Origin of the sequence: Aeromonas rivipollensis (assembly GCF_010974825.1) — a bacterium.
GTDB classification, from domain to species: Bacteria; Pseudomonadota; Gammaproteobacteria; order Enterobacterales; family Aeromonadaceae; genus Aeromonas; species Aeromonas rivipollensis.
The window spans coordinates 170,488-221,967 of record NZ_JAAILA010000010.1; the positions used below are offsets into that span (position 1 = coordinate 170,488).

Consider the following 51,480-nt stretch of genomic DNA (forward strand, 5'->3'; position numbering starts at 1 on the left):
GAAGCCATCGTCCGTGAGACAGGCGCCATCAAGGTACAGAGCATGGGCCATGTACTGACCATCTATCGTCAGGCCACAGAACCCAAGATCCAGTTGCCCCGCAAGTAACAGGAAAGAGCGTTCGCTCTTTCCTTCATTTCTCTTCTTCCCAAGTCGCTTGCCAAAATAGTCGTCAGGCCCTTAACCTGCGATGAATACTTGCGGACATCCACTATGGACAAGCATCAGATTCTCACCGACGAGGAGCTGGCTATGCTGCAGGACTTGGGAGACGCAGAGGACATGGCCGCCGGCCAGTTCCTGCGAGGCAACCTGAGTCTTCCCCTACAGAGCCTGTTGCAACGGGCCAGCCCCTTGACGATCGAGGCCCGTATCGCCGGCCATCAACTGCGTTTTCCGCTGCATTGTACCCTGGCGGCGGAAGGCCACACCGAGCTGCGCATCGCCGCCCCCACCATCACAGAGCTGGGCTCCCCTCACCTGCGCGCCTGGCGACTCGATGAGAAAGCCGTCCTGCACACCAGCGATGCCGAGTATGAGGTGCACAGCCTCTCCCTTGGCGGTCTCATCGTGGCCGGTTTGCCACCGACTCTGACCAAGGGCGATCGGCTGCACGGCACCCTCGGCATCGAGGGATTGCCTCCCCTGGCACTGAGCGGCACCCTCATAAGGCATGTCCAGTCCCACCAGAAGCACCATGACTGGGCCTTGCAATTCCAGCTAGACAAGGGAGATCAGGAGCAACTGCGGGACTGGCTCTTCCAGCGTCATCAGGACGCCTTCGTCCAGACCTATCAGGGGGACTAAATGCAACAGGGGAGCCGGGCTCCCCTGTCTCTTCACCGCCCCTCATCGTCAGAGGTAGGCGACTTCCAGAATTTCGTACTCAACATCGCCAGCCGGTGTCTTGACGATGGCCACGTCGTCCACTTCCTTGCCGATCAGGGCACGGGCAATGGGCGAGTTCACGGAGATCATGTTCTGTTTGATGTCCGCCTCGTCGTCACCCACGATGCGGTAGACCACTTCCTCTTCCGTTTCGCTTTTCAGCAGAGTCACGGTCGCACCGAAGATGACGCGGCCATTGTTGGCAATCTTGGTGATATCGATCACCTGGGCATTGGAGAGCTTGCTCTCAATTTCCTGAATGCGGCCTTCACAGAAACCTTGCTGCTCGCGAGCGGCATGGTATTCGGCGTTTTCTTTCAGATCACCATGTTCACGGGCATCAGCAATCGCTTCGATAATCTGGGGACGCAGCTCGCTCTTCAGATAGTCGAGCTCTTGACGCAGCTTTTCAGCGCCGCGAACAGTCATCGGAGTATGATTCATAGTCGAAACCTGGGTTGCTTGAAAAAGAGAAGCTGCGGCAATCAAAGAGAGCCGCAGCTATCGGTTCGGATGAGGCATCTTAATATGAAGCTGCCACAAAATCCATGTCAGCCCCTGCGAGCGGGATCGCGCTTTGAATGACCAGAGGCCTGCCGGGAGGCTGAAGAAAATCGAGAGGATGAGGCGAACGGAGGCAGCCACGGCGACCTTGACCCTGGCTGCAATATTTTCGTTTTGGTTGTTTGATCAGGCTCACCACCGCATCGAGCCTCGCCTTGCCTAGGTGAAATCATGCTTGCAGACACGTTTCCATGCCTTGCTGACGATCATAGGCCGGAGGGGATCAAAAGGCAGACCAACATCAAGCCAGCGTGCAAAACCACCTCAGTACCTGGTGTCGTAATAGCTGTAGATGCTCTTTTCCCAAGAGGTATCTGCCATGTTGGGCCAGTGGTCGCTATCAAATCCCGGGGCATTCTTCATGCGTTCCTCTGTGGTATCCATGATGAAACGCTTGTTTTCAGTATCGACCTTCAAGGCGCTCCAGGGTACGGCAAACAGCTTCTCGCCGAGACTGAGGAAACCGCCGAAGGAGAGCACCGCATAGCACACCTTGCCGTTTTCGATATCCAGCATGAGCTCCTTGATGCTGCCCAGCTTTTCACCTCTCGGGTCGTACACATCGTCGCCACTGAGCGTGCTGGCGCTGAGTACTCTTGACCCAAGACGGCTGGATGGAATGATATTGTTCATTTGATACTCCTGACATTGTTGGAAGAAAGAGTGAGGGGAAAAGCGCGTTGGCAGAACGCTAACCAACGCGGTAACAATTTATTTCCCCTTTCTGGCGTCCCTGCGATCTTCTTTTCTCTCGTCGGGGGCTGCCTGGTGTTTGCCGGCGGACACTGGAATCGCCCCCTTTGATTCCTTGTCGTCCTTGCCTTTGGTCTCTTCAGTACGACCCTTGAGCTGGTCCTTGTTCATGATGAACTCCTGATAGTCAGTTGGATGAGGGTGCGAGCACCGAGAATGGGATCCCGCACCAGCCATCGTGAGCATAAGCCGCACACAACAGGGGGTCTGTACGTTGACCCACATAGAGCACGGGCCCGGCACCTGACCAATGGCTCGCTGATACGGCGTTAAGCCAGAGCACCACTTGTGCGATCCCCTCCCCCGGCTACCACCGGCAAGGCCCCGAGGCGACACAACCCGCCGACAGGAGAGGCTGAGCCTCGGGCATCAAGATGAAGCCCCATCCAGATGTCAGAACCAAGGGAGCCTGCAGCTCCCCGGCCTGTGCCTGCCCCCTTTTCTCTGCCACATCTGCGGTTCAGCGGCGCGCCCCGGGTGAGAGGCGCCAGTTGCCTGTGGCGTCGGCACAGAAGCTGGCCAGGCGCTGCACGACCTGCTGAACGGCACTATTGGCCGCCATCACGCCGCCGTAGGGATTGGCCTGCGGTGCTGGCACTGTCTCGTCGAATTCGCGCCAGGCCAGCACCTGGCGGCTGTCGCTGTCCACCAGGTAGGCCCGCAGCGTGAAGCGGGTACGGCTGGGTGATCTGTCGAACTCCTGCTGCAGGCGGATGATTTCGACATCGAGGCGCAGATCCCCCGCAGCCGCGCTGGGAGCCAGGACGACGGCGCGAAAGGCCCCCGTGTCCTCGAGTTCGGCGACTATGCGCGGAGCTATCATCCGGGCGGGCGTATCGATCCATTCACTGTGCGCGAAATACTCCAGCTGATAGGGCTCGCGAACGTAGATGATCCGCTGGCTGTCGAAACCGGGGGCGGCACGTGGCGGGTTGACGATCAGCGTAGGCGCGGCGCCCAGTCTGGCCGCTGCGGCCTTGGTCGGGGGGGATGCACCCACCCCGGAGAGCGAATAGAAGGCAGGTGGCGGCACCTTGGCCGCATCGAACATGCTGCAGGCAGCGGGCAGAAGCAGCAACAGCGCGGCGACGGCGAGCCGGGTAAAGGGAGGTGCTGACTGGCGGATCATGGCGGTTGCCCTCCTTCGGATGATTCTCCCGGGCCATCCGGCACCGGCTTGCGGCCGAACAGGAGCCCGGAGGGGTTGCGTTCGGTCTGCTCGCTGAGACGGCGCAGCGAGGTCGTCAGCACGCTGAGCTCGCCGAGCAGGCGTTCCAGCTGGGGCAGGCTCTCCGCCGTGAAGCGGTTGATGTCGCTGCCGACCGCGTTGAGGGTCTTGCCTGCGCTGGCACTGGTGCCGGCGATCTCATTGCCCATCTTCTCGACGGCATCCGCCGCCCGCCCGATACGCGCGATCAGGGGGGAGAGCTCGTGACTCGCGCTTGCGCTGTTTTTCATCACCCTGGCCGCATCCTTAAGAGCGGCATCTATGCTCTCGTTGCGCTCGGCCAGCGTGTGCGCCACCCGGGCAATGTCGGTCAGGGTGCTTTGGAAGGCCGCCTGATTCTCCGGACCGAGCAGGGCGTTGAGGCTGTTCGAGGTACTGTCCAGCTTGGCCAACACGCTGGTGAGGACGTTCTCGAGGCGAGCAGCGAGAGAGGGATGGGTGCGGATCACCGGATACTGATAACCAGGGGTAGCCTGCAACAGAGGCATGTCGCTGGCCCCGCCGCTCAGCTCGACATAGGCGATCCCCGTCAGGCCCTGTGTCTTGAGCACGGCCACAGTGTCCTGCCTGATCGGCGTGCCTCGCTCGATGGCAAACAGCAGATTGACCTGCTCGGGATTGGCCGGATCGAGCCGTATCTGCCTGACCCTGCCGACATCGACACCGTTGTATTTGACCGGAGCATTGAGATTGAGGCCGGCGACCGACTCCTCCGAGATCGCCAGATAGAGATCGTATGCCTTCTGGAAAGCCCCTCCCGAGGCGAGCCAGAGGATGACGGCCACCAGCAGGGTGCCGAGGATGACGACAAAACCCCCTACCAGGGCGTAACTGACCTTGGTTTCCATCATGTTCCCTCGCTGCGTTGCTCGGCGGCCCGCCCTCGCGGGCCCTCGAAGAATGGCCGGATTGCCGGCAGATCCATCTTTGCCAGCGCTGTCATCGACCCTATCCCCTGCACCTTGCCGTCGCCGAGCACGGCGACGCGGTCGGCCACCTGCCACAGCAGATCGAGATCGTGGGTGATAAGGACTATGGTCAGGCCGAACAGATCGCGTAACTTGCGGATCAGACTGTCAATCTCGCCAGCGCTTTCGGGGTCCAGACCTGCGGTCGGCTCATCGAGAAAGAGCAGTTCGGGATCGAGGGCCAGGGCACGTGCCAGCGAGACACGCTTTAACATGCCGCCGCTCAGCTCGGCCGGGTACTGATCCCCCACGACCGGCTCCAGGCCGCTCATCGCCAGCTTGCGGTCGGCGATGTCGTTGATCAGCCCCTGTGCGAGTTCGGTGTGCTCACGCAGCGGCAGACCCACGTTTTCCCTGGCGGTCAGGGAGCCGAACAAGCCGCCACTCTGAAACATGACGCCCCAGCGCTGGCGCAGGGCAAGGGCGTCGGCGTCTTCGATGTTGGCGAGATCGACCCCGAGCACCCGGATCGAGCCCGACTCGGGTTGCTGAAGCAGGATGATCTCCCGCAGCAGGGTCGACTTGCCCGATCCCGAGCCGCCGATCAGCACGAAGATCTCGCCGTGGTTGACCACCAGATCGATCCCGTCATGGACCACATGCTCGCCAAAGCGCGTCATCAACTGGCTGATGATGATGGCCGGGGTGACACTGCCATCTGGCGCCTTCATCTCAGAGATCCAGGGCGCTGAATGCAACCGAGAAGAGCGCATCGGCCACTATCACCATAAAGATGGAGTGGACGACGCTACGGGTCGTCTGTCGTCCGACACTGTCGGCACCTCCCTTGGTTTGAAACCCCTGGAAGCAGCCGACGGTCACTATGATGGCGGCAAATACCGGCGCCTTGCCGATGCCGATCAGCAGATCCGTGACGCTCACCGTCTTGACGAAGCGATCGAGGAATTCGGCCGTGCCGACATCCAGCTGGATGTGCGCCATCAGCATGCCCCCCAGGACGCCGAAGAGATCGGCGAAGAGGGTGAGCAGGGGGAGAGTGATCAGGAGAGCGAGCGCCTTGGGCAGCACCAGCATGTCGAGCGGCGCAATGCCTATGGTGCGCATGGCGTCGATCTCCTCGGTCACCGCCATGGTACCTATCTGCGCCGCGTAGGCGGAACCTGAGCGGCCGGCGACTATGATGGCGGTGATCAGCGGTGCAAACTCTCGCAGCATCGAGAGCGCGACCAGATCGACGACAAAGATGTTGGCGCCATAGATGCGCAGCTGCGCGGCCCCCTGATAGGCGACGACGATGCCGAGCAGAAAGGAGAGCAAACCGACGATGGGCAGGGCATCGACACCTGCGCTGCGGATGTTGTAAAGAATTGGGCGCCAGCGAATCCGTGTCGGATGGGCCAGCCAGCCACCCAAGGCGAAGGTGCACTCGCCGATGAAGGCGAGCAGGGCGCAGCCTTGTGCCAGCAGGCTCGCCGTGCCCTGACCCAGGCTTTCCAGGCGGGATAAAGGGTGAGAGGGGATAGGCGCGGGCCCCGGAGCGGACTCCTGAGCCAGGGCATCGAACAGCCTGGCGAACTCCGGGCGCAGTTGGCGTAATTCAACGCCAGCCGCACCATCACGCAGCCGGCGCAGCAGTGTTTGCAGGATCCAGGCCCCGGCCGTATCGAGGGCCTCGATGCCAGAGGCGTCGATGGCCCAATGCTCTCCGGCCGGAATGGCAAGGGCGTCGAGCTCGCTTGTCAGCCTGCCCATACCCAGCGCAGTCCAGGATCCCGACAGCACCAGCGCCTGTGGCGTCGTCCGGCTCATGGCCGCCGGTGTGGTGGTCGGCTTCAAGGCTGGCCACCCTGACAACAGAGTGGCAACCCCGAACGGGCGACGTGCCTAAGGGCAGCCATCGACCGATGGCGGTAGCCACACAGGCAGCGTGCCGGATCACCCAGCTCAAAGGCTCCCCTGCACACCATGACGCCTTGCCATGAGAGGTCGTCGGGTGTTTGCCTAGCGCTCGGTACCGACCTTGATGTCATTCTTGACAGAGGTCACCCCCTCGACGCCCATGGCAATCGCCACGACCTTGTCCAGCGCCGCCTGATCCACCGCGCCGCCACTCAGGGTGACCTCCCCGGCATCATCGGTATCGACATGGATATTGACCAGGCTGGACATCTGCTCGGCCGCAAGCCCCGCCTTGATCTTGGTAGTGATGACCGAGTCCTCGACATATTCCAGCGTCGAGGACTCCATGGTCGACGATTCAGATGGCATCGACTGCGCGGCATCGGTGTCGTCGGTGAGCTCGGCACCGTGGCTGGCTAACGGGAGCAACAGCAGTCCGGTGAGGAGCAAGCTGGCACTGAAGATATGGTTCATGGTGGTTCCTTCCTGAAGGGCTGAAAAAACGCACATCCGGCAACCCGGGTGCTATCCATTCGCCGTGACGAAGATGTAACACGGGGCAGCGCGCAGTTCTGTACGGCATCGTACATAACGCGGGAGGTCGACAAGGCCACGGGGGAGCGGCATGAGATCAGGGGGGGAGATGAGGGAGCCTTGCCGCGCGACAGGCGCCGCATTGGGAGTGACTGATGGGCGGGCAAACCGCAGAGGCGCGGTTCAATCGGACACTGTTCGCACCCGATTTGCCTGAACATGCGGCGAGCGGAGGCCCTTTGCTAGGCAACTCCGACTCAACAGAAAAAGAGAAGCAGCGGTTATCGGAGACAACCGCTGCGAGCGGGATGGTGCAGACTGGCGAAAGCTACTTGGGATCAGCCACCCCGATAGGAGCAGATACCGTCGGTTTGCCCTGCATGATGGCGATCTCCACCCGCCTGTTCATGCGCCTGTTCTCCGGGCTGTTGTTCGGCACCAGCGGCTGGGAGTCTGCCATTCCCTGCACTACCAGACGGTTGCCGTCAAAGCCGGGCACCTTGATCATCTGGTGGGCCACCGCCACCGCCCGCTGGGACGAAAGCTCCCAGTTGGACTGGAACAGCTCGTCTTCGGTGGCGACGTCATCGGTGTGACCGGAGACGGTGATCTCCCCGGGCACATCCTTGAGCAGGGTCGCCACTTTACGGATCACCGGCCAGAACTGTGGCTGCAGGAAGGCGGAACCCGCCGGGAACGCCGCCTTCTCGCGGATGCGAATGATGATCTGCTGACCCAGCGCCTCTATTTCTATGGCCCCGTCCTGGATCTGGGCCTGCATCTGCTCGGCCAGCGCCTTGGCCAGTTCGTTGGACTGCGCCTGCGCCTTCTGGGCCTGCTGGGCGGTGTCGCCACCGCTCTGCTGACCCTCGGTCTTGTCATGCCCCCCCGCCTGATCCGCATCCCCGGGCTGAAAATCCAGCTCGGTCTGGGTCATGTCTATGGTCTGCTGCATGATGGTGTCGATGGGGGTCGGTTCGGGCCGGCCAGGGCGAAACTCCTGAGCGATGACCGAGGTTCCCTTGGGAATATCCTTCACCTCCAGGATGTTCTGCACCCCGAACGCCTTCTCCATGGAACCGGCGATCTGCTTGAACTTCTGCACATCCATCTCCGCAAAGGAGAGCAGCAGCACGAAGAAGCACATCAACAGGGACATGAGATCGGCGAAGGTACCCATGTAGCCCGGCAGACCGGGAGGCGGACACTTGCACTTTGCCATGGGGCCTCCTAGTCGAGCCCGTTGTTGCGTTTGGACTGGTTGAGGTAATTCTGCAGCATGGCCTGGATCACGCGAGGGTTCTGGCCATCCTGGATGCCCATTATGGCGTCAAGGATCAGGGTGCGGCTCAGTTGCTCCTCGCCGCTGCGCAGCTCCAGCTTGTCGGCAATCGGGATGGCCACCATGTTGGCTTCGATGGCGCCATACAGAGTCGTCAGCAAGGCCACCGCCATGGCCGGGCCTATGGACTTGGGATCACTCATGTTCGCCAGCATGGCCACCAGCCCCACTAGCGTACCTATCATCCCCATGGCGGGGCCGAGATCCCCCAGGGAGCGAAACACCTTGATGGCGATGACGTGGCGCTCCGAGGTCAGCTCTATGTCTTTTTCCATCACGGCGCGCACCACATCGGCATCATGGCCGTCCACCAGCATGTCGATGCCCTTCTTCATGAAGGCATTGGGGATCTCTGCCGCTTCCAGCGCCAGAAAGCCCCCCTTGCGGGCCGCGTCCGCCAGCTCTACCGCCTTGGCAATCAGGTCATCGAGCTTGTCGCCCTTGTACATGAAGGCCTTGCCCGCGACCTTGAACGCCATCAGGAACTGGCTGAGGTTGAACTTCATCATGCAGATGAAGAGGGAGCCCAGTATGGTGATATAGACCGAGGGCATATCCACATACATGTTCATGGGGCCACCCAGCAGCATGCCGTACACCACGACCCCAAATCCCAGCACTATGCCTATCAGACTGCCTAAATCCACATCCCTACTCCTGTCGCCGAACTTGCCATTTATTTATATTGCGTTGAATTTTCTGCTATTGCGCCTCGGGCAGCAAGCCCGGCACGCCTTCATAACAGGTCGGCAATAGATGGATGCCAGCCCCTTGTTATCGGCCGCGGTCAGGATAGTTTGAGGGCGGCACACTTTTCTGCCTCCCCCCTGTGCCCGGTCGATGTTAAGATGAGCCGTTTTTTTCAATCCCCGAGGATGGACATGGCCAGTAAAAAAATCGACCGTCTGAGTTTTGATGCCACCCTGGAAGAGCTGGAAACCATAGTGCATCAACTCGAACAGGGGTCGCTCCCCCTCGAGGAAGCACTCAAACAATTCGAACAGGGCATCCATCTGGTGCGGGCCGGCCAGCAGAAGCTGGAGCAAGCCGAGCAGAAGATCCAGATCCTCCTGACCCAGGCCGACGGCAGCGAACAGGCGGTCCCCTTTCGATCAGAGCAAGGAGAGGAGTGAGTGACCCTGGACGATTTCTCCCGCCTGCACCGGCGCCGCATCGACGACTGCCTCTCGGCACAGCTTGAGGCTCTGCCCGCCATGGCGCCGCGCCTGCGGGATGCGATGAAATACGGCCTGCTGCTCGGCGGCAAGCGGGTACGCCCCTTCCTGGTCTACGCCGTGGGCGAGATGCTGGGGGTGCCAAGCGAGCGGCTCGACGGCCCCGCCGCTGCGGTGGAGTGCATTCACGCCTACTCCCTGCTGCACGACGATCTGCCCGCCATGGATAACGACGATCTGCGCCGCGGCCAACCAACAGTGCACAAGGCATTCGATGAAGGCACCGCCATCCTGGCCGGTGATGCCCTGCAGACCCTGGCATTCTCCATACTGGCGGACCATCCCCTCCCCGACGAACTGCTTGCCAACCGGGTACGGATGCTGAGCGCCCTGGCCCGCGCCTCCGGTTATCTCGGCATGTGCGGCGGTCAGGCGCTGGATCTGGAGGCCGAAGGCCGCCGGATCAGCCTCGCCGAGCTGGAGCAGGTGCATCGCCACAAGACGGGAGCCCTCATCGAGTGCGCCGTCACCCTGGGGGCCCTGTGCAAGGCCGACGTGGCGCCTGCCACCCTGGCCGCGCTGCAAACCTATGCCGCCGCCATCGGGCTCGCCTTCCAGGTGCAGGATGACATCCTCGACATCACGGGCGACACCGCCACCCTCGGCAAGCCGCAAGGTTCGGATCTGGCGCAGGAGAAGAGCACCTATCCGGCCCTGCTCGGTCTCGACCCTGCCCGTGAGCTGGCTCGCGAACTGCATGACAAGGCCTTAACAGCCCTGCAATCCTTGCCCTACAATACCGACATTCTGGAAGCGTTTGCCGATTACATCATCGAGCGAACCCACTAAACGCTGGATAACAGTAACAATATGAGCGTTGATATTAGCGATTTCCCCAACCTGGCCCTCGCGGATACGCCGGTCGAGTTGCGATCCCTGCCCAAAGAGCGGCTGCCCATTCTGTGCGAAGAGCTGCGCGAGTATCTGCTGCGCTCGGTGAGCCGCTCCAGCGGCCACTTCGCCTCCGGCCTCGGCACAGTCGAGCTGACGGTGGCGCTGCATTACGTCTACAACACCCCCTTCGATCGCTTGGTGTGGGACGTGGGCCATCAGGCCTATCCCCACAAGATCCTGACCGGTCGGCGCGAGCGCATTCACACCATTCGCCAGAAAGATGGCCTGCACCCCTTCCCCTGGCGGGAAGAGAGCGAGTACGACGTGCTCAGCGTGGGCCACTCCAGCACTTCCATAGGTGCTGCCCTCGGCATGGCGGTTGCCGCCGAGAGCGAGGGGCTGGGCCGCAAGGTGGTGGCCGTCATAGGTGACGGCGCCATCACGGCGGGCATGGCGTTCGAGGCCCTCAACCACGCCGGCGATGTCCACAAGGACATGCTGGTGGTGCTCAATGACAACGAAATGTCCATCTCCGAAAATGTCGGGGCGCTCAACAACCACCTGGCCAGGCTGATGTCCGGCAAGCTCTACACCACCATCCGCGAAGGCGGCAAGAAGGTGCTGGCGGGGCTGCCGCCGGTCAAGGAGCTGGCCAAGCGGGCCGAGGAACACCTCAAGGGCATGGTAGTCCCCGGCACCCTGTTCGAGGAGTTCGGCTTCAACTACATAGGCCCCATCGACGGCCACGACATCCACGCTCTGGTCGAGACTCTGCGCAACATGCGCAACCTCAAGGGTCCCCAGCTGCTGCACGTCAAGACCAAGAAGGGCAAGGGCTACGAGCCTGCCGAGAAAGACCCCATCGGTTACCACGCCGTGCCCAAGTTCAACCCGGACGAGTGCGCCCTGCCCAAGAATGCCGGCGGCAAGCCGACCTTCTCCGCCATCTTCGGCCAGTGGCTGTGCGACATGGCCGCCAAGGACGAGCGTCTGGTCGGCATCACCCCCGCCATGCGCGAGGGCTCGGGGCTGGTCAAGTTCAGCCAGCAGTATCCGGATCGCTACTTCGACGTGGCCATCGCCGAGCAGCATGCGGTCACCTTCGCCGCCGGCCTGGCCATCGCCGACAAGAAACCCGTGGTTGCCATCTATTCAAGCTTCCTGCAACGGGCCTATGACCAGCTGATCCACGACGTGGCGCTGCAGAACCTGCCGGTGCTGTTCGCCATAGACCGCGCCGGTCTGGTGGGTGCCGACGGCCCTACCCATCAGGGGGCGTTCGACATCAGCTTCCTGCGCACAGTGCCGAACATGGTGGTGATGACGCCGTCCGACGAGAACGAGTGCCGCCAGATGCTCTACACCGGCTATCAGTGCAACCAGCCCGCGGCGGTGCGTTATCCCCGTGGCAGCGGCTGCGGCACCGAGATCCAGAGCGAGATGACAGCGCTGGCACTCGGCAAGGGTCGCATCGTTCGTGAAGGCAAGGGCACCGCCATATTGGCGTTTGGTACCCTGCTGCATCAGGCCAGGGCCGCCGCCGAGGCGCTGGACGCCACCCTGGTGGACATGCGCTTCGTCAAGCCCATGGACGAGGCGCTGGTGCTCTCCCTTGCCGCCTCCCACGATCAGTTTGTCACTCTGGAAGACAACGCCATCATGGGCGGGGCTGGCTCTGCGGTGAACGAGCTACTGATGCGCAGCAAACAGTGCAAACCTGTGCTGAATCTCGGTTTGCCGGATCGCTTCGTGGAGCAAGGCACCCAGGAGGAGAGCTATGCCCAGCTGGGGCTGGATGCCACGGGCATCCAGGCCAGCATAGAGGCCTGGCTGCAGGCCTGACGCACAAACCGGCGGCGAGCCAGACAAGGGCAAACGCTAGCAATAAAGAAGGGCGCCTGATGGCGCCCTTCTTGTTTTCTGCGTGTCTGACCCTTCTTACCCTTTGTAGATCTTCGGGTTAAACACATCCCGCAGCCAGTCACCCAGCAGGTTGATGACCAGCACCAGCACCACCAGGCAGATGCCCGGGAAGGCGGTGATCCACCAGGAGCCGGAGAAGATGTAGTTGAAGCCCACGCTGATGAGGGAGCCCAGCGACGGCTGATCCACCGGCATACCCAGCCCCAGGAAGGAGAGTGCCGCCTCGCTCATGATGGCGTTCGCCACCTGCACAGTGGAGATGACCAGGATGGGCGACAGGCAGTTCGGCAGTATGTGGCGGAACATGATGCGCGGGGCACGGAACCCCATCACCTGGGCCGCTTCCACATACTCCTTCTTCTTCTCCGCCAGCACGGAGGCGCGTACCGTCCGGGCGTACTGGGGCCACTCGGCGATGCCGATGATCACCACCAGCATCAGGATGGCGAACTTAGAGTAGAACTCGGAGCCAAAGGTCGCCTGGAAGATGGCGGAGATGATGATGGCCACCATCATGGTGGAGAACGACAGCTGCACGTCGGCAAAGCGCATCAGCAGGTTGTCGATGCGACCACCGAAGTAACCGGCGATGAGGCCGATGACGATGCCGAGCACCAGCTGCAGACCGACGGCGAACAGGCCTATAGTCAACGAGATGCGGGCGCCATAGAGGATGGTGCTCCAGATGTCACGACCCTGGTTGTCGGTGCCGAGCCAGAAGCGCGCCTCGCCCCCTTCCAGCCAGGAGGGAGGCAGCTCCGCATCCATCAGATCGAAGCTGGTCTGGTCATAGACGTTGTGCGGTGCCAGCCAGGGCGCCAGCAGCGCCGCCAGTACGAACACCACAAACACCGCAAAGCTGAACATGGCTACCTTGTCCCGCAGGAAGTAGTAGACGATGTCAGAGTTCTTGAATCGCGCCCAACGGCTTGGGCTTGCAGTTACAGCGTTAGTCATCTGTTACCCCTTGGCGGTCAGGTTGACGGTCGGGTTGATGAACCCGTAGAGCAGGTCGACCAGGGTATTGGTCACCACGAAGATAAGGCCCACAAAGATGACGTAAGCGGTGATCAGCGGGGTATCGACCCTGTGGATCGCCTCGAGGAACAGGAAACCCGTCCCTGGCCACTGGAACACGCTCTCGGTCAGTATGGTGTAAGCCACCATGGTGCCGATCTGCACGCCGCCGACTGTGATGACCGGCAGCATGGTGTTTTTGAGGGCGTGGCTGTAGTAGACCTTGTTGTTGTCCAGCCCCTTGGCACGGGCGAACTTCACGTACTCGGAGGAGAGCTGCTCCAGCATCTCGGAGCGTACCAGCCGGATGAACAGCGGCAGCATGATGGAGGAGAGGGACACCGCAGGCAGGATCAGGTGCTTGATACCGTCCCAGGTGAAGAAGCCCGACTCCCAGCCCAGCAGGTTGTAGGTCTCGCCACGGCCATAGGCCGGCAGCCAGCCCAGCTGGATGGAGAAGAGGTACATCAGCATGATGGCGGTCAGGAAGACCGGGATCGAGATGCCGATGCTGCTCACCGCCATGATGAGCTTGGTCAGGAAACTGCGCGGCCTTATCGCCGAATAAACCCCCAGCGGAATGGAGACCACGACGATGATGAGCGCGGCAGCAAACACCAGCTCAAGGGTAGCCACCAGCTTGTCGAGGATCACCTCGAGGGCCGGTCGCTTGAAGAAATAGGAGGTGCCCAGATCCCCTTGCACCGCGTTCTGCAAGAAGCGGCTGTATTTCACCAAAAAGGGATCATTGAGGCCCATTTTGTCGCGCAGCTCCTGGCGCACGGACTCGGAGACGGATTGTCCCACCAGCTCGCGCAGCGGATCCCCCAGGTTGTCCTGGATGGAGAAGGCGACCAGGCTGATGACGAACATCACTATCACGGCCTGATAGAACCGTTTCAGCAGGAATGTAAACATGCTTGTCCTTCTACGTGGCCTGTGTCTTGGCACAGGCTTCTGTTAATGACGGGGCACCCATGGGCGCCCCGCCAGGTCCTTCCTTAGCGCTTCACTTACTTGTTGACCACCAGGTCACCCAGGTAAGGGAAGTTCATCACGTTGACCACAGGCTTGATGTCGACGTTCTTCTTGGCACCGTAGGCCAGGTCTTCCCAGTGCAAGGGCACGTAGGCAGCGTCGTCGATCAGCATGGCTTCCACCTTCTGCAGGATGGCGGCACGCTTGGCCGGATCGGTTTCGGTGTTCGCTTCCATCACCATCTTGTCAGCTTCTGCGTTGGCATAACCGCCGCAGTTGTACTGACCCATGCCGGTCTTGGCATCCTTGGTGAAGGTCAGGAACTCGAAGAAGTTCGCACTGTCTTCGGTGTCGGAGTGCCAGCCGATCAACTGCATGTCGGAGGCGCACTTGTCAAACTCGGGCCAGTACTGGGCAACCGGCATGGTCTTCAGATCCACCTTGATGTTGATCTTGGACAGCATGGCGGAGACGGCCTGGGCGATCTTGACATCGTTGACGTAGCGGGCAGCCGGGGAGATGAAGGTCATCTTGAAGCCCTTCTCGTAACCAGCTTCCTTCATCAGCTCCTTGGCCTTGGCCAGATCATACTGGGGCTTGAGCGCCTCGTTGTAACCGGCATAGCCTTTCGGGCTCAGCTGGCCAGCGGGGGTACCGAAGCCCTTGTTGATCTTGTCGACTATGCCCACCTGGTTGATGGCGTAGTTGATTGCCTGACGCACGCGCTTGTCTTTGAGCGCCGGGTTGGTGTTCTGGTTCAGCTCGATGATGATGGCGCGGGTACCGGACAGGGTCACCAGCTGGGAATCCTTGCCGTTCTTCACGCGCTCCAGATCGTTCGGGGCAACCGGGTAGATCATGTCCACATCACCACCCAGCAGGGCGGCTACGCGGGTCGCGTCTTCCTTGATCGGCACCACGGTCAGGTTCTGGACGTTGCCCTTGGAGGCCTTGTCCCAGTAGTTGGCGTTGCGGGCATACTCCAGCTTGACGCCCTGCTCGCGGAACTTGACGCTGAACGGACCAGTACCGGAAACATGGGTAGAGGCATAGGAGTCGCCGTTCTTGACGATGGCGGCCTTGTCCTTGCCGGCTTCATCCTTGCCGCTGTAGAACTTGGAGTCCATCGGGAAGATGTAGGTGACGGTCTGCAGCACCAGCGGGAACGGCTTGGCGGTGACGAGATCCACGGTGAAGTCATCCACCTTCTTGGCTTCGGCGATGGGGTCGAAGATCGCCTTGAAGTCCGGGGAGGCCTTCAGACGGTTGACGGTCCATACCACGTCATCGGCGGTGAAGTCGTTGCCGGAGTGGAACTTGACACCCTTGCGCAGGTGGAAGCGGACGGTCTTGTCGTCGATGCGCTCATACTTCTCGGCTAGACGCGGCTCGAATTGCAGATCCTGGGTGTAACGCATCAGGGGATCGAACACCAGGTGAGACATCTCCAGGGTCTGACCGGAGAGCTGCTCCTGCGGGTCCAGCGAGGTGGCGTCAGAGGCGACGGCAACCTTGATGTCGGCGGCAGAAACGTTGAACGCGAGACCAGCGGCGAACAGCGCCATGGCGATCTTGGATAATCCTTTCTTCATGTCTTTCTCCATGCTTTTGGCTTTTTATTGACAGACAAACCGGCGAGCCGGTGCTTTCCTAGCTTGCGATTTCCAGCCCCTCGCGGGACATTCCCTTAAATTCCGGCATGAGGGAGATCAGCTTGCGGCTGTACTCATGCTCGGCATTGGTAAATAGTTTTTCGGTCTCCGCGACCTCCACCAGGTGGCCGTGCTGCATCACGCCGATGCGATCGCACATCTGGCGGATAACCGGCAGATCGTGGCTGATGAACAGCATGGTGAGCCCAAGCTCCTGCTGCAAATCCTTGAGCAGGTTGAGGATCTGGGCCTGCACCGAGACATCCAGCGCCGAGGTGGGCTCGTCGCAGATGAGGAAGCGCGGCCGGGTCGCCAGGGCGCGGGCGATAGAGATGCGCTGGCGCTGACCACCTGAGAACTCGTGGGGATACTTGACCCCTGCCCCGCGGCCGAGGCCGACGTGATCCAGCAGATCGCTCACTATGCCCTGGATCTGGCTCTCGCTGCTCGCCAGTTTGTGGAAGCGGATCGGCTCGGCGATGATGTCACGCACCTTCATGCGCGGGTTCATCGAGGAGTAAGGGTTCTGGAACACCATCTGCATCTGGCGGCGCAGCGGGCGGCGCTCATGCTCCCCTTTCAGGGCGGTGAGGTCGATCCCCTCGAAGAAGATCTTGCCGGTATCGGGCGGATAGAGGCCCGTGATGGCACGGGCTATGGTGGATTTGCCGGAGCCCGACTCCCCCACCAGACCGAAGGTCTCCCCTTCGAAGATCTCGAAGCTGATGTTGTTGCAGGCACGCACGTACTGGCGGCGGCTCGGGAAGATGGAATCCTTGGTGACGAACTTCAGATCCACGTTCTCCACCCGCAGCAGGGCACCTTCATAGCTGCGCTCGTCCTGACTCTGGCCGAGCCAGTGGGTCTTGAGATCGATGCTGAGATCCGGCGCACTGGCGTCTTCGATGTAGGAGACCAGGGGGAAGCGCACCAGCTTCACATCCGAGCGGGGCACCGCCGAGATGAGGCTGCGGGTATAGGGGTGGCTGGGGCGACCCAGCACCTGTTCTGTGGTGCCGAACTCAACCAGATCCCCGCGATACATGACAGCCACCTTGTCGGTGACGTTGGATACCACGCCCATGTCGTGGGTCACCAGCATGCAGCCCACCTGACGCTCCTTGCAGAGGTTGCGGATGAGCTGGAGGATCTGATCCTGAATCGAAACGTCAAGCGCCGTGGTCGGCTCATCGGCGATGATGAGCTCGGGATCCCCCGACAGCGCTATGGCGATGACCACCCGCTGGCGCATGCCACCGGAGAACTGGTGCGGGTACTGCTTGATGCGGATTTCCGGCTGCGGTATCCCGACCGCCCCCATCAGCTCGAGGGCCTTGGCAAAGGCGGCCTCGCGATTGAGATCGGTATTGGCCAGTATGGTCTCCACCAACTGTTGTTCAACGGTGAACAGCGGATTGAGGGAGGTCATGGGATCCTGGAAGATGAAGCCGATACGGGAGCCACGGATGGCCCGCATCTCGTTCTGGCTCTTGCCGGAGATGAGCTCGCCGTTGAGGTAGATATCGCCACGGGCGATGCGACCGGGCGGGCTCAACAGATCGATGACGGCATTGCCTATGGTGGACTTGCCGGCACCTGATTCACCGACTACGCCGACGATCTCGCCTTTTTCCACGGAAAAAGAGAGATCCTTGACCGCGGCCAGCACCCCATAGCGGGAGGGGTACTCGATCCGCAAGTTTTTCACTTCGAGCAAGGACATGGTTACCTCTGCGGGGGACATCCGTCCCAAATAATTCGTCCGTAAATCAGCCGCAGATGCTGGTTGTGCCTTGGTACTTATGTTGAGAGCTTGTCTTGTGTAATAAACGCTCAATCCATGAGGCAGCCAAACCAGCGATCCGGGCGGGTTTTTTGCATTTTTTTGGAATAACCCGCGAGTAAGTTAGTCGGTTTGCCCGCGGGTGTAAATGATCCAGTTATACAATTTCGCAATACTTTGCGCAGATAACGCACTCGCCATTGGCGCAAAATGTCGATAAATATCACATTAACAGAGATTGTGATGGCAATGCGAGAGATTAGCTTATTTAAATTTCAACAAAGATGTAACAAGCAATCGAATCCACTATTCAATACAGACTACGCGGCTTCGAATGAGTAGTGAATATTTATGTGAAATGATTTTTTAACGGCAGCATATCTGGATGAAGGAAAACTAAGCAGAGATAAATAGGGTCAACTCAGAATGATCTGCCAAAGCCCGGCGCGCCGTCACCGGACAAGCCGGGGGGATTGCATACAAAAAGGCGCAGTCCCACCAAGGAACTGCGCCTGAAGCTTAATTGTATGGAAAGAGCGGGCAGACAGAGGATGACACTGCGCGGCATCGAGGGCCAAGCCCGCCATGACAGCCGTGACCTCCGACCCGCCTTACCAGCGAGCCAGCAACTGCATGCAGAGCAGGGCGAACAGACCGGCGATGAGATCATCCAGCATGATGCCGAGCCCGCCGTGGATACGGCGATCGAACCAGGAGATGGGCCAGGGCTTGAGCACGTCGAACAGCCGGAACAGCACGAAGCCGGCCAGCACCCACTCCCAGCCAGCCGGAGCGGCAATCATGGTGACGCCGAAGCCTATCACCTCGTCCCAGACGATGGCACCGTGATCCGGCATGCCGATGGCATCGGTGGCCGCCTGACAGATGCGAATACCCGCCACGAACCCCACCGCCAGCAGGGCGATGAACCAGGGGGTCGGCAGACCGCTCACCAGCAGGTAGAGCGGAATGGCTACCAGGGTCCCCATGGTGCCCGGTGCCCTGGGGGAGAGACCGGCACCAAAGCCCAGCGCCAGACAGTGGAGCGGGTTCTTCAGGCTCAGGCTGTTCAGCTCGGGCCTTATCTTGAAAAAGCTCATGCGAAGTGATCCCAGCCCTTGAGATGAAGCTCGACCGGCTGCTCATCCTGCACATAGTCGATGCCGGGGTCGCCGGCCTGGATGCGGCCGATGCGGGTGAACCTGACGCCGCAGTTGGCCAGCGCCGTGTCCAGGGCACCGTGATGCTCCTGTGGCACAGTGAAGCAGAGCTCGTAGTCATCGCCACCGGCCAGCGCCAGTTGCCAGGCATCCCGTGCGGGCACGGCGTCCTGCAACACGGGCGAGAGGGGCAGCAGGTCCAGATCGATCTGGGCCCGCACACCGGACGCCTTGAGGATATGACCGAGATCGGAAGCCAGGCCGTCGGAGAGATCCAGCGCGCTGCTCGCCAGCCCGCGCAAGGCCTGACCGGCCAGGATGCGGGGATGGGGATGATCGAGCCTGGGCAGCACGGCCGCCAGCTGGTTCTCGTTGAGGGTGCGTTTGCCCAGCAGATGGGAGAGGGCCAGGGCCGCATCCCCCAGGGTGCCGGTGACATAGATGCCGTCCCCTACCCTGGCGCCACTGCGCATCAGGGCACGGCCGGTCGGCACGGATCCCTTCACCGAGACGGTGATGGAGAGTGGCCCGCGGGTCATGTCCCCCCCCACCAGGGCCACATTGTAATATTCAGCGAGCTCGAGGAACCCTTCCGCAAAGCCCGCGACCCAGGCCTCGTTGACGGCGGGCAGGGTCAGCGCCAGGGAGACCCAGCGCGGCTCGGCCCCCATGGCGGCGAGATCGGAGAGGTTGACCGCCAGCGCCTTGTAGCCCAGATCCACCGGATCCATGTCCGGGAAGAAGTGCACGCCGCTCACCAGGGTATCCGTGCTCACCGCCAGCATGGTATCGGCGGGCAGGGTCAGCAGGGCGCAGTCATCCCCTGGGCCCATCACCACGTCCTTGCGGGCGTGGGGGACCTTGAAGTACTTCTCAATCAGCTCAAATTCACCCATACAGTAAAAAGCCAGCGGTTAAGCTGGCTCCTCTCTTAGATGCTGTTGATGCGCTTGCTGCGACATAGTGATCAAGGCTCATCTGCTGCTCGGGCTCCTCATGTATGTCTATACACTCCGGCCCCTGCGCTGCTCTTCACCTTGCTGACGACTTCTCGCGACAGAGCATCTATCAGCACTGAATGCTGATGGACGGCGGGATCAACGCTTGGGCAGCGTCTTGATCACCTTGTCCAGTACACCGTTGACAAACTTGTGGCTGTCATCGGCGGCGAAGGCTTTGGCCAGCTCGATCGCTTCGTTGATCACCACGCGCGGCGGCACATCATCACGACGGGTCAGCTCGTAGGTCGCCAGACGCAGGATCGCCTTGTCCACCATGTCCACTTCTTCCAGCGGACGGGAGAGGAAAGGTGAGAACACCTTGTCCAGCTCGTTGCAGTGGACCGCTACCCCGAACAGCAGATCGCGGAAATAGCTCAGGTCCACACCCTTGGTGTCCTGATCGATCTTGAACTGCTCTTCGATGTCGCCCACGTTGGCCTGGGTCATCTGCCACTGGTAGATGGCCTGGGTGGCGCAATGGCGGGCCTTACGGCGCTCGGACGGTTTCAATGTACTTCTCCTCGTTACACGTCCAGCTGTTTCAGGACGTTGATCATTTCGAGCGCGCTCAGTGCAGCCTCTGCACCCTTGTTACCCGCCTTGGTACCGGCGCGCTCGATGGCTTGTTCAATGTTTTCAGTGGTCAGTACGCCGAAGGCGACGGGAATTTCATACTCCATCATCACCTGGGCCAGCCCCTTGCCGTTCTCGCTCGCCACCAGTTCGAAGTGATAGGTGCCGCCACGGATGACGGTACCGAGCGCGACTATGGCGTCGTATTGACCGCTCTTGGCCAGCTTCTTGGCTGCCAGGGGAATTTCGACGGCACCCGGCACACGCACCAGGGTGAGATTGCTGTCCTGGACCTGGCCTTGACGCTTCAGCACGTCCAGCGCGCCGTTCACCAGGCTGTCATTGATGAAGCTGTTGAAACGGGCAACGACAATAGCAACACGCGCCTCGGGAGCGGCGATATTCCCTTCGATAATCTTCATTGGAAATCCTGTCTCTGTGCAATCAATAGGGGCCGGGGCCAAAAGTGCACGCATTCTAGCACAACAGAGCCGCGACAAAAAACCATGGCCGCATCGTGCGGCCATGATAGTCATTCAAGCCATCAGGGACTTGTTCGCCGACGTACTCCACCACCTCAAGGCCGAAGCCGCGGGAAGAGGGGGATATTTCATCGAGCGAGTACCAAGGCGCTTAGTCGCCGATGTACTCCACCACTTCCAGGCTGAAGCCGCTGACGAGGATGGTATTTCGTCAAGCGAGTACCAAAGCGCTTACTCGCCGACGTATTCCACAACCTCAAGGCCGAAACCGCCTAGGGCATGGTATTTCTTCGGCGAGCTCAAGAGGCGCATCTTGCCGACCCCGAGCGCCTTGAGGATCTGGGAACCCACGCCGACCCGGCGCGAGGTGCCCTGCCACTTGGCCCCTTCCGGTGCCAGTCCCTTGTCGGCGGCTTCAAAGCCCTTGACCCGGGCCAGCAGCTCGGCGCCCTGGGCTTCGGCCCCCAGGATCACCAGCACACCGCCCTCTTCGGCGATGCGGGCCATGGATTTGGGCAGCGGCCAACTGCGGGCGCTGTGGCGATCCGTCAGCAGCAGATCGCTCAGCACGTCGTGCAGATGGACCCGCACCAGAGTCGGCTGGTCGGCTTTCACCTCGCCTTTCTTGAGGGCGAAGTGCACCTGGTTGTCTATGGTGTCGCGGAAGGTGACCAGATCAAATTCCCCGAACTCGGTGGGCAGCTTGCACTCGGCCACCTTCTCCACCGTGGTCTCGTGCTGGTTGCGATACTCGATGAGGTCGGCGATGGTGCCGAGCTTGATGCCGTGCTGCTCGGCGAAGACCTCAAGGTCGGGACGGCGCGCCATGGTGCCATCCTCGTTGAGGATCTCGACGATGACGGAGGCCGCCTCGTATCCGGCCAGACGGGCCAGATCGCAGCCCGCTTCTGTATGGCCGGCACGGGTCAGCACGCCGCCATCCTGCGCCATCAGCGGGAAGATGTGGCCAGGCTGCACCAGATCGGCAGCCTTGGCGTTCGGTGCGACGGCGGCCTGTACGGTGACGGCGCGATCGGCGGCTGAGATGCCGGTGGTCACCCCCTCGGCCGCTTCTATGGTCACGGTGAAGGCGGTGGAGAACTGGGCGTTGTTCCTGTCCACCATCAGCGGCAGCGCCAGCTGCTTGCAGCGATCCCGGGTCAGGGTCAGGCAGATCAAGCCCCTGCCGTAACGGGCCATGAAGTTGATATCCTCCGGACGGACACAGGAGGCGGCCATGATGAGGTCCCCTTCGTTCTCCCTGTCTTCGTCATCCATCAGGATCACCATCTTGCCCGCCTTGATATCGGCAATGATTTCCTGGGTTGTGCTCAGCGCCATGGGCTACTCCATCAACATGCTTGGGGAATTGAGCCTGCCGGCTCGGCTTGATACTGCATCATTGTGTGCTAGATGGGGGCGCGGGGCCCCATTTCAATCGGAGCGGGATCACAGAACCGTATTTTGCCCGCTCGCCTGCCTGTCAGATAAACCCGGATCGGGCCAGGGTCTCCAGGGTCAGGCTGGATCCGCCCTGCTCCTGCGCCCTGCCCTGCATCAGCCGCTCCAGATAGCGGGCGATTTGATCCACCTCCAGGTTCACCCTGTGGCCCGGTTTCCAGCGGGCTATGGTGGTCTCCTGGGCGGTGTGGGGCACTATGGTCAGGCGAAAGAGATCCCCCTGCACGGCGTTGACCGTCAGACTGATGCCATCCACCGCAATAGACCCCTTCTCGGCTATGTAGCGAGAAAGTTCCTGTGGCGCCTGGATCCAGTACTCGATGGCGCGGCCGCTGCTGGACTTGCTCTTCACCTCGCCTATGCCATCGACATGGCCCGAGACCAGGTGGCCGCCGAGGCGGGAGCTCGGCATCAGCGCCTTCTCGAGATTCACCGGATCCCCCACCTTGGCCTCGGCAAAACCGGTGCGAGAGAGGGTCTCAAGGGAAACGTCCGCGGTGTAGCTCTTGTCCCCCAGGGCCACCACCGTCAGGCAGACGCCGTTGGTGGCGATGGAGTCGCCCAGCTTGACGTCGCCAAAGTCCAGGGTCGGCGCATGGACTGTGAGGGCCATGTCATCCCCCTGGCGGCGCAGGGCGGCCAGGGTGCCCATGGCTTCGATAATTCCGGTAAACATGCAGATCACCTTGATGATGACGAGGTCAAACCGACCCCGATAGACAGTGAAAAATCAGGCAATTTTCGCTGTGATGCGAATATCCTGCCCCACCAGACGCACATCCTTGAGCTGGAGCTTGGGGGCCTGGAACAGCTTGGTCAACTCCGGCAGGTGGAACAGGCCGCGCCCCTCATCCCCCAGCAGCTTGGGAGCCTGATAGAGCACCAGCTCGTCCACCAGCCCCTTGGCCAGCAGGGCGCCGCACAGCCTGGGGCCCGCCTCCACCAGCACAGAGTTGATGTTCTGCTTGGCCAGCAGCATGAAGAGGCTGACCAGATCCAGCTTGCCATCCAGCAGCGGCAGGGTCAGCTGCTGCACCCAGGCAGGCCAGTCCCCGTCGACCTTGTGACGGGCCAGCAGCACGGGGCTCTCGCTCTGGAACAGGGGCAGATCAGGGGTGAGCCGGTTCTGGGAATCGACGATGACCCGCAGCGGCTGGCGCAGGGTCTCTTTGGGATAAACGGCCTTGACCGAGGCTGGCAGCTCGTCCCAGCGCACGTTGAGGGAGGCGCCGTCGGCCAGCACAGTCTCGGCGCTGGAGAGCACAGCATCGTGGCGGGCACGCAGCCGCTGCACGTCGCGGCGCGCCTCCGGGGAGGTGATCCACTGGCTCTCGCCACTCGCCATGGCGGTGCGGCCGTCGAGGCTGGCACCGAGCTTGACCGTCACCTGCGGGAAGGCGGTGCGCATCCGCTTGAAGAAACCCGGGTTGAGGGCCTCGGCCTCGGCGCTGAGCAGGCCGAAGTCGGTCTTGATGCCCGCCTCGGAGAGCATGCGCAGGCCGCGTCCCCCCACCTGGGGATTGGGATCCACCATGGCGGCGACCACCCGGGTCACGCCGGCCTTGATCAGCGCCTCGGCGCAGGGAGGGGTGCGACCGTGATGGGAGCAGGGCTCCAGGGTCACATAAGCGGTGGCGCCGCGGGCCTCTTCCCCGGCGGCATGCAGGGCATAGACCTCGGCATGGGGTTCACCGGCACGCTGGTGCCAGCCCTCCCCCACCACAACGCCGGCCTTCACCAGCACGGCGCCTACACAGGGATTGGGGGCCGTGGTGTAACGGCCGCGGCGGGCCAGTTCGAGGGCCCGACTCATCCATTGGTAATCATCTTGACTAAACATCTGGGCTCCCGTTCAAAGCGAGAAAATTGGCGTTGTAGGTTCGATTAGCGCAGCGTAATCGGACATGGGGAAGCTTACTTCTCCAGCTTGGCGATCTCTTCACCGCTTCTTGTCATAAACAAGGCGGATGTCCTCGAAGCTGCGATAGGTGGAAACGAAGCGGATATCACCTTGCCCACCCGATAGCATTACTTTTCCAGCTTGGCGATCTCTTCACCGAATTCGCGGATGTCCTCGAAGCTGCGATAGACGGAGGCGAAGCGGATATAGGCCACCTTGTCCAGGCTCTTGAGCTCATCCATCACCAGGTTGCCCACCAGCTGGGAGGCGACTTCGCGCTCGCCGGTGGCACGCAGCCGGGACTTGATGTGGTTGACCCCCTTTTCGATGGCCTCCATGCTCACTGGCCGCTTCTCCAGGGCCCGCAGTATGCCGGCCCGCAGCTTGTCTTCATTGAAGGGCTCGCGGGAGCCGTTGGACTTGATGACACGGGGCATCACCAGCTCGGCCATCTCGAAGGTGGTGAAGCGCTCGTGGCAGAGCAGGCATTCACGACGGCGGCGCACCTGATGGCCTTCTGCCACCAGACGGGAGTCGATCACCTTGGTATCAACGGCACTACAGAAAGGGCAATGCATCTGACCTCCGGCGTTAACGGAAAAGGCACCTGCCCCGCGGGGTCAGGATCTTGGCCGGCCAGTGTAGCACGGCCATCCAAAGCCGGTAAAAGCCCAGAAAAAACAATGCCACCCGGAGGTGGCATTGGTCTCAAACCAGACTGTCTGGCCGATCAGGCATAGACAGGGAAACGGCGGCAGATGTCCAGCACCTTCTCGCGAACTGTGGCCAGCACGGCGTCGTTGTCGTGGTTGTCCAGCACGTCGCAGATCCAGTTGGTCAGCTCGATGGACTCGGCTTCCTTGAAACCACGGCGGGTGATGGCCGGGGTACCGATCCGCACACCCGAGGTGACGAAGGGAGAACGCGGGTCGTTCGGCACCGAGTTCTTGTTGACGGTGATGTTGGCCTTGCCAAGGGCGGCATCGGCTTCTTTACCGGTCAGCTCGCGGCCGATCAGATCCACCAGCATCAGGTGGTTGTCGGTACCGCCGGAGACGATCTTGTAGCCGCGCTCCATGAAGGTCGCAGCCATGGCCTTGGCGTTCTTGACGACCTGGGCCTGATAGGTTTTGAACCCCGGCTCCAGTGCTTCCTTGAAGGCCACGGCCTTGCCGGCGATGACGTGCATCAGCGGGCCACCCTGACCACCCGGGAAGACGGCGGAGTTCAGCTTCTTGTAGAGATCTTCGTCGTCAGCGGCGGAGAGGATCAGACCACCACGGGGACCAGCCAGGGTCTTGTGGGTGGTGGAGGTGACCACGTGGGCGTGGGGCACCGGGTTCGGGTAGACGCCTGCGGCAATCAGACCGGCCACGTGAGCCATGTCGACGAACAGGTAAGCACCGATCTTGTCGGCGATTTCGCGCATGCGGGCCCAGTCGACAATGCCGGAGTAGGCGGAGAAGCCACCGATCATCATCTTCGGCTTGTGCTCAACGGCAAGGCGCTCCATCTCGTCATAGTCGATCTTGCCGGACTCATCGATGCCGTAGGGGATGATGTTGTACAGCTTGCCGGAGAAGTTGACGGGGGAGCCGTGGGTCAGGTGACCACCGTGGGCCAGGTTCATGCCCAGCACTGTGTCGCCCGGCTGCAGCAGGGCCATGTAAACGGCGCTGTTGGCCTGGGAGCCGGAGTGCGGCTGCACGTTGGCATAGGTGGCACCAAACAGTTCCTTGGCGCGCTCGATGGCCAGGGTTTCGACCACGTCGACGTACTCGCAACCGCCGTAGTAACGCTTGGCCGGGTAGCCTTCAGCGTACTTGTTGGTCAACTGGGAGCCTTGGGCTTCCATGACGCGGGGGCTGGTGTAGTTCTCAGACGCGATCAGCTCGATATGTTCTTCCTGACGACGGGTTTCGTCTGTGATGGCCTGCCACAGCTCTGGATCATAGCCGGCGATGGTCATGTCACGTTTCAACATCCGTTTATCTCCTGAAAATCGTTTGCGCGATAGGTGAAGTGGGCCCGCGCATTGTAACGTGAGCTGGATCAAAGAGACAGTCCAACCACCCAAAAACTTGTTTATAAAATGTAAAATACGTCGCAATTTTCGAAGCCGGACGCCCCTCTTCCTCCTTGCCTCTCGCGGGCCCCGTACGCCCTCCGCCAGCTCGGCCCCTCCTCAGGCGCCCGATGCTCCTGCCTGACCCGCCCTCAGAGTCTTCCTCAGTGGAGGGAAAAAACCAGAGCCAGATCATGGATATAGCATTTACTAACAGATAACATCTTTAGACAGCACAGCGGTTGCGAAGCCTGGCGAGCGGCCATGGGCTGGCAACGGCAGGGCCCTTTGGCGCACAGGCTCACACCAGAGCCCTGCATTTGCCTCTCTCACCACAAGGGGGAACTCCACCATGGATCATCTGATGCTGTTTGTGATTGTCGCTGTCTTTGCCATCTTCTATTGGGTCTACTACACCGGCAGTCGCAAGGGCGCCTGCACCACCAGCTGGGAGACGCTGCCCACCCGGGCGCAGTACCTGGCGGCCCACCCCGAGGCCGTCGATGGCGATATCATCTTTTGCATCCATTGCGGCCACCATCAGCAGCTCGAGGTGGGGGTGGTGCACCAGGCCGACTACCGGCGCCAGCACATCTGCCCCCGCTGCAAGCAGGCGCTCTATAGAGACGAGGAGCAGGAAGAAAGCGGCGGAGAAACCGTCGGCAGCAGACCAGGCTGAGGCTCATGCCGGGGTTGGCAGCTGCCTCTCCTGCCACACCTTGAGCGTCGCCACCGCCGCCTCAAACTCCCCGGCCAGCCCCGCAGGATCACCCTCCCCCGCCTCCAGGGCGGCGCACTGCGCGGCAAAGTCATCCAGCCCGAGCGCCAGGGCACTGCCCTTGAGCTTGTGGGCCATCCCCTTGCGCTCCTCCCCCTCGCACCGCACCAGCGCGGCCACCAGGGCCGCCCCCTGGGATTCAAACAATCCGATGAGCTGACGGATGCGCTGGCTGCCGAGCAAGGCCAGATCCGCGTCCAGCACGGGGTTGGCGGCCTGCGGGGCGGGCGGGTTGACGGTACCCTCCCTCGCGCCCGGCGGGGCCTGCGTTGTCTCTCCCTGGCACTGCCGGTCTATGGCGCTGGCCAGCGCCGCCAGGCGCACCGGTTTGCCGACAAAGTCCGCAAAGCCCGCCTCCAGACAGAGACGGATATCCTCGGGATACATCTGGGCCGAGATGGCGATGGCGGGCAGAGGGCGCTCGTGCACCTCCTCGCTGATGGCGGCCAGATCCTCGCGCAGGGTCAGGCCATCCATGTCTGGCAGATTGATGTCGAGCAGTGCCAGATCGAAACCCCGCTCTGTCACCCGCGCCAGGGCCGAGCGCCCGTCTTCCGCCAGGGTGACACTGTGGCCTAGGCGCACCAGCATGCCCTGCGCCACCAGCCGGTTGATCTCGTTGTCCTCCACCAGCAGGATGTCGCGAGGCTGGCCGAGATGCAGCGGCTGGGCCGCGGCCGGCAACTGGGCGGCCGAGCGTTGCAGGGGCAGGCTGAAGCTGAAGCGGCAACCCTCCCCGGGCCGGCTGGCGAGGCACAGCTCGCCCCCCATGGCGGCCACCAGCTTGCGACTGATGGCAAGCCCGAGCCCTGTGCCCCCCTGGTGCCCCATGTCCTGCTTGCGCTGGCGGAACGCCTCGAACACCGCCTCCTGCTCTTGCTCCGGAATGCCGGGGCCGGTATCGCTCACCACGAACAGGATGCAGGGCTCGGCGCAGGGGCCGCCGCATGGAAGGGGGCTCACCTCGAGGCAGATCCGCCCCCTGGCGGTGAACTTGACCGCGTTGCCCAAGAGGTTCCCGAGCACCTGGCGCAGCTTGCCCAGATCCCCTTCCACCACGGGGGGCAGGGCGGGGGCATATTCCAGCACCAGGACCACTCCCCTGGCCTCTGCCTTGGGCCTGAACAGGGCGCTCAGCTCATCCACCAGCTGATGCAGCGGGAAGGGTTCCCGGCGCGCCTCCAGGTGGCCCGCCTCAATCTTGGAGTAGTCGAGGATGTCGTTGAGGATCTCCAGCAGGGATTCGCCGCTGTGCTCTATGGCGGCGAGATAGCGCCGCTGGGTCTCGTTGAGATGGGTATCCTCCAGCAGGGTCAGGCCCCCCAGAATGCCGTTCATGGGGGTGCGAATTTCGTGGCTCATGGTGGCGAGGAAGACCGACTTGGCCCTATTGGCCTGCTCCGCCTCGGCGCGGGCCAGGCGCTGGTTCTCCACCTCTTCGTTGAGGCGCAGGTTGGCATGGCTGAGCTGGCGGGTGCGCTCCACCACCCGTGACTCCAGCTCCCGCTGGTAGCGACCCAGCTCGACCGCATTGTCACGAAACACCTGCAGGGCACGCCCCAGCTCCGCCAGCTCGTCACTACCCGTCCCTGCGATCGGGTCAAGGGGGGCCAGATCCCCACGCGCCAACCGGCTCATCCCCTTCACCGCGTGTTGCAGCGGCCAGACGATGCGGCCGTAGACCATGCGCCACATCAACAGCATCAGCAGTACCAGGGTGAGCAGGCCTATCCCCATCAGGGCCTGCTCCAGCAGCTTGAGACGCTGGCTCAGGGCCTGCTGGCTCTCCCCCAGGGAGTCGCGGGCACGGTTGACCAGGTCATCCACCTGCTGGTTGAGGCTGCTCATCAAGGCCTCATTGGCGCTGGCCAGCACCCGCAGCGCCTCCCCCTTGCCGAGCCAGTCGCTGCGCAGCTGCACCAGCTTGTCGCTCTGCGCCAGCACGGAGAGGGCCTGCTCCACCCCCTGGCGGCGCGCCGGATCCGTCACAGCCCCTGCGCGCAGCTGCAAGATCGCCAGCTCCCGCTGTCCATCCCGCAACAGTCCCTGCAAGCGATCCTGCCGCTCGCCGCGCCAGATTTCCTCGATGCGCTGCTGCTGCATCAGGGTTCTGTGCCGCAGCTCAGTCATCTGCTCCAGCCAGTCGAGATCCTGCTCCAGCAACCTGTCTATCGCGACGGCGGCGGCGCGCCCCTGCAAGGGGTAGAGGGAGCCGAGCCCCGCCACCATCACGGTTTCGGCATTCTCCATCTGGCTGCGGGCCAGCTCGGCCACCTCGCCGGCCGCGGCCACCAGGCGAGCGCGCAAGGCGTCACCTTGCGCCATCAGGGTCAGGCGCTCCCCCACCAGCCAGCCCTGCTGCCCCAGGTTGCCTATGATGGCCTGGCTCAGGGGATGGAGCTGCTCCTGCACCTGCTTCTCCCCCTCACCGCCGAGCTGGGCCAGCAGGCGCTGCATCTGCTGCCCCTGCAGGGTGAGCAAGCGCCCCTGATGCTCCCGCTCCGCCTCGCTGGTCGCCGTGGCCAGCAGATGGGACGCGCTCTGGATCTCGCCGCTCAGGCGCGCCAGGGTACGGGCCCGCTCCTGATCGGCCAGGGTCTGCTGCACCCCCTGCTCCAGCTGGCGCAGGTGGGTGAGCCCAATCCACCCGAGCAGGGAGGCGCTCAGGGTCAGCAGCGCCATCAGGGAGAAGGCCAGCAGCAGCCTGCCCCCCAGGCCGGAAAAGATTCTCACGCTCAGCACCTTGGTTGTGGTCGGCTTTGACCGGATAATGTGGGCCCACACTTTAACAAAACCCCGGGTTATGCGAAGCGTCTATCTCTCCCTGTTGCTCATGCTGCTCCCTGGCCCCCTGCTCGCCTTCGAGGTGGATCACTGGCCCGGTGGCGAGTTTGGCGGCCAGCCAGTACGCCAGCAGTGGCCGGAACCCGCCGCCGCAACCAAACCCCTGACACTGTGCGCCCTCTATCCCCATCTGCGGGACGCCTACTGGCTGTCGGTCAATCAGGGCATGGTGGAAGAGGCGACACGGCTGGGGGTCAGCTTGCGGATCCACGAGGCGGGAGGCTACGGTGCCCTGGCCGAGCAGCGCCAGCAGTTGCAGCAGTGCCTGAGGGAGGGGAGCGACGCCATCCTGCTCGGCGCCGTGAGTCATGAGGGACTGAGGGAGGCAATCACCGCCAGCCCGCTGCCGGTATTCGGCCTGGTCAACGATCTGCCCGCTGGCCTGGTGCAGGCCAAGGTGGGCGTCTCCTGGTATCAGATGGGCTGGCAGATGGGGCACTGGCTGGCACTGCGTCACCCGGCGGGCAGCCAACCCGTCTCGGTGGCCCTGTTCCCGGGCCCCAAGAGCAGCGGTGGCAACAACGTGGTCGAGCCCGGCTTTGCCGATGCCATCCGGGGGAGCGCCATCAAGCTGGTGACCACGGCCCGCGGCGACAACAGCCGCGAGATCCAGCGCACCCTGGTGCAGCAGACCCTGGCCCGCCACCCGGACCTCGACTATCTGGTGGGGGGGGCTATTGCCGCCGAAGTGGCGGTCAACGAGCTGGCGCAGCGCCATCTCGACAGGCCCCAAGTGCTGAGTACCTACTTCAGTCATGGGGTGCAGCGCGGCCTGCTGCGAGGCAAGATGCTGGCGGCCAACAGCGATCAGATGCGGCTGCAAGGCCGCCTCGCCGTGGCCCAGGCCGTCTGCCTGCTACAGCATCCCGAGGCGGGCGAGCAGCAGTGCCCGCGGGTGATGGGGCCACCCATTCTGACCCTGGATGGACCCCTGGCCGACACCGGCGACTCCCTCTCCAATGGGGCATTTCGCCCCGTCTACCGGGTCGGTGCCGCCCCCGCAGACCATTAGCCCCGCCAGCTGACTCAGGGGGCCAGCTCGCCGGCAAACAGATAGCCTTCCCCGTGGACGGTGACAAAGAGCTGGGGATCCCGGGGATCCAGCTCCATCTTGCCCCGCAGCCGCCGGATCAGCACGTCTATGGTGCGATCGCTCGGGCCATCGCCACGGTGGCTGATGAGGGTCAGGATCCGCTCCCGGCTCAGCACCCGCCCGGGGTGGGCGACGAAGGCCACCAGCACCTCGTATTCGGCCTTGGTCAGGCGCACCGGCACCCCGTCCTTGCTGAGCTGGCGGCGGGGAATATCGAAGCGCCAGGGGCCGAAATAGACAGCGTCGTCGAGGGGCTCGGCGACCCGGGTGGCAGGCGCCGCCAACGAGATCCGCCACAGCAGGTTCTTGACCCGCACCAGCAGCTCCCGCAGCTCGAACGGCTTGGTGACATAGTCATCGGCCCCCATCTCCAGGCCGACTATCCGGTCCACCGCATCGCTGCGGCCGGTGACCAGAATGATCCCCACAGTGCTGCGCGCCCTCAGCTCGCGGGTCAGCAGCAGGCCATCCTCCCCCGGCAGGTTGATGTCCAGCATCACCAGATCCACCTCCTGCTGTGCCAGCACGGCCCGCATCTCCTGGCCATTTTCCACCGCCGTCACCCGATAGCCCTCCCGCTCGAAATAGCCGGTCAGCTTCTCGCGGGTAACCGCATCATCTTCAACAACCAGAATGTGGTAGCTCATGGGCAGGGTTCACGAAGGTCGACAAGGGAGGATTATTCTATTCACATTTTGTCATAAATACCCCTATTTCGTTAATTTGTGGCGGCAACCCTGTTCACAGCCTCTCCCTATCATGGCCCTCATCAAAAAGTCATGATGATGAGAGACAGCTATGAAAAAACTGTGGCACTTCCTGCGCACACCCAGCCGCCGCTGGTCGGTGCTGGCGCTGGTTCTGGCCGGCGTCGGGGTCACCCTTGCCGGTACCGTCGGCCTGCATTACGGCTTCGAGAAGACCAGCAGCCTCGAGTTCTGCATCTCCTGCCACTCCATGAAAGACACCGTCTATCCGGAGTACAAGGAGTCCATCCACTTCAAGAATGCCTCCGGCGTCCAGGCTGTCTGTACCGACTGTCACCAGCCGAAAGACTTTGTCGGCAAGGTGGCCCGCAAGATGGAGGCGGCCAACGACCTCTATCAGGAGTACATAGGCCACAGCATCGACACCCAGGAGAAGTTCGAGGACAGGCGCCTGCACCTGGCCGAGAAGGTGTGGGCCCGGATGAGCAGCCAGAACTCCAAGACCTGCAAGTCCTGCCACAGCTACGACAACATGGATCACGCCAAGCAATCCCCCGCCGCCGCCCTGGCCATGAAGGATGCGGCAGCTAAGAACATGAACTGCATCGAGTGCCACAAGGGCATAGCCCACGAGCTGCCCAATATGGCGGGGGGCTTCCGGGCCACCTATGCCACCCTGGCCAGCGAAGCCCAGCAGGCGCCAGCCGGCGACACCCTCTACACCCTGGGTGAAAAAGACCTCTACACCAGCGAGCAGAGCACTGATCCCGTCGGCAAGCTGCTGCCCGCCTCCCGCATCGACGTCATTGCCCGCAGCGGCGATCGCCTGCAGGTGACCATAGAGGGCTGGCGCGAGCGCGAAGGCAAGGGCCGGGTGCTGAGCGAATACATGGGCAAGCGGGTCTTCGTGGCCACAGTCCGTGACGAGCTGAAAGCGAACGAGAAAGTCCTCAAGCAGGAAACCGACAGCGCCACCCATATCCAGTGGGAGCAGGTGCAGGTGCAGGCCTGGGTCGATGGCAAGGGGCTCGAACCCTCCCTCAAGCCCATCTGGGATTATGCCGGCGAGATGTACAAGTCCACCTGCAACTCCTGCCACGGCGCGCCGGACCCGGCTCACTTCACCGCCAACGGCTGGATCTCGGGGCTCAAGGCGATGTCTGCCTACTATCGCCTGAGCAAGGAAGAGGAGCGCACCCTGCTCAAGTACCTGCAAAACCATGCCGCCGATACCGGTGGTCAGGGCAGCCACTAAGTCCGGATTCGAAAGAGGAATAACAAGATGATCAACATTTCCCGTCGTGGTTTTCTGGGTGGCTTGCTGGCCAGCGGTGCCTCTGCCCTGATCGGCCCCTCCCTGCTCGGTCGCGCCGTGATGGCCGCCGAGTCCGGCGACAAGCTGGTGCAGTCCGGCTCCCACTGGGGCGCCTTCCGTGCCCGGGTGGTGGACGGCCGCTGGGTCGAGACCCTGCCGTTCGAGCATGACAAACACCCCACCGACATGCTCAAGGCCTTGAGTGAAGTGGTCTACAACCCCTCCCGCATCCGCTACCCCATGGTGCGGCTGGACTGGCTGCGCAAGGGCCACCAGTCCGACACCAGCGAACGCGGCCAGAACCGCTTCGTGCGGGTCACCTGGTCCCAGGCGCTGGACTTCTTCTATCACGAGCTGGAACGGGTGCAGAAAACCCATGGCCCGAGCGCCCTCTATGCCGGTCACTCCGGCTGGCAGTCGGTGGGCAAGCTGCACTCCGCCGGCGCCATGCTGGGGCGTGCCATGAACCTGCACGGCACCTATCTGGCCAAGGCCGGTGACTACTCCACCGGCGCCGCCCAGGTGATCCTGCCCCACGTGGCGGGGGCCATGGAAGTCTACGAGCAGCAGACCTCCTGGCCACTGGTGCTGGAGCACAGCAAGACCATAGTCATCTGGGGGTCTGACCCCATCAAGAACCTGCAGGTGGGCTGGCTGGTGCCGGATCACAGCGTCTACGACTACTGGGCAGAGTTGAAAGAGAAGGTGGCCAAGGGCGAGATCCGGGTCATCAGCGTCGATCCGGTCAAATCCAAGACCCAGAAGTACCTCAATTGCGATCAGATAACCCTGAACCCGCAGACCGACGTGCCCCTGATGCTGGGCATAGCCCACACCCTCTACAGCGAGAAGCGCCACGACGAGGCCTTCCTCAAGAACTACACCACAGGTTTTGACAAGTTCCTGCCCTACCTGCTGGGCACCAGCGATGGTCAGGTGAAGGATGCCGAGTGGGCCGCCGCCATCTGTGGCGTCCCTGCCGAGATCATCCGCGAGCTGGCCCGCACCATGAGCAGCGGCCGTACCCAGCTTATCGGCGGCTGGTGCGTGCAGCGTATGCACCACGGCGAACAGTACGCCTGGATGCTGGTGGTACTGGCCTCGATGATTGGCCAGATCGGCCTGCCGGGGGGCGGTTACGGCTTTGGCTGGCACTACAACGGGGCGGGCACCATCACCTCCAGCGGCCCCATCATGTCCGGTTTCAGCTCTGTCATTCCCGGCGTCAAACCGCTCCACGACGGCGACTGGAAGGGTTACTCCAAATTCATTCCGGTGGCCCGTTTCGTCGACTGCATCCTCAATCCGGGCGAGACCATCGCCTTCAACGGCCAGACCATCACCTACCCCCACATGAAGATGGCGGTGTTCTGCGGCAACAACCCCTTCCACCACCAGCAGGATCGCAACAAGATGGTGGCGGCCTGGCGCAAGCTGGAAACCGTGGTCAGCATCGATCACCAGTGGACTGCCAGCTGCCGCTTCGCCGACATAGTGCTGCCCGCGACCACTACCTATGAGCGGGATGACATCGAGCAGTGGGGCTCCCACTCCAACGCGGGCATTCTGGCCATGTACAAGGTGGTGGAGCCGCTGTTCGAGGCGCGCGATGACTACGACATCTTCGCCGATCTCTGCCGTCGCTTCGGTCGCGAGGCCGAGTTCACCGGTGGCAAGAGCAAGCTGGAGTGGATCCAGAGCATCTATGACGACGCCCGCCTGCAGGGCCGCGGCATCGGCATTCGTCTGCCCCGTTTCAGCCAGTTCTGGCACGGCGAGGGCTTCGTCACCTTCCCGGCGGGCCAACCCTGGGTGCGCCACGAGTCGTTCCGTCAGGAGCCGGATCTGGAGCCGCTGGGCACCCCGTCTGGCCTTATCGAGATCTACTCCAAGACCATCGCCGACTACGGCTATGGGGATTGCCCGGGCCATCCGGTCTGGATCGAGCCCTACGAGCGCTCCCACGGCGGGCCGGGCAGCAAACAGTACCCGCTGCACCTGCAATCCTGCCACCCGGACAAGCGGCTGCACAGCCAGCTCTGCTCCTCCGACAACTACCGCGCCACCTACACGGTGCAGGGTCGCGAGCCCGTCTACATGAATCCCCAGGATGCCAAATCCCGCGGCCTAAAGGACGGGGATCTGGTGCGGGTGTTCAACGGTCGCGGTCAGGTATTGGCCGGTCTGGTGGTGAGCGATGACTACGCTCCCGGCGTCGTCAGGATCCAGGAGGGGGCCTGGTATGGCCCGCAGGAGGGCGGCAAGGTCGGCACCCTCTGTACCTACGGCGATCCCAATGTACTGACCGCCGACATCGGCTCCTCCAGCCTGGCGCAGGCCACCACGGCCCACACAGCACTGGTGGAGATCGAGAAGTTCAGTGGGCAGGCGCCCGCCGTCACCGCCTTCGGCGCGCCTGAGTCGGCCAAGGGCATAGACCCCATGTTCCCGGCACTCTGACCCCGGGGAGACGAAAGCGCCCCCTTGAGTTTCCTTTATTTTTAAAGTCGTTAGAATCGGGAGCCATCAAGGCTCCCGATTGCCATCCACGGAGGAAAAATGCAGGAATTTATGGCTACCAGCGAACGCCGGGCCCAACTCTACTGGTGGTTCTCCACCCTGTTTGCCGCCGAACTCAGTGATGAGCAGATCGCCGAATATGACACCTATGACGTGCGAAGCTTCCTGAAAAGCCTCTCCACTCTGGATCCCATGCGCGAGGCAGTGGCCGAGCTCAATGACGCCATCGCCCGCCTGCTGGTGCGCACCGATCGCCAGCTCGAACTGGCGGCCGATTTTGCCGGCCTCTTCCTGGTCGATCCCAAGCAGGGGGCCCTGCCCTACGAGTCCCTCTACCGGGGCGAGGCCAAGCTGCTGATGCAGGCCCCCATGGCCGAGATGCAGGCCCGCCTGGATCGCCTCGGCATCAATGTCAGCGACAAGTACAAGGAGCCCGCCGATCACCTGGCCATAGAGCTGGATCTGATGGGCAACCTCATCATACACGCGGCGGAAGCGACCACGGCCGCCCAGCGGGAGAGCTGGCTCGGGGAGCAGGAAGCCTTGCTGCACGAACATCTGCTGGCCTGGTTCCCGCGCTTCGAGGCCGCCTGCCGCGCCGCCGACCAGTTTGGCTTCTACGGCGCCAGCGCCCGGCTGCTGGGGGTCTTCCTCACCATGGATGCCAACTACCTCAGCCTGGTCAAGCCGGCGCAGTCTGCCGACTAAGCCTCGAATGAAGACAGCTCTGCTTCTTATTGCATGCTGGCTGCTGGCCCTGATCCCGCTGGATCAGGGCCTGACCCCCCTCGCGGTCCTGCTGTTTCACCCGGACAGGGAACTGTACGGCGCCGCCCAGCTCACCGGCTTTGCCGGTATCCTGCTCACCCTCTACCTCGCCAATCTCGGCGTCGAGGTGGTGCTGCGCCGCCGCTTCCAGATAGCGGGCATGCTGACCCTGCTGGTGGCCTGGATAGACTTCATCAACAGCAGCGGCAGCGAGTCGCACTTCCTGCTGCTCTACCTGCTGGCCCTGCCGTTCCACCTGCTCGGCTGGCTGGTACTGGTGCGCGGCATTCAGGCATTCGGCCGCCAGAAAGGCTGACATCCCGTTGATTTAACATCACTCCCAGACTTTTTCTCCCTCTTGAAACTTCCTGCCATACTGACACAGTCGTCTAAATGACAAAGAAATCAATTCAGGAGCCTCCATGGAAAAAGTGCTACCCGAATCGGTTCAGACACTGCATTTGTCAGGCCCGTTATCCCTTCATGAATGGCAACAACTGTTCGAGCTGGCACCCTTTGGGATAGGGGTCTTCGATCGTGACTTCAGGTGCCGTGGCGTCAACGGTATCTTCACCGAGCTGAGCGGTCTGGCTCAGGGGGATCACCTCGGCAAGACGCTGTTCGACATCACGCCGGCCCAGGCCCCCATGCTGCTCCCCCGGCTCAAGCAATTGCTCAATGGCGTCCCCCGGGCCGAGCTGGATCTGGGCTGCATCCATGTCTCCCGCCCCGGCGGGCCGAGGCGCTGGCAGATGAGCTGCAGCCCCCTGATGGATGCCGCTGGGATCTTCAATGGCATCTTCCTCATCGCTCGGGATCTCACCCAGGATCCCCGCGCCTACCTGGGAGTGACCCGCTTCACCGGGGAGATCCAGGAGGCCAGCAGCCAGCACGCACAGCGGCTCTACCAGGCGGAAGCCAGGCTCCACCACCTCTCCTATCACGACCCCCTCACCGATCTTGGCAACCGCAACCTGCTGCAGGAGCGGCTCGAACTGGAGATAGAGACGGCCCGCCTGAACAAGCAGGCCCTCGCCCTGCTGTTCATCGATCTCGACGGCTTCAAGCTGATCAACGACAACCTGGGGCACAGCGCCGGGGATCTGCTGCTCAAGCTGCTGGCACAGCGCATCCGCCACAGCCTGCGCCCGGGGGATCTCGCCACCCGGCTCGGTGCAGACGAGTTTCTGGTGCTGCTTCCCGACATCCGGCAGCCCCAGGATCTGGTGGGGCTGATCGAGCGGCTGCAACACAGGCTCCACGATCCGGCCGACATAGGGCAGGAGCGGGTGAGGCTCTCGGCCAGCATAGGCGTCGCCCTCTACCCGGAGCATGGCCTGACCCCGGACAGCCTCATCAGTGCGGCGGACAATGCCATGCATGAGGCCAAGCGCCGGGGCCGCAACGGCTATCTGTTCTACTCTCCCGACATGATGACCCAGATGAGGGAGCGGATGGCCCTGGAGCAGGGGCTGATCAAGGCCATGGAGCAGCAGCAGTTCCGCCTGCTGTACCAGCCCATGACGGATCTGGCCAATGACAGCCTCAGCGGCCTCGAGGCCCTGGTGCGCTGGCAGCACCCGAGCGAGGGCATGATCTCTCCCGCCCGCTTCATTCCGGTGGCCGAGGAGTGCGGCCTGATAGAGCAGTTGGGGGAATGGGTGATGCGCACCGCCTGCCAGCAGGGACAGCGGTGGCTGGCGGAAGGGTTCGCCGTGCCCAGGTTGTCCGTCAATGTGTCGGTCAGGGAGATGCGCTCCCCCGACTACGTGGACAGGGTCACCGCCATCCTGGCGCAGACCGGCTTCCCGGCAGAGCGGCTGGAGATAGAGGTCACCGAGAGCATCATCCAGAGCGTGGATCAGAGCCTGAGTCTCTTTACTCGCCTCAAGGCGCTGGGAGTGCAGATCGCCATCGACGACTTTGGCACCGGCTTCTCCTCCCTGAGCCTGCTCAAAAGCCTGCCCATAGACCGCATCAAGATAGACAGGGCCTTCGTCCAGGCGCTGCCCGACGACAAGCACAGCCGGGAGCTGTGCCGCACCATAGTCAGCCTGGCCGACAGCCTCGGCATGGCGGTCACGGCGGAAGGCATAGAGACCCAGCCCCAACGCCAGTTCTTGCAGTCTCTGCGCTGCGAGGAGGGCCAGGGCTACCTGTTCAGCCACCCCCTGTCAGAACCCCACATGACCTCCATGCTCGCCCCCCAGCGCTGACAACGGCCGCCTCAAGGGATCCAATGAAGAAGGGAGCACCAGGCTCCCTTCTCTTTATTCCTTTCAGCTTGCTCCCGTCAGGGCCTGTTCACAGGCGCCCCTCCTCCTCTCGTCGCTATCCAAAAGTCTAATTGCCCTCCCGTGCCAAAGGTATAAGTTGTTACTCAATCATTACAAAAATGTATTCACAGGAGTGAGAGATGAGCGAGAGCAAGGTCTATCCGGTCAAGGCCCACATAGGTAGCGACGCCCTGCTGGACAAGGAAGGTTATGAAGCCATGTACCAGGCGTCGGTACAGAACCCGGACGCCTTCTGGGGGGAGCAGGGCAAGATCCTCGACTGGATGACCCCCTACACCCGTGTCAAGAACACCTCCTACGATCCGGGCCACGTCTCCATCAAATGGTACGAGGATGGCCTGCTCAACGTGTCGGCCAACTGCCTGGATCGCCATCTCGCCGAGCGGGGTGACAAGGTCGCCATCATCTGGGAAGGGGACAACCCGGCCGAGGATCGCAAGCTGACCTATCGCGAGCTCCACGGCGAGGTGTGCAAGTTTGCCAACGTGCTCAAAGCCCAAGGGGTCAAGCGCGGTGACATGGTCTGCCTCTACATGCCCATGGTGCCGGAGGCGGCCATCGCCATGCTGGCCTGTACCCGCATCGGCGCCGTGCACAGCATCGTCTTCGGCGGCTTCTCGCCGGAGGCCCTCTCGGGTCGCATCATAGACTCGGGCTCCTCCATCGTCATCACAGCCGACGAGGGCCTGCGCGGCGGCCGCCCCATCCCCCTCAAGAAGAACGTGGATGAGGCGCTCACCCACCCGGATACCCGGGTCAACAAGGTGATCGTCCTCAAACGCACCGGCGGCAAGGTCGCCTGGCATGACCACAGGGACATCTGGTGGCACGACGCCGTCGCCGCTGCCAGCCCGGATTGCCCGCCCGAAGCCATGGGCGCCGAGGATCCCCTGTTCGTGCTCTACACCTCGGGCTCCACCGGCAAGCCCAAGGGAGTGCTGCACACCACGGGCGGCTACCTGGTCTATGCCGCTCTCACCTTCAAGTACGTGTTCGACTATCACGAAGAGGACATCTACTGGTGTACCGCCGACGTGGGCTGGGTCACCGGTCACTCCTACCTGGTCTACGGGCCGCTCGCCAACGGCGCCACCACCCTCATGTTCGAAGGGGTGCCCAACTACCCGGCCACCAACCGCATGAGCCAGGTGGTGGACAAGCACCAGGTCAGCATCCTCTATACCGCACCCACCGCCATCCGCGCCCTGATGGCCAAGGGCAAGGAGGCCATCGAAGGCACCTCCCGCGCCAGCCTGCGCATCATGGGATCTGTGGGGGAACCCATCAACCCGGAAGCCTGGGAGTGGTACTACCGCACCATAGGCGACGAGCGCTGCCCCATAGTCGACACCTGGTGGCAGACCGAGACCGGCGGCATCCTGATCAGCCCCCTGCCCGGCGTCACCGCCCTCAAGCCCGGCTCCGCCACCCGTCCCTTCTTCGGGGTGCAGCCGGCCCTGGTGGACAACCTGGGTGAGCCGCTGGAGGGTGCCACCGAGGGCAACCTGGTGATCACCGACTCCTGGCCGGGCCAGATGCGCACCGTGTTCGGCGATCACGAGCGCTTCGAGCAGACCTACTTCTCCACCTTCCCCGGTCGCTACTTCACTGGCGACGGTGCCCGTCGCGACCAGGATGGCTACTACTGGATCACGGGGCGGGTGGATGATGTACTGAACGTCTCCGGCCACCGCATGGGTACCGCCGAAATTGAATCGGCCCTGGTGGCCCACCCCAAGATAGCCGAGGCGGCCGTGGTGGGCGTCCCCCACGAGATCAAGGGTCAGGGCATCTACGCCTATGTCACCCTGATCGCCGGGGAGGAGCCGAGTCGCGAGCTGCATAAGGAAGTGAAGGAGTGGGTTCGCAAGGAGATAGGCGCCATCGCCACCCCGGATGTGATCCACTGGGCCGAAGGGTTGCCCAAGACCCGTTCCGGCAAGATCATGCGCCGGATCTTGCGCAAGATTGCCACCGGCGAGACCGACAGCCTGGGGGATATCTCCACCCTGGCGGATCCGGGCGTCGTGGACAAACTTATCCGCGAGAAGTCGGAGGCGGCCTGAGTCCTCTCCCACCTCTCTCGACAAAGCCGGCCTTGTGCCGGCTTTGTCATGTCTGGAAAGCCTGAAGAGGCGGGCGCTGCGGCAGAGCGGCTCCGTGCACCAACATGCTCAATAAATGGCCAGATGTAGAGATTAGACCAGTAAAATGCTGCTAATTTTCACGAAATCAATATAATTGCGAAATCTGTGTGCCAGGGCACACCGAATTGTGCAGAAAGTGGCTAGATTTTTGGTGGTCCACAGATAGCTGATAGATAGCAGCATAATCATCGAGGATGTACTCAATATGTCGCAACATCACCGAATTCTCCTGCTCAACGGTCCCAACCTGAATCTGCTGGGCAAGCGGGAGCCGGGAATCTACGGCAGCAAGACGCTCGATGAGATCGTCGCCGATCTGAACCAGTACGCCAACGAACTCGGTGTCACCCTGGAACACCTGCAATCCAATGCCGAACATGAGTTGGTCGGCCGCATCCATCAGGCCATGGGCCAGGTGGATTTTATCATCATCAACCCGGCCGCCTTCACCCACACCAGCGTCGCCCTGCGCGATGCCCTGCTGGGCGTGGCCATCCCCTTCATCGAGGTTCACCTGTCAAACGTTCATGCCAGGGAACCCTTCCGTCATCACTCCTATCTGTCTGATGTCGCCAAGGGGGTCATTTGTGGGCTGGGTGCCGATGGCTACCAATTCGCTTTAACCGCGGCCGTGCATCAATTGCGCGCGGCTTGATAATCACTGATCAGATAAAGAAGAAAGAGAATGCTAATGGATATCCGCAAAATCAAGAAGCTGATTGAACTGGTTGAAGAGTCCGGCATCGCCGAGCTGGAAATCTCCGAAGGGGAAGAGTCCGTTCGCATCAGCCGTAATTTCTCCGGCCAGGTTAGCGTTGCCCCGCAGATGATGATGCAGCCGGCACAGGTTCAACAAGCCGCCGCTCCGGTCGCTGCTGCCGCACAGGCCGCTGCCCCTGCTGCCGATGCCGCCCCGAGTGGCCATCTGATGCGCTCCCCCATGGTGGGCTCCTTCTACCGCTCCTCCAGCCCGGAAGCCAAGCCGTTCGTGGAAGTCGGTCAGCACGTCAATGTCGGCGATACCCTGTGCATCGTCGAAGCCATGAAAATGATGAACCAAATCGAGTCTGACAAGGCCGGTGTGATCAAAGCGATCCTGGTTGAAAATGGTCAGGCCGTCGAATTTGACGAGCCGCTGTTCATCATCGAATAAGGGAAGACGCCACCCATGTTGGACAAAGTAGTCATCGCCAACCGCGGTGAAATTGCCCTGCGGATCCTGCGCGCCTGCAAAGAGCTCGGGATCAAGACAGTGGCCGTTCACTCCACCGCCGATCGGGAGCTCAAGCATGTGCTCCTGGCCGACGAAACCATCTGCATCGGCAAACCCGCCAGCGGTGAGTCCTACCTCAACGTGCCGGCCATCATAGCCGCCGCCGAGGTGACCGGTGCCGTCGCCATCCACCCGGGCTACGGCTTCCTCTCCGAGAACGCCGACTTTGCCGAAGTGGTCGAGAAATCCGGCTTCATCTTCATAGGCCCGCGCGCCGAAACCATTCGCCTGATGGGTGACAAGGTTTCCGCCATCGAGGCGATGAAGAAGGCGGGCGTACCCTGCGTACCCGGCTCCGACGGCCCGGTGGACAACGATGCCAAGCGCAACGCCACCATCGCCAAGCGGATCGGCTACCCCGTGATCATCAAGGCCGCCGGTGGCGGTGGTGGTCGTGGCATGCGCGTGGTGCGCAACGAGTCAGAGCTGGCCGCCGCCATCGCCCTGACCAAGTCCGAAGCGGGCCAGTTCTTCAAGAACGACATGGTCTACATGGAGAAATACCTGGAGAACCCGCGCCACATCGAGATCCAGGTGCTGGCAGACGGCCAGGGCACCGCCCTCTATCTGGGTGAGCGGGACTGCTCCATGCAGCGCCGTCACCAGAAGGTGGTGGAAGAGGCGCCGGCGCCCGGCATCACCGAAGAGATGCGCAAGTTCATCGGTGAGCGCTGCGTGCGCGCCTGTCTCGAAATCGGCTACCGCGGTGCCGGTACTTTCGAGTTCCTGTACGAGAACGGCGAGTTCTACTTCATCGAGATGAACACCCGGATCCAGGTCGAACACCCGGTCACCGAGATGGTCACCGGCGTGGATCTCATCAAGGAGCAGCTGCGCATCGCCGCCGGTCAGCCCCTGTCGATCACCCAGCAGGACATCCGCATCCGTGGCCATGCCATCGAATGCCGGATCAACGCCGAAGATCCGGCCACCTTCATGCCGTCTCCAGGTCTCATCCAGCGCTTCCACGCGCCGGGTGGTCTGGGTGTGCGTTGGGAATCCCACATCTATGCGGGTTACAAGGTGCCGCCCTACTACGACTCCATGATCGGCAAGCTGATCTGTTACGGCGAGAACCGTGACATCGCCATCGCCCGCATGCGTCACTCTCTCGACGAGCTGGTGGTGGAAGGGATCAAGACCAACATCGCCCTGCAAAAAGAGATCATGAAGGACGAGAACTTCCAGCACGGTGGTACCAACATCCACTATCTGCACAAGAAGTTGGGTCTGTAAGAGGTGCCAGGACCCGATAACTTGCCGCACGGCGGCATTAACAGCCACCATCTGCACAAGAAGTTGGGTCTGTGAGGACTCTTCAACAGAGATTGTCCGGTCCCTCCGGGTCGGCAACGAAAAAAGGGCCATGGCGACATGGCCCTTTTTTGTTATCCTTGCGCCCCTCAAAATTGTCGGAGGCCAAGGTGAATCGTTTCGCGCTCGCCCGTCGGGAAGCAGCCCTCTGCCTGCTGCTGACCCTGCTCTATTTCGTTGCCTGGTATGGCACCGCTTACTTCATCCCGGAAGAGCTGGAACTCTGGGATATGCCGCTCTGGTTCCTGCTCAGCTGCATGCTGATGCCACTGCTGTTTATCGGCCTGTGCGCGCTCATGGTGGACCGCCTCTTCATCGATATTCCTCTCGACACCGAGGAGCCTCCCCATGAATCTTGAGCCGCGCAGCAAACCCATGACTCCCTGGTTGAGCGAGATCAACCTGTCTATCGGCACAACGCTCGACACCGAGGAATCTCTCCCATGAATCCTGAGCCGCGCAGCGAACCCATGACGCCCTGGTTGAGCGGGTTCAGCCTGTCTATCGGCACAACGCTCGACACCGAGGGATCTCTCCATGAATCTTGAGTTGATGCTTCCGCTCGTCATCTACCTGGTGCTGGTGCTGGGGGTCGGCTTCTGGGCCGGTCGCCACCGCGCCGGTGGTGACTTCGTGCAGGAGTACTTCATCGGCAACCGCAGCATGGGCGGCCTGGTGCTGGCCATGACCCTGGTGGCCACCTACACCTCGGCCTCCTCCTTCATCGGCGGGCCCGGTGCCGCCTACAAGATAGGCCTGGGCTGGGTGCTGCTGGCGATGATCCAGCTGCCCACCGTCTGGCTCACCCTGGGGGTGCTTGGCAAGAAGTTCGCCATCATAGCCCGCCGGGTCAATGCGGTGACCATCAACGACATGCTGTGGGCCCGCTACCGCAGCAAGTGGGTGGTGGTACTGGGCTCGGTGACCATCATCCTCGCCTTTATCGCCACCATGGTGGTGCAGTTCATCGGCGGCGCCCGCCTGCTGGAAACCGCCACCGGCCTCAGCTACCAGCAGGGGCTCTTCCTGTTTGCCAGCTGCGTGCTGCTCTACACGGTGATCGGCGGCTTTCGCGCCGTGGTGATGACGGATGCCCTGCAGGGCATCATCATGCTGATCGGCACGGGTGCCCTGCTGGCGGGGATACTGATTGCCGGTGACGGCCTGCCGAACCTCATCCACCAGCTCAAGGTGATAGATCCCAAGCTGGTGAGCCCGACCGGGGCCGGTGACATGCTGACCCAGCCCTTCATGCTGAGCTTCTGGATCCTGGTCTGTGTCGGGGTGGTGGGGCTGCCCCACTCGGCCCTGCGCTGCTTCGGCTACCGCGACAGCAAGGCGCTGCACAGAGGCATCCTCATCGGCACCGTGGTCAGCGCCCTGCTGATGCTGGGTATGCACCTGGCCGGCGCCCTGGGCCGCGCCATCCTGCCCGGCATGGACAGCCCGGACAAGATAATGCCCTCCCTGATGATGGAGGTACTGCCACCCTGGCTGGCGGGGGTCTTCCTGGCGGCCCCCATGGCGGCCATCATGTCCACCATCGACTCCCAGCTGATCCAGGCCTCGGCGACCCTGGTCAAGGATCTCTACCTCAACTACCTCAATCCTCGCCAAGAAAAGCTGGAGGTGCGTATTCCACGGCTCTCCCTGCTCTGCACCCTGATCCTCGGCACGCTAGTGCTGCTGGCGGCGATGCAGCCTCCCGAGATGATCATCTGGCTCAACCTGCTCGCCTTCGGCGGTCTGCAGGCGGTCTTCCTCTGGCCACTGGTGCTCGGCCTTTACTGGTCGCGGGCCAATGGCCCCGGGGCGCTGGCCAGCATGGTGTCAGGCATTGTCTGCTACGGGGCCTTGAGTCAGTGGGGGATCAAGCTGGCCGGCCTGCACGCCATAGTGCCCAGCCTGGGGCTCGGGCTGGTGGCCTTCATCCTGGTCAGCCTGCTGACCCCGCCCCCGGATCAGTCGGTTCGCCGATTGTTTGATCAGAAATAAGAAAGGGGCCAATAAAGGGACTCGCACCTATTCCCAAATGGGTGCGAGTGGGTAAAATGTGCGCCACGTCACAAAATGCCGCGCCCTTATGCCAGTTCAGAACGCCAGAAAGATCCTGACCCAGTCCCTGCAACGGCTCGGTTATGCCCTGTTGCTGCCCGTTTCCATTTTGCCGCTGGCGGCCCTGCTCTATCGGCTCGGCCAGCCGGACGTGCTGGATCTGGCGGTGCTCTCCCTGGCCGGACGCGCCCTCTTCAGTCAGATGCCGCTCATCTATGCGGTGGCCATCGCCTTCGGGCTGAGCCGGCAGGGGCAAGGGGCGCAGGCCCTGGCCGGCGCTGTCAACTTCCTGCTGCTGAGCTCGGCGCTCGCCACCCTGCAGCCCGGCCTGCATGCGGACATGATCTGCGGCCTGCTGGCGGGCCTGACCACGGCCATGGTCTGTTCCTGGACCCGCAGCCTCTCCCTCCCCGGCTGGCTGCGGCCGCTGCAGGAGGAGCTGCCCGGCCTGCTGCTCTCGGCCCTGGCCAGCCTGTTGCTGGTCGTGCCCCTGGCCCTGCTCTGGCCCCTGCTGGAGCAAGGCATCACACTGCTCGCCTCCGATCTCCTCACCACGCCGTTTGGCGCCTTCTGCTATGGCGTGCTGAACCGGCTGCTGATCCCCCTCGGCCTGCACCAGGTGCTGGGCAGCCTGATGGGGCTGGGGGAGAGCAACCTGCAGGCGCTCTCCGCCGCCCAGCCGCTGCACGAGGGCTATGTGGCGGGTCTCTATCCCGTCATCATGTTCGGTCTGCCCGGCGCCTGTTTTGCCATCTGGCTCCATCGCCAGCGGATGCGGCGCCTGCCGCAGGGGGGCTTGCTGCTCACCCTGGCACTCACCTCGGCCCTGGTGGGGATCACCGAACCCATCGAATTCCTGTTCGCCTTCACCGCCCCCTGGCTGTTCCTGGCCCATGCCCTGCTGACCGGGCTGTCGCTGGCCATCTGCAGCGGGCTCGGCATCCAGGTGGGCAGTTACTTCTCCGCCGGGCTGCTGGATCTGGTGCTCAGCTACGGCTCAGGTGAGCACAGTTTCTGGCTCATTCCCCTCGGCATACTGTTCTTCGTCATCTATGCCCTGGTCTTCTCCCGGCTGCTTGAATACGCCCCCCTCAGCCTGCCGAGCAAGCCCATCGCCGAGGATCTGCCCCAGCTCGCGGCCGTGGCTCCCACGGATCCGCAGATGCTGGCCATCCAGTACCTCAAGATGCTGGGGGGCATGGACAACCTGCAGGCCATGAGCGTCTGCCTGACCAGGCTCAGCCTGCGGGTGCGGGAGATGGCGATGGTGGATCAGTCCCGTCTGGCCAGGCTCGGCTGCCTCTCCTGGATAGTCCTGAATGACCATCAGCTGGTGCTGGTGCTGGGCCCCAACGCCGGCCTCATCGAGGGGCAGATCCGCATGCTGGCAGAGCGCCAGTCGGTTCCCCTCGGTCTCGAGCCCGGTCAGGCCCCCCTCAGCCAGCACCGCTGATCAGGCGAAGGGCAGCCGCTCGGCGACGAAGTCCATCAGGCTGCGCAGGGCGGGCGCCAGGTGCTCGCGGCTCGGATAGATGAGGTAGAAGGGATTGGGCGGTATGGGGTGAGCCGGCAGCACCTTCAGCAGGCGCCCCGCCGCCAGATCCTCCCGGCAGACGTGATCCGGCAACAGGGCTATTCCCCCCTCGTGGAGCGCCAGCTCCCTCAGCGCCAGCAGGCTGTTGCTGAGGCAGGCCCCCTGAGGTCGCCAGCCCCCCTCCTGAAGTGGCCACACCGGCAGCGCCCCATGCACCAGGCAGGCATGGCCTCCCAGCTCCGTCAATTGTTGCGGCGTGCCGTGGCTCGCCAGATAACCCGGGGCCGCCACCAGATGGCGTGCCACCTGGCCGATGCGCCGGCAGATGAGGCTCGAATCTTTCAGCGGCGCCGCTCTCAGCGCCAGATCGTAACCCTCCCCCACCAGATCCAGTTGCTCGTCACTCAGGGTCAGCTCCAGTACCACCTCGGGGTAGAGGGCGCGAAACTGGGCCAGGATCCGGCCAAGCAGCAGGGTGCCCGTGGCCTCGGGGGCTGTGATCCGCACCCGGCCCGCCGGGGCCGAACGCAGCCTGGCCATGGCCAGATTGGCGCTGCGCGCCAGGGCCAGCAGGGACTGGCAATGCTCCACATAGACCTCTCCCTGGGGGGTCAGGCTCAGTCTGCGGGTGGTGCGCTGCAACAGCCGCACCCCGAGCCGGGACTCGAGGCGCGAGATCTTCTGGCTCACCGAGGACTTGGGCATGCCGAGCACCTCGGCCGCCCCGGTAAAACTGCCCTGCTCCACCACAGTAGCGAACAGCCCCATCAACTCCAGTTCGACATTGTTCATATATACAAACAGTCTGTCCCAATTACCCATCTTAATCTGAATAATCAACCAGACTAGACTCTCTGGCAATCCCACTCATACCGATTTGAAAGGAACTGCCATGAAAGCCATCGCCCTCACCCATTATCTGCCAAGCGATCACCCCCACTGCTTCATCGAGACCGAGCTGCCGGATCCGACCCCGGGCCCGCGGGACCTGCTGGTACGGGTCAAGGCCACCTCCATCAACCCGGTCGACACCAAGGTGCGCGCCCCCAAGGCCAAGGTTGAAGCCACGCCCCGCGTGCTGGGCTGGGATGCCGTGGGGGAAGTGGTGGCCGTCGGCCACGAAGTGACCCTGTTCAAGGCGGGGGACAGAGTCTGGTATGCCGGCGACATCAGCCGCCCCGGCAGCAACAGTGCCCTGCAGCTGGTGGATGAGCGCATCGCCGCCCTCGCCCCCAAGACCCTGAGCGACCTGGAAGCCGCCGCCTTGCCGCTCACCGCCATCACCGCCTGGGAAACCCTGTTCGAGCGCATCGGCCTCAACCGCGAGAGTACCGGGCGACTGCTGATCATAGGTGGCGCCGGCGGCGTCGGCTCCATCGCCATCCAGCTGGCCCGCCAGCTCACCAGGATGGAGGTGATCGCCACCGCCTCCCGGCCTGAAACCCGTGACTGGTGCCTGGCCATGGGCGCCCACCAGGTAGTGAGTCATCACAAGCTGCAAGAAGAGCTGGCCGGCCTTGGCATCAGCCAGCTCGATGCCATCTTCTGCACCAATGCCACCGAGCAGCACTGGAACGCCATGGCGAGCCTCATTCGCCCCTTCGGCCACATCTGCACCATCGCCGAGTCCAGCGAGCCCTGGGATCTGGGTCTGCTCAAGGCCAAGAGCGTCACCTTCAGCCAGGAGTTCATGTTTACCCGCTCCCTGTTCCAGACCCCGGACATGATAGAGCAGCACAAGATGCTCGGCCGGGTCGCCGCCCTGCTGGACCAAGGGGTGCTCAAGAGCACGCTCACTCGCACCCTGCCCGAACTGACCCCGGCCAGCCTGGCACAGGCCCATCGCGAACTGGAAGCAGGCCGCATGGTGGGCAAGCTGGTGATCGACATGAGCGGCTTCGCCAGCTAAGCCTCCCTGCAGCCATGCAACCTATTCCCTTATAGGTAAAAAATGCACCATCATGGGGTGAGATCACCAGTGACAAGCCCCAAGAGTGCACAGCCCCGCCGCCAATCTGCGCCCCTGGCGGGGCCTTCCCCCCGAAAAAACCATAAAAAAGAGGCCATCCCGCCGGGATGGCCCTCAAAACCTGAACGTTGGGGTAACAATCACACACATATCCTTATGCAGGACATGTGTAACTTTGCAGATTGCGTGCCAATGTCTGCTTTTACCCGCAAAATGACCGTTTTTCGGCGCGCCGGCATAAAAAAAGCCACCCTAAGGTGGCTGAAAAAGATGACGGAACTTCATAGAGCAAAGCATTCAGCGGGAACAAGTTGCTTCCCGTCACCCAGTAAGGAATACATTAACCGTGCCAACTTGGCAGAGTTGCCTTCCTTCCCCATCCCATCATGGGCAAACCACGACAGCACAGGCCCATGATGATAGAATCCCGCGGTTTCACATTTATGAAGAGTCGACCCCATGCCCTGGATACAAATTCGAATCAACGCCACCGCCAAGACCGCGGACAAGGTGAGCAACATGCTGCTGGGGCGTGGAGCCCAGGCGGTGACCTTTATGGATGCCCAGGATGTGCCCGTTTACGAGCCGCTGCCTGGTGAAACGCCGCTCTGGGGCGAGACCGAGGTGATGGGGCTGTTCGATGCCGAAACCGATCCGGCGCCCACCATCGCCTTCTTCCAGCAGATCTTCGGGGAAGACGTCGGCTACAAGGTCGAGCAGCTGGAAGACAAGGACTGGGTGCGCGAGTGGATGGATCACTTCCACCCCATGCAGTTCGGTGAGCGGCTCTGGATCTGCCCAAGCTGGCGCGACGTGCCGAACCCGGATGCGGTCAACGTCATGCTGGATCCGGGCCTGGCCTTCGGTACCGGCACCCACCCCACCACGGCGCTCTGCCTGCAGTGGCTGGACGGGCTGGATCTGGCCGGCAAGACTGTGGTCGACTTCGGTTGCGGCTCCGGCATCCTCGGCATCGCCGCCCTGAAGCTGGGCGCCGCCCGTGTCATCGGCATCGACATAGATCCGCAGGCCATCCAGGCCAGCCATGACAACGCCGAGCGCAACGGCGTCGCCGGCCAGATCGAGCTCTATCTGCCTGCCGACCAGCCGCAAGACGTCGAGGCCGACGTGGTGGTGGCCAACATACTGGCCGGCCCGCTGCGCGAACTGGCACCGCTTATCGCCGGCCACGGCAAGCCCGGCAGCCTGATGGCGCTCTCCGGGGTGCTGGAGAGCCAGGCCCCGGAGCTGGAGACCATCTACGGCCAGTGGTTCGACATGGACCCGACCGCGGTGAAGGAAGAGTGGTGCCGCCTCTCAGGCCGCAAGCACGGTTGATTGCAGGAGGCCATCACTGTGGCAACACTGCGGCCGCAAGCACGGCTGATTGCAAGAGGCTGCCAACTTATCGACCGCAAACACGGCTGATAACAACAGTCATCCTCTTTACCTACAGCAGCAGACCAACAAGGGCACCCCAGGGTGCCCTTGTCATTTCCTGGCACCAGCTGCGCGCCCTTTCGCCCACTCTGGGGAGAGCTTCACGCTTCTCTGCCTCTCGATGACTTATCCTCTCTTCCTCCATTCCATTGAGGCCCAGCCATGACCGACTACGAAAAGATGATCGCCAGCCAGCCCTACAACTGCATGGCCCCGGAGCTGGATCTCCTGCGCCGGGAGACGGCGCGCCGCTATCGCCGTTTGAATCGGTCGGAAGATGAGACTGAACAGCGGGCACTGCTGGCGGAGCTGGTTGGTGAACTGGCAGAAAACGCCTTTATCTGTCCGCCCCTCTACTGCACCTACGGCCGCCACATCCATCTTGGCGAGCGCAGCTACATCAACATGGGGGCCACCCTGCTGGACAACGCGCCTATTCGCATCGGCGCCGACGTCATGATAGGGCCGAACGTACAGATCTATACCGCCGCCCACGCCCTGGACGCCGATGAGCGCATCCAGGGGGTAGAGACGGCGCTGCCGGTCACCATAGAAGACAGGGTCTGGATCGGCGGTGGCGCCATACTGCTGCCTGGGATCACCATAGGGCGGGAGGCCATAGTCGGCGCGGGCGCCGTGGTGACCAGAGACGTCCCGGCCGGAGCCCGGGTGGTGGGCAACCCGGCCCGCATCCTGCCCACCAGGGACAAGATGCCAGTGACCGAGAGCCAGGGGCAAAAATGCCCATCAACATAAAGCCCGATATCATCAAGGCCCGTGAGACGGTAAAAAAGATGCCGCCCAGAGACGCAGAGAGTCTGGGCTGAAGCAGAAAACCGCCCATAAAAATAAAGCCCAATGTCATAACGACGTTGGGCTGTAAAAAGGTGCTACGGAATTGCGACTCTCATCGCAGAAAATTAGAAGGGGTCACCTTCTAAACTGGCAGTGGGATAATAACGGGGCGCAAACGTTTTACATAGGGTAATCAACCAGGATTGAGAACAGCCTCTCACTATTCAAAAAATTCCCAGGCAAGCCCGAACTCCCCCTTGGCAAGTTTCCATTTATCAGTACAGCCTGCCATCATTTTGGGGTGTCTAGTCCTGAAATAGGTTTACACATTTTCGTCTAGCTTCACGTGACTCAGAACCCCCGATGCACCGCATCGGGGGTTCTGTATTTCAACGCATGATGCGGTCGCTCTAGGCTGTGTTCTTAAAGT

47 protein-coding genes and 2 pseudogenes (1 of these 49 only partly in view) are annotated in these 51,480 nt (G+C 62.3%); 23 read left to right on the forward strand and 26 right to left on the reverse strand.

Going from position 1 to position 51,480, the window contains the following annotated elements; translation table 11 throughout:
• Both yhbY and G4923_RS07465 read left to right on the forward strand, forming a co-directional pair.
• Positions 1 to 108: the 3' end of a ribosome assembly RNA-binding protein YhbY gene (yhbY, locus tag G4923_RS07460; protein WP_025326057.1), read on the forward strand. Its footprint begins 189 nt before the window's first position; 108 of the gene's 297 nt are visible here — the last part of the coding sequence; its start codon lies off the left edge, out of view; the stop codon is at positions 106 to 108.
• 105 nt (positions 109 to 213) lie between these two features.
• A complete protein-coding gene (locus tag G4923_RS07465; RefSeq protein WP_163136389.1) occupies positions 214 to 807 on the forward strand; it encodes a PilZ domain-containing protein in 594 nt (197 codons plus the stop codon).
• Between the two features lie 48 nt (positions 808 to 855).
• Here G4923_RS07465 and greA read toward each other — a convergent pair whose 3' ends face one another.
• The 10 genes from greA to pomA form a co-directional block, all read right to left on the reverse strand.
• Complete coding sequence (greA, locus tag G4923_RS07470) at positions 856 to 1,332, reverse strand: transcription elongation factor GreA (RefSeq protein WP_041205192.1); 477 nt, start codon at positions 1,330 to 1,332, stop codon at positions 856 to 858.
• Between the two features lie 384 nt (positions 1,333 to 1,716).
• Positions 1,717 to 2,085 (reverse strand): PRC-barrel domain-containing protein, encoded by a 369-nt coding sequence (locus G4923_RS07475; protein ID WP_106887621.1) that lies wholly within the window; start codon positions 2,083 to 2,085, stop codon positions 1,717 to 1,719.
• 78 nt (positions 2,086 to 2,163) lie between these two features.
• The gene (locus G4923_RS07480) at positions 2,164 to 2,316 is read right to left on the reverse strand and encodes a hypothetical protein (RefSeq protein WP_163136390.1); all 153 of its coding nucleotides are present in this window, start codon (positions 2,314 to 2,316) and stop codon (positions 2,164 to 2,166) included.
• A gap of 349 nt (positions 2,317 to 2,665) precedes the next feature.
• Positions 2,666 to 3,334 carry an ABC-type transport auxiliary lipoprotein family protein gene (locus G4923_RS07485; RefSeq protein ID WP_163136392.1) on the reverse strand — a complete coding sequence of 223 codons (669 nt, stop codon included), beginning with the start codon at positions 3,332 to 3,334 and terminating at the stop codon, positions 2,666 to 2,668.
• Positions 3,331 to 4,284 carry an MlaD family protein gene (locus tag G4923_RS07490; RefSeq protein WP_205597166.1) on the reverse strand — a complete coding sequence of 318 codons (954 nt, stop codon included), beginning with the start codon at positions 4,282 to 4,284 and terminating at the stop codon, positions 3,331 to 3,333. Before G4923_RS07490 ends, G4923_RS07485 begins: the two co-directional genes overlap by 4 nt.
• Positions 4,281 to 5,072, reverse strand: coding sequence for an ABC transporter ATP-binding protein (locus G4923_RS07495; protein ID WP_163136394.1), 792 nt, complete (start codon positions 5,070 to 5,072; stop codon positions 4,281 to 4,283). Before G4923_RS07495 ends, G4923_RS07490 begins: the two co-directional genes overlap by 4 nt.
• A 1-nt stretch (position 5,073) precedes the next feature.
• Positions 5,074 to 6,198 (reverse strand): ABC transporter permease, encoded by a 1,125-nt coding sequence (locus G4923_RS07500; RefSeq protein WP_205597167.1) that lies wholly within the window; start codon positions 6,196 to 6,198, stop codon positions 5,074 to 5,076.
• Between the two features lie 165 nt (positions 6,199 to 6,363).
• Positions 6,364 to 6,735, reverse strand: coding sequence for a BON domain-containing protein (locus tag G4923_RS07505; RefSeq protein ID WP_111910388.1), 372 nt, complete (start codon positions 6,733 to 6,735; stop codon positions 6,364 to 6,366).
• A gap of 388 nt (positions 6,736 to 7,123) precedes the next feature.
• Positions 7,124 to 8,017: a flagellar motor protein MotB gene (locus G4923_RS07510; RefSeq protein WP_025326043.1), complete on the reverse strand. Its 894-nt coding sequence runs from the start codon at positions 8,015 to 8,017 to the stop codon at positions 7,124 to 7,126.
• 8 nt (positions 8,018 to 8,025) lie between these two features.
• Positions 8,026 to 8,784: a flagellar motor protein PomA gene (pomA, locus tag G4923_RS07515; RefSeq protein ID WP_106887625.1), complete on the reverse strand. Its 759-nt coding sequence runs from the start codon at positions 8,782 to 8,784 to the stop codon at positions 8,026 to 8,028.
• A gap of 234 nt (positions 8,785 to 9,018) precedes the next feature.
• On the opposite strand from pomA, the gene xseB reads away from it, so the two are divergent.
• The 3 genes from xseB to dxs are packed head-to-tail and all read left to right on the forward strand — an operon-like array spanning position 9,019 to position 12,048.
• Positions 9,019 to 9,270, forward strand: a complete 252-nt coding sequence (gene xseB, locus G4923_RS07520) for an exodeoxyribonuclease VII small subunit (RefSeq protein WP_025326041.1) — start codon at positions 9,019 to 9,021, stop codon at positions 9,268 to 9,270.
• A complete protein-coding gene (ispA, locus tag G4923_RS07525; protein ID WP_106887626.1) occupies positions 9,271 to 10,161 on the forward strand; it encodes a (2E,6E)-farnesyl diphosphate synthase in 891 nt (296 codons plus the stop codon).
• Between the two features lie 21 nt (positions 10,162 to 10,182).
• A complete protein-coding gene (gene dxs / locus G4923_RS07530; protein WP_163136396.1) occupies positions 10,183 to 12,048 on the forward strand; it encodes a 1-deoxy-D-xylulose-5-phosphate synthase in 1,866 nt (621 codons plus the stop codon).
• Between the two features lie 96 nt (positions 12,049 to 12,144).
• On the opposite strand, the gene G4923_RS07535 is transcribed toward dxs, so the two are convergent.
• The 13 genes from G4923_RS07535 to glyA form a co-directional block, all read right to left on the reverse strand.
• Positions 12,145 to 13,086, reverse strand: a complete 942-nt coding sequence (locus G4923_RS07535) for an ABC transporter permease (protein WP_025326038.1) — start codon at positions 13,084 to 13,086, stop codon at positions 12,145 to 12,147.
• Between the two features lie 3 nt (positions 13,087 to 13,089).
• Entirely contained in the window at positions 13,090 to 14,064 is a 975-nt protein-coding gene (locus tag G4923_RS07540) for an ABC transporter permease (RefSeq protein ID WP_106887628.1), read from the reverse strand.
• 95 nt (positions 14,065 to 14,159) lie between these two features.
• Positions 14,160 to 15,716 carry an ABC transporter substrate-binding protein gene (locus G4923_RS07545; RefSeq protein ID WP_106887629.1) on the reverse strand — a complete coding sequence of 519 codons (1,557 nt, stop codon included), beginning with the start codon at positions 15,714 to 15,716 and terminating at the stop codon, positions 14,160 to 14,162.
• 58 nt (positions 15,717 to 15,774) lie between these two features.
• A complete protein-coding gene (locus G4923_RS07550; protein WP_111910392.1) occupies positions 15,775 to 17,499 on the reverse strand; it encodes a dipeptide ABC transporter ATP-binding protein in 1,725 nt (574 codons plus the stop codon).
• Between the two features lie 671 nt (positions 17,500 to 18,170).
• Positions 18,171 to 18,659 carry a phosphatidylglycerophosphatase A family protein gene (locus G4923_RS07555; RefSeq protein ID WP_163136398.1) on the reverse strand — a complete coding sequence of 163 codons (489 nt, stop codon included), beginning with the start codon at positions 18,657 to 18,659 and terminating at the stop codon, positions 18,171 to 18,173.
• The gene (thiL, locus tag G4923_RS07560; protein ID WP_111910394.1) at positions 18,656 to 19,615 is read right to left on the reverse strand and encodes a thiamine-phosphate kinase; all 960 of its coding nucleotides are present in this window, start codon (positions 19,613 to 19,615) and stop codon (positions 18,656 to 18,658) included. Before thiL ends, G4923_RS07555 begins: the two co-directional genes overlap by 4 nt.
• Before the next feature lie 201 nt (positions 19,616 to 19,816).
• Positions 19,817 to 20,230, reverse strand: coding sequence for a transcription antitermination factor NusB (gene nusB, locus G4923_RS07565; RefSeq protein ID WP_025326032.1), 414 nt, complete (start codon positions 20,228 to 20,230; stop codon positions 19,817 to 19,819).
• A gap of 14 nt (positions 20,231 to 20,244) precedes the next feature.
• Entirely contained in the window at positions 20,245 to 20,715 is a 471-nt protein-coding gene (gene ribH / locus G4923_RS07570; protein WP_106887633.1) for a 6,7-dimethyl-8-ribityllumazine synthase, read from the reverse strand.
• Positions 20,716 to 21,006: 291 nt separating this feature from the next.
• Entirely contained in the window at positions 21,007 to 22,116 is a 1,110-nt protein-coding gene (gene ribBA / locus G4923_RS07575; RefSeq protein ID WP_163136400.1) for a bifunctional 3,4-dihydroxy-2-butanone-4-phosphate synthase/GTP cyclohydrolase II, read from the reverse strand.
• A gap of 142 nt (positions 22,117 to 22,258) precedes the next feature.
• On the reverse strand, positions 22,259 to 22,912 hold the full coding sequence (locus G4923_RS07580) for a riboflavin synthase (RefSeq protein WP_106887635.1): 654 nt from the start codon (positions 22,910 to 22,912) through the stop codon (positions 22,259 to 22,261).
• Positions 22,913 to 22,966: 54 nt separating this feature from the next.
• Positions 22,967 to 24,076, reverse strand: a complete 1,110-nt coding sequence (gene ribD / locus G4923_RS07585) for a bifunctional diaminohydroxyphosphoribosylaminopyrimidine deaminase/5-amino-6-(5-phosphoribosylamino)uracil reductase RibD (RefSeq protein WP_163136402.1) — start codon at positions 24,074 to 24,076, stop codon at positions 22,967 to 22,969.
• Between the two features lie 188 nt (positions 24,077 to 24,264).
• Positions 24,265 to 24,714, reverse strand: coding sequence for a transcriptional regulator NrdR (nrdR, locus tag G4923_RS07590; protein WP_025326027.1), 450 nt, complete (start codon positions 24,712 to 24,714; stop codon positions 24,265 to 24,267).
• 152 nt (positions 24,715 to 24,866) lie between these two features.
• On the reverse strand, positions 24,867 to 26,120 hold the full coding sequence (gene glyA / locus G4923_RS07595; protein ID WP_106887638.1) for a serine hydroxymethyltransferase: 1,254 nt from the start codon (positions 26,118 to 26,120) through the stop codon (positions 24,867 to 24,869).
• A 433-nt stretch (positions 26,121 to 26,553) separates the two neighbouring features.
• Here glyA and G4923_RS07600 point away from each other — a divergent pair, with 433 nt between their 5' ends.
• The gene (locus G4923_RS07600; protein WP_111910396.1) at positions 26,554 to 26,880 is read left to right on the forward strand and encodes a hypothetical protein; all 327 of its coding nucleotides are present in this window, start codon (positions 26,554 to 26,556) and stop codon (positions 26,878 to 26,880) included.
• Positions 26,881 to 26,883: 3 nt separating this feature from the next.
• On the opposite strand, the gene torS is transcribed toward G4923_RS07600, so the two are convergent.
• A complete protein-coding gene (torS, locus tag G4923_RS07605) occupies positions 26,884 to 29,712 on the reverse strand; it encodes a TMAO reductase system sensor histidine kinase/response regulator TorS (RefSeq protein ID WP_163136404.1) in 2,829 nt (942 codons plus the stop codon).
• A gap of 70 nt (positions 29,713 to 29,782) precedes the next feature.
• On the opposite strand from torS, the gene torT reads away from it, so the two are divergent.
• A complete protein-coding gene (gene torT / locus G4923_RS07610; protein ID WP_163136406.1) occupies positions 29,783 to 30,835 on the forward strand; it encodes a TMAO reductase system periplasmic protein TorT in 1,053 nt (350 codons plus the stop codon).
• 14 nt (positions 30,836 to 30,849) lie between these two features.
• Here torT and torR read toward each other — a convergent pair whose 3' ends face one another.
• Positions 30,850 to 31,563, reverse strand: coding sequence for a two-component system response regulator TorR (gene torR / locus G4923_RS07615; RefSeq protein ID WP_139745181.1), 714 nt, complete (start codon positions 31,561 to 31,563; stop codon positions 30,850 to 30,852).
• Between the two features lie 151 nt (positions 31,564 to 31,714).
• Here torR and torC point away from each other — a divergent pair, with 151 nt between their 5' ends.
• From torC to G4923_RS07675, 13 genes and pseudogenes are all read left to right on the forward strand, one after another.
• Positions 31,715 to 32,878 (forward strand): pentaheme c-type cytochrome TorC, encoded by a 1,164-nt coding sequence (gene torC / locus G4923_RS07620; RefSeq protein WP_163136408.1) that lies wholly within the window; start codon positions 31,715 to 31,717, stop codon positions 32,876 to 32,878.
• 27 nt (positions 32,879 to 32,905) lie between these two features.
• On the forward strand, positions 32,906 to 35,398 hold the full coding sequence (torA, locus tag G4923_RS07625) for a trimethylamine-N-oxide reductase TorA (RefSeq protein ID WP_163136410.1): 2,493 nt from the start codon (positions 32,906 to 32,908) through the stop codon (positions 35,396 to 35,398).
• 99 nt (positions 35,399 to 35,497) lie between these two features.
• Positions 35,498 to 36,166, forward strand: a complete 669-nt coding sequence (gene torD, locus G4923_RS07630) for a molecular chaperone TorD (protein WP_106887644.1) — start codon at positions 35,498 to 35,500, stop codon at positions 36,164 to 36,166.
• 7 nt (positions 36,167 to 36,173) lie between these two features.
• On the forward strand, positions 36,174 to 36,542 hold the full coding sequence (locus G4923_RS07635; RefSeq protein ID WP_106887645.1) for a hypothetical protein: 369 nt from the start codon (positions 36,174 to 36,176) through the stop codon (positions 36,540 to 36,542).
• Positions 36,543 to 36,648: 106 nt separating this feature from the next.
• Positions 36,649 to 37,041, forward strand: a pseudogene (locus tag G4923_RS21435) (PAS domain-containing protein); the annotation flags it as partial.
• A gap of 93 nt (positions 37,042 to 37,134) precedes the next feature.
• Positions 37,135 to 38,442, forward strand: a pseudogene (locus tag G4923_RS07640) (putative bifunctional diguanylate cyclase/phosphodiesterase); the annotation flags it as partial.
• Between the two features lie 200 nt (positions 38,443 to 38,642).
• Positions 38,643 to 40,589 (forward strand): acetate--CoA ligase, encoded by a 1,947-nt coding sequence (gene acs / locus G4923_RS07645; protein WP_111910404.1) that lies wholly within the window; start codon positions 38,643 to 38,645, stop codon positions 40,587 to 40,589.
• A gap of 286 nt (positions 40,590 to 40,875) precedes the next feature.
• Entirely contained in the window at positions 40,876 to 41,325 is a 450-nt protein-coding gene (gene aroQ / locus G4923_RS07650; RefSeq protein WP_163136414.1) for a type II 3-dehydroquinate dehydratase, read from the forward strand.
• A gap of 36 nt (positions 41,326 to 41,361) precedes the next feature.
• A complete protein-coding gene (accB, locus tag G4923_RS07655) occupies positions 41,362 to 41,823 on the forward strand; it encodes an acetyl-CoA carboxylase biotin carboxyl carrier protein (RefSeq protein WP_025326015.1) in 462 nt (153 codons plus the stop codon).
• Between the two features lie 15 nt (positions 41,824 to 41,838).
• The gene (gene accC, locus G4923_RS07660; protein WP_005326556.1) at positions 41,839 to 43,179 is read left to right on the forward strand and encodes an acetyl-CoA carboxylase biotin carboxylase subunit; all 1,341 of its coding nucleotides are present in this window, start codon (positions 41,839 to 41,841) and stop codon (positions 43,177 to 43,179) included.
• Between the two features lie 188 nt (positions 43,180 to 43,367).
• Positions 43,368 to 43,616 carry a YhdT family protein gene (locus G4923_RS07665; protein ID WP_041204435.1) on the forward strand — a complete coding sequence of 83 codons (249 nt, stop codon included), beginning with the start codon at positions 43,368 to 43,370 and terminating at the stop codon, positions 43,614 to 43,616.
• Positions 43,617 to 43,794: 178 nt separating this feature from the next.
• Positions 43,795 to 45,252, forward strand: coding sequence for a sodium/pantothenate symporter (gene panF / locus G4923_RS07670; protein ID WP_163136416.1), 1,458 nt, complete (start codon positions 43,795 to 43,797; stop codon positions 45,250 to 45,252).
• A gap of 88 nt (positions 45,253 to 45,340) precedes the next feature.
• Positions 45,341 to 46,765 (forward strand): PTS transporter subunit EIIC, encoded by a 1,425-nt coding sequence (locus G4923_RS07675; RefSeq protein ID WP_163136418.1) that lies wholly within the window; start codon positions 45,341 to 45,343, stop codon positions 46,763 to 46,765.
• Here G4923_RS07675 and G4923_RS07680 read toward each other — a convergent pair whose 3' ends face one another.
• Positions 46,766 to 47,638 (reverse strand): LysR family transcriptional regulator, encoded by an 873-nt coding sequence (locus G4923_RS07680; protein WP_163136420.1) that lies wholly within the window; start codon positions 47,636 to 47,638, stop codon positions 46,766 to 46,768.
• A gap of 100 nt (positions 47,639 to 47,738) precedes the next feature.
• On the opposite strand from G4923_RS07680, the gene G4923_RS07685 reads away from it, so the two are divergent.
• The 3 genes from G4923_RS07685 (at position 47,739) to G4923_RS07695 (ending at position 51,011) form a co-directional block, all read left to right on the forward strand.
• A complete protein-coding gene (locus G4923_RS07685) occupies positions 47,739 to 48,755 on the forward strand; it encodes a zinc-binding alcohol dehydrogenase family protein (RefSeq protein ID WP_163136422.1) in 1,017 nt (338 codons plus the stop codon).
• Between the two features lie 519 nt (positions 48,756 to 49,274).
• Entirely contained in the window at positions 49,275 to 50,153 is an 879-nt protein-coding gene (gene prmA, locus G4923_RS07690) for a 50S ribosomal protein L11 methyltransferase (protein WP_005317670.1), read from the forward strand.
• Positions 50,154 to 50,417: 264 nt separating this feature from the next.
• The gene (locus G4923_RS07695; RefSeq protein WP_163136424.1) at positions 50,418 to 51,011 is read left to right on the forward strand and encodes a sugar O-acetyltransferase; all 594 of its coding nucleotides are present in this window, start codon (positions 50,418 to 50,420) and stop codon (positions 51,009 to 51,011) included.
• Positions 51,012 to 51,480: the final 469 nt, after the last annotated feature.

Bases quoted from the DNA above. Each gene is read 5' to 3' on its own strand.
- G4923_RS07600 (WP_111910396.1), top strand. From the start codon at position 26,554: ATGGATCATCTGATGCTGTTTGTGATTGTCGCTGTCTTTGCCATCTTC.
- torC (WP_163136408.1), top strand. From the start codon at position 31,715: ATGAAAAAACTGTGGCACTTCCTGCGCACACCCAGCCGCCGCTGGTCG.
- ribH (WP_106887633.1), bottom strand. From the start codon at position 20,715: ATGAAGATTATCGAAGGGAATATCGCCGCTCCCGAGGCGCGTGTTGCT.
- G4923_RS07695 (WP_163136424.1), top strand. From the start codon at position 50,418: ATGACCGACTACGAAAAGATGATCGCCAGCCAGCCCTACAACTGCATG.
- prmA (WP_005317670.1), top strand. From the start codon at position 49,275: ATGCCCTGGATACAAATTCGAATCAACGCCACCGCCAAGACCGCGGAC.
- G4923_RS07490 (WP_205597166.1), bottom strand. From the start codon at position 4,284: ATGATGGAAACCAAGGTCAGTTACGCCCTGGTAGGGGGTTTTGTCGTC.
- G4923_RS07535 (WP_025326038.1), bottom strand. From the start codon at position 13,086: ATGACTAACGCTGTAACTGCAAGCCCAAGCCGTTGGGCGCGATTCAAG.
- G4923_RS07485 (WP_163136392.1), bottom strand. From the start codon at position 3,334: ATGATCCGCCAGTCAGCACCTCCCTTTACCCGGCTCGCCGTCGCCGCG.
- ribBA (WP_163136400.1), bottom strand. From the start codon at position 22,116: ATGGCGCTGAGCACAACCCAGGAAATCATTGCCGATATCAAGGCGGGC.
- aroQ (WP_163136414.1), top strand. From the start codon at position 40,876: ATGTCGCAACATCACCGAATTCTCCTGCTCAACGGTCCCAACCTGAAT.
- accC (WP_005326556.1), top strand. From the start codon at position 41,839: ATGTTGGACAAAGTAGTCATCGCCAACCGCGGTGAAATTGCCCTGCGG.
- torD (WP_106887644.1), top strand. From the start codon at position 35,498: ATGCAGGAATTTATGGCTACCAGCGAACGCCGGGCCCAACTCTACTGG.
- G4923_RS07495 (WP_163136394.1), bottom strand. From the start codon at position 5,072: ATGAAGGCGCCAGATGGCAGTGTCACCCCGGCCATCATCATCAGCCAG.
- torR (WP_139745181.1), bottom strand. From the start codon at position 31,563: ATGAGCTACCACATTCTGGTTGTTGAAGATGATGCGGTTACCCGCGAG.
- G4923_RS07685 (WP_163136422.1), top strand. From the start codon at position 47,739: ATGAAAGCCATCGCCCTCACCCATTATCTGCCAAGCGATCACCCCCAC.
- G4923_RS07465 (WP_163136389.1), top strand. From the start codon at position 214: ATGGACAAGCATCAGATTCTCACCGACGAGGAGCTGGCTATGCTGCAG.
- torA (WP_163136410.1), top strand. From the start codon at position 32,906: ATGATCAACATTTCCCGTCGTGGTTTTCTGGGTGGCTTGCTGGCCAGC.
- G4923_RS07680 (WP_163136420.1), bottom strand. From the start codon at position 47,638: ATGAACAATGTCGAACTGGAGTTGATGGGGCTGTTCGCTACTGTGGTG.
- G4923_RS07580 (WP_106887635.1), bottom strand. From the start codon at position 22,912: ATGTTTACCGGAATTATCGAAGCCATGGGCACCCTGGCCGCCCTGCGC.
- G4923_RS07475 (WP_106887621.1), bottom strand. From the start codon at position 2,085: ATGAACAATATCATTCCATCCAGCCGTCTTGGGTCAAGAGTACTCAGC.
- G4923_RS07550 (WP_111910392.1), bottom strand. From the start codon at position 17,499: ATGTCCTTGCTCGAAGTGAAAAACTTGCGGATCGAGTACCCCTCCCGC.
- dxs (WP_163136396.1), top strand. From the start codon at position 10,183: ATGAGCGTTGATATTAGCGATTTCCCCAACCTGGCCCTCGCGGATACG.
- accB (WP_025326015.1), top strand. From the start codon at position 41,362: ATGGATATCCGCAAAATCAAGAAGCTGATTGAACTGGTTGAAGAGTCC.
- G4923_RS07635 (WP_106887645.1), top strand. From the start codon at position 36,174: ATGAAGACAGCTCTGCTTCTTATTGCATGCTGGCTGCTGGCCCTGATC.
- G4923_RS07545 (WP_106887629.1), bottom strand. From the start codon at position 15,716: ATGAAGAAAGGATTATCCAAGATCGCCATGGCGCTGTTCGCCGCTGGT.
- torT (WP_163136406.1), top strand. From the start codon at position 29,783: ATGCGAAGCGTCTATCTCTCCCTGTTGCTCATGCTGCTCCCTGGCCCC.
- G4923_RS07555 (WP_163136398.1), bottom strand. From the start codon at position 18,659: ATGAGCTTTTTCAAGATAAGGCCCGAGCTGAACAGCCTGAGCCTGAAG.
- G4923_RS07540 (WP_106887628.1), bottom strand. From the start codon at position 14,064: ATGTTTACATTCCTGCTGAAACGGTTCTATCAGGCCGTGATAGTGATG.
- ribD (WP_163136402.1), bottom strand. From the start codon at position 24,076: ATGTTTAGTCAAGATGATTACCAATGGATGAGTCGGGCCCTCGAACTG.
- panF (WP_163136416.1), top strand. From the start codon at position 43,795: ATGAATCTTGAGTTGATGCTTCCGCTCGTCATCTACCTGGTGCTGGTG.
- G4923_RS07505 (WP_111910388.1), bottom strand. From the start codon at position 6,735: ATGAACCATATCTTCAGTGCCAGCTTGCTCCTCACCGGACTGCTGTTG.
- nrdR (WP_025326027.1), bottom strand. From the start codon at position 24,714: ATGCATTGCCCTTTCTGTAGTGCCGTTGATACCAAGGTGATCGACTCC.
- G4923_RS07480 (WP_163136390.1), bottom strand. From the start codon at position 2,316: ATGAACAAGGACCAGCTCAAGGGTCGTACTGAAGAGACCAAAGGCAAG.
- greA (WP_041205192.1), bottom strand. From the start codon at position 1,332: ATGAATCATACTCCGATGACTGTTCGCGGCGCTGAAAAGCTGCGTCAA.
- glyA (WP_106887638.1), bottom strand. From the start codon at position 26,120: ATGTTGAAACGTGACATGACCATCGCCGGCTATGATCCAGAGCTGTGG.
- acs (WP_111910404.1), top strand. From the start codon at position 38,643: ATGAGCGAGAGCAAGGTCTATCCGGTCAAGGCCCACATAGGTAGCGAC.
- thiL (WP_111910394.1), bottom strand. From the start codon at position 19,615: ATGGGTGAATTTGAGCTGATTGAGAAGTACTTCAAGGTCCCCCACGCC.
- G4923_RS07510 (WP_025326043.1), bottom strand. From the start codon at position 8,017: ATGGCAAAGTGCAAGTGTCCGCCTCCCGGTCTGCCGGGCTACATGGGT.
- G4923_RS07675 (WP_163136418.1), top strand. From the start codon at position 45,341: ATGCCAGTTCAGAACGCCAGAAAGATCCTGACCCAGTCCCTGCAACGG.
- xseB (WP_025326041.1), top strand. From the start codon at position 9,019: ATGGCCAGTAAAAAAATCGACCGTCTGAGTTTTGATGCCACCCTGGAA.